Annotated in this window: 79 protein-coding genes (2 of these 79 cut by a window edge); 35 read left to right on the top strand and 44 right to left on the bottom strand. The window is 42.6% G+C overall.

Translation table 11 applies throughout. The annotated features are described in order from the left end of the window. From VF06_RS06510 to VF06_RS06450, 13 genes are all read right to left on the bottom strand, one after another. Window positions 1–784 carry the 5' portion of a ThiF family adenylyltransferase gene (locus VF06_RS06510; RefSeq protein WP_099065948.1) on the bottom strand. The gene continues 32 nt to the left of window position 1, outside the view, so 784 of the gene's 816 nt are visible here — the first part of the coding sequence; its start codon is at window positions 782–784; the stop codon falls past the left edge of the window. Continuing rightward, window positions 774–1,373, bottom strand: a complete 600-nt coding sequence (locus VF06_RS06505) for a Mov34/MPN/PAD-1 family protein (protein ID WP_099065947.1) — start codon at window positions 1,371–1,373, stop codon at window positions 774–776. The genes VF06_RS06510 and VF06_RS06505 overlap by 11 nt, the downstream gene beginning before the upstream one ends. Further along, complete coding sequence (locus VF06_RS06500) at window positions 1,370–2,119, bottom strand: hypothetical protein (protein WP_099065946.1); 750 nt, start codon at window positions 2,117–2,119, stop codon at window positions 1,370–1,372. Before VF06_RS06500 ends, VF06_RS06505 begins: the two co-directional genes overlap by 4 nt. A 2-nt stretch (window positions 2,120–2,121) precedes the next feature. Continuing rightward, window positions 2,122–2,901 carry a hypothetical protein gene (locus VF06_RS06495; protein WP_099065945.1) on the bottom strand — a complete coding sequence of 260 codons (780 nt, stop codon included), beginning with the start codon at window positions 2,899–2,901 and terminating at the stop codon, window positions 2,122–2,124. Further along, complete coding sequence (locus VF06_RS06490) at window positions 2,901–3,335, bottom strand: hypothetical protein (RefSeq protein ID WP_099065944.1); 435 nt, start codon at window positions 3,333–3,335, stop codon at window positions 2,901–2,903. The genes VF06_RS06495 and VF06_RS06490 overlap by 1 nt, the downstream gene beginning before the upstream one ends. Window positions 3,336–3,339: 4 nt before the next feature. Beyond that, the gene (locus tag VF06_RS06485; protein WP_099065943.1) at window positions 3,340–3,756 is read right to left on the bottom strand and encodes a hypothetical protein; all 417 of its coding nucleotides are present in this window, start codon (window positions 3,754–3,756) and stop codon (window positions 3,340–3,342) included. Further along, window positions 3,749–4,795 (bottom strand): class I SAM-dependent methyltransferase, encoded by a 1,047-nt coding sequence (locus VF06_RS06480; RefSeq protein WP_099065942.1) that lies wholly within the window; start codon window positions 4,793–4,795, stop codon window positions 3,749–3,751. The genes VF06_RS06485 and VF06_RS06480 overlap by 8 nt, the downstream gene beginning before the upstream one ends. Before the next feature lie 49 nt (window positions 4,796–4,844). Continuing rightward, entirely contained in the window at window positions 4,845–5,390 is a 546-nt protein-coding gene (locus VF06_RS06475) for a hypothetical protein (protein ID WP_099065941.1), read from the bottom strand. A 19-nt stretch (window positions 5,391–5,409) separates the two neighbouring features. Then, window positions 5,410–5,733 carry a hypothetical protein gene (locus VF06_RS06470; protein ID WP_099065940.1) on the bottom strand — a complete coding sequence of 108 codons (324 nt, stop codon included), beginning with the start codon at window positions 5,731–5,733 and terminating at the stop codon, window positions 5,410–5,412. A 41-nt stretch (window positions 5,734–5,774) separates the two neighbouring features. Next, window positions 5,775–5,996 (bottom strand): hypothetical protein, encoded by a 222-nt coding sequence (locus tag VF06_RS06465; RefSeq protein ID WP_099065939.1) that lies wholly within the window; start codon window positions 5,994–5,996, stop codon window positions 5,775–5,777. A gap of 63 nt (window positions 5,997–6,059) precedes the next feature. Further along, window positions 6,060–7,613, bottom strand: coding sequence for a DNA polymerase III subunit beta (gene dnaN / locus VF06_RS06460; protein ID WP_099065938.1), 1,554 nt, complete (start codon window positions 7,611–7,613; stop codon window positions 6,060–6,062). Between the two features lies 1 nt (window position 7,614). Continuing rightward, on the bottom strand, window positions 7,615–8,103 hold the full coding sequence (locus VF06_RS06455; RefSeq protein WP_143861618.1) for a hypothetical protein: 489 nt from the start codon (window positions 8,101–8,103) through the stop codon (window positions 7,615–7,617). A gap of 112 nt (window positions 8,104–8,215) precedes the next feature. Further along, window positions 8,216–8,674, bottom strand: a complete 459-nt coding sequence (locus VF06_RS06450; protein WP_099065936.1) for a hypothetical protein — start codon at window positions 8,672–8,674, stop codon at window positions 8,216–8,218. A 48-nt stretch (window positions 8,675–8,722) separates the two neighbouring features. On the opposite strand from VF06_RS06450, the gene VF06_RS06445 reads away from it, so the two are divergent. From VF06_RS06445 to VF06_RS06435, 3 genes are read left to right on the top strand one after another with little or no spacing between them, the layout of a single operon-like run. Continuing rightward, window positions 8,723–9,358, top strand: a complete 636-nt coding sequence (locus VF06_RS06445) for a ParB N-terminal domain-containing protein (protein ID WP_099065935.1) — start codon at window positions 8,723–8,725, stop codon at window positions 9,356–9,358. A gap of 3 nt (window positions 9,359–9,361) precedes the next feature. Next, a complete protein-coding gene (locus VF06_RS06440) occupies window positions 9,362–10,066 on the top strand; it encodes a ParB N-terminal domain-containing protein (RefSeq protein WP_099065934.1) in 705 nt (234 codons plus the stop codon). 27 nt (window positions 10,067–10,093) lie between these two features. After that, the gene (locus tag VF06_RS06435; RefSeq protein WP_099065933.1) at window positions 10,094–10,822 is read left to right on the top strand and encodes a methyltransferase domain-containing protein; all 729 of its coding nucleotides are present in this window, start codon (window positions 10,094–10,096) and stop codon (window positions 10,820–10,822) included. On the opposite strand, the gene VF06_RS06430 is transcribed toward VF06_RS06435, so the two are convergent. Beyond that, complete coding sequence (locus VF06_RS06430) at window positions 10,815–11,006, bottom strand: hypothetical protein (RefSeq protein ID WP_099065932.1); 192 nt, start codon at window positions 11,004–11,006, stop codon at window positions 10,815–10,817. The genes VF06_RS06435 and VF06_RS06430 overlap by 8 nt on opposite strands. A 19-nt stretch (window positions 11,007–11,025) precedes the next feature. Here VF06_RS06430 and VF06_RS06425 point away from each other — a divergent pair, with 19 nt between their 5' ends. Next, window positions 11,026–11,979, top strand: a complete 954-nt coding sequence (locus VF06_RS06425) for a peptidoglycan-binding domain-containing protein (protein WP_099065931.1) — start codon at window positions 11,026–11,028, stop codon at window positions 11,977–11,979. Between the two features lie 127 nt (window positions 11,980–12,106). Here VF06_RS06425 and VF06_RS06420 read toward each other — a convergent pair whose 3' ends face one another. From VF06_RS06420 to VF06_RS06360, 12 genes are all read right to left on the bottom strand, one after another. Beyond that, window positions 12,107–12,670, bottom strand: a complete 564-nt coding sequence (locus VF06_RS06420) for a hypothetical protein (protein ID WP_099065930.1) — start codon at window positions 12,668–12,670, stop codon at window positions 12,107–12,109. Between the two features lie 7 nt (window positions 12,671–12,677). Beyond that, window positions 12,678–13,448: a hypothetical protein gene (locus VF06_RS06415; protein WP_099065929.1), complete on the bottom strand. Its 771-nt coding sequence runs from the start codon at window positions 13,446–13,448 to the stop codon at window positions 12,678–12,680. Window positions 13,449–13,469: 21 nt separating this feature from the next. After that, entirely contained in the window at window positions 13,470–14,042 is a 573-nt protein-coding gene (locus VF06_RS06410) for a hypothetical protein (RefSeq protein ID WP_099065928.1), read from the bottom strand. Window positions 14,043–14,044: 2 nt separating this feature from the next. After that, complete coding sequence (locus VF06_RS06405) at window positions 14,045–14,719, bottom strand: hypothetical protein (protein WP_099065927.1); 675 nt, start codon at window positions 14,717–14,719, stop codon at window positions 14,045–14,047. Next, window positions 14,706–15,635 (bottom strand): ParB N-terminal domain-containing protein, encoded by a 930-nt coding sequence (locus tag VF06_RS06400; protein ID WP_099065926.1) that lies wholly within the window; start codon window positions 15,633–15,635, stop codon window positions 14,706–14,708. Before VF06_RS06400 ends, VF06_RS06405 begins: the two co-directional genes overlap by 14 nt. A gap of 6 nt (window positions 15,636–15,641) precedes the next feature. Next, complete coding sequence (locus VF06_RS06395; RefSeq protein WP_099065925.1) at window positions 15,642–16,409, bottom strand: hypothetical protein; 768 nt, start codon at window positions 16,407–16,409, stop codon at window positions 15,642–15,644. Window positions 16,410–16,497: 88 nt separating this feature from the next. After that, window positions 16,498–17,190 carry a hypothetical protein gene (locus VF06_RS06390; protein ID WP_099065924.1) on the bottom strand — a complete coding sequence of 231 codons (693 nt, stop codon included), beginning with the start codon at window positions 17,188–17,190 and terminating at the stop codon, window positions 16,498–16,500. After that, window positions 17,168–17,416 (bottom strand): hypothetical protein, encoded by a 249-nt coding sequence (locus tag VF06_RS06385; RefSeq protein WP_099065923.1) that lies wholly within the window; start codon window positions 17,414–17,416, stop codon window positions 17,168–17,170. Before VF06_RS06385 ends, VF06_RS06390 begins: the two co-directional genes overlap by 23 nt. Next, on the bottom strand, window positions 17,413–17,745 hold the full coding sequence (locus tag VF06_RS06380; RefSeq protein WP_099065922.1) for a hypothetical protein: 333 nt from the start codon (window positions 17,743–17,745) through the stop codon (window positions 17,413–17,415). The genes VF06_RS06385 and VF06_RS06380 overlap by 4 nt, the downstream gene beginning before the upstream one ends. Window positions 17,746–17,860: 115 nt before the next feature. Continuing rightward, window positions 17,861–18,445, bottom strand: coding sequence for a class I SAM-dependent methyltransferase (locus tag VF06_RS06375; RefSeq protein ID WP_099065921.1), 585 nt, complete (start codon window positions 18,443–18,445; stop codon window positions 17,861–17,863). Beyond that, window positions 18,446–18,796 (bottom strand): hypothetical protein, encoded by a 351-nt coding sequence (locus VF06_RS06370; RefSeq protein ID WP_099065920.1) that lies wholly within the window; start codon window positions 18,794–18,796, stop codon window positions 18,446–18,448. A gap of 266 nt (window positions 18,797–19,062) precedes the next feature. Then, window positions 19,063–19,470, bottom strand: a complete 408-nt coding sequence (locus tag VF06_RS06360) for a hypothetical protein (RefSeq protein ID WP_099065918.1) — start codon at window positions 19,468–19,470, stop codon at window positions 19,063–19,065. A gap of 302 nt (window positions 19,471–19,772) precedes the next feature. On the opposite strand from VF06_RS06360, the gene VF06_RS40405 reads away from it, so the two are divergent. The 9 genes from VF06_RS40405 to VF06_RS06315 are packed head-to-tail and all read left to right on the top strand — an operon-like array spanning window position 19,773 to window position 29,646. Beyond that, on the top strand, window positions 19,773–20,039 hold the full coding sequence (locus VF06_RS40405) for a hypothetical protein (protein WP_099065917.1): 267 nt from the start codon (window positions 19,773–19,775) through the stop codon (window positions 20,037–20,039). Window positions 20,040–20,044: 5 nt separating this feature from the next. Beyond that, window positions 20,045–21,232 carry an asparagine synthase-related protein gene (locus tag VF06_RS06350; RefSeq protein WP_099065916.1) on the top strand — a complete coding sequence of 396 codons (1,188 nt, stop codon included), beginning with the start codon at window positions 20,045–20,047 and terminating at the stop codon, window positions 21,230–21,232. Next, window positions 21,232–22,821, top strand: a complete 1,590-nt coding sequence (locus VF06_RS06345; RefSeq protein ID WP_099065915.1) for a ParB N-terminal domain-containing protein — start codon at window positions 21,232–21,234, stop codon at window positions 22,819–22,821. The genes VF06_RS06350 and VF06_RS06345 overlap by 1 nt, the downstream gene beginning before the upstream one ends. Beyond that, window positions 22,781–24,016 (top strand): asparagine synthase-related protein, encoded by a 1,236-nt coding sequence (locus tag VF06_RS06340; protein WP_099065914.1) that lies wholly within the window; start codon window positions 22,781–22,783, stop codon window positions 24,014–24,016. Before VF06_RS06345 ends, VF06_RS06340 begins: the two co-directional genes overlap by 41 nt. Before the next feature lie 42 nt (window positions 24,017–24,058). Further along, entirely contained in the window at window positions 24,059–24,706 is a 648-nt protein-coding gene (locus VF06_RS06335) for a hypothetical protein (RefSeq protein ID WP_099065913.1), read from the top strand. Next, complete coding sequence (locus VF06_RS06330) at window positions 24,703–25,182, top strand: hypothetical protein (RefSeq protein WP_099065912.1); 480 nt, start codon at window positions 24,703–24,705, stop codon at window positions 25,180–25,182. Before VF06_RS06335 ends, VF06_RS06330 begins: the two co-directional genes overlap by 4 nt. Window positions 25,183–25,213: 31 nt before the next feature. Next, a complete protein-coding gene (locus tag VF06_RS06325) occupies window positions 25,214–25,681 on the top strand; it encodes a hypothetical protein (protein WP_099065911.1) in 468 nt (155 codons plus the stop codon). A 12-nt stretch (window positions 25,682–25,693) separates the two neighbouring features. Next, the gene (locus tag VF06_RS06320; protein WP_099065910.1) at window positions 25,694–26,923 is read left to right on the top strand and encodes an asparagine synthase-related protein; all 1,230 of its coding nucleotides are present in this window, start codon (window positions 25,694–25,696) and stop codon (window positions 26,921–26,923) included. Next, window positions 26,923–29,646, top strand: coding sequence for an LAGLIDADG family homing endonuclease (locus VF06_RS06315; RefSeq protein WP_099065909.1), 2,724 nt, complete (start codon window positions 26,923–26,925; stop codon window positions 29,644–29,646). Before VF06_RS06320 ends, VF06_RS06315 begins: the two co-directional genes overlap by 1 nt. Here the strand turns inward: VF06_RS06315 and VF06_RS06310 are convergent. Then, a complete protein-coding gene (locus VF06_RS06310) occupies window positions 29,624–30,112 on the bottom strand; it encodes a GNAT family N-acetyltransferase (RefSeq protein ID WP_099065908.1) in 489 nt (162 codons plus the stop codon). The two genes, VF06_RS06315 and VF06_RS06310, sit on opposite strands and share 23 nt — an antisense overlap. Window positions 30,113–30,169: 57 nt before the next feature. Between VF06_RS06310 and VF06_RS06305 the strand changes: the two genes are divergently transcribed. Next, entirely contained in the window at window positions 30,170–30,568 is a 399-nt protein-coding gene (locus tag VF06_RS06305) for an ASCH domain-containing protein (protein ID WP_143861616.1), read from the top strand. Between the two features lie 33 nt (window positions 30,569–30,601). Beyond that, entirely contained in the window at window positions 30,602–30,880 is a 279-nt protein-coding gene (locus VF06_RS06300) for a hypothetical protein (protein ID WP_099065906.1), read from the top strand. Window positions 30,881–30,883: 3 nt separating this feature from the next. Here the strand turns inward: VF06_RS06300 and VF06_RS06295 are convergent, their stop codons facing one another. The 4 genes from VF06_RS06295 to VF06_RS06280 all read right to left on the bottom strand — a co-directional run bounded on the left by VF06_RS06295 (window position 30,884) and on the right by VF06_RS06280 (window position 32,583). After that, entirely contained in the window at window positions 30,884–31,183 is a 300-nt protein-coding gene (locus VF06_RS06295) for a hypothetical protein (protein ID WP_099065905.1), read from the bottom strand. Continuing rightward, window positions 31,180–31,710, bottom strand: a complete 531-nt coding sequence (locus tag VF06_RS06290) for a hypothetical protein (RefSeq protein WP_099065904.1) — start codon at window positions 31,708–31,710, stop codon at window positions 31,180–31,182. Before VF06_RS06290 ends, VF06_RS06295 begins: the two co-directional genes overlap by 4 nt. 90 nt (window positions 31,711–31,800) lie before the next feature. Next, window positions 31,801–32,049 (bottom strand): hypothetical protein, encoded by a 249-nt coding sequence (locus VF06_RS06285; protein WP_099065903.1) that lies wholly within the window; start codon window positions 32,047–32,049, stop codon window positions 31,801–31,803. A 123-nt stretch (window positions 32,050–32,172) separates the two neighbouring features. Next, window positions 32,173–32,583, bottom strand: coding sequence for a hypothetical protein (locus tag VF06_RS06280; protein WP_099065902.1), 411 nt, complete (start codon window positions 32,581–32,583; stop codon window positions 32,173–32,175). A gap of 87 nt (window positions 32,584–32,670) precedes the next feature. On the opposite strand from VF06_RS06280, the gene VF06_RS06275 reads away from it, so the two are divergent. Further along, window positions 32,671–33,000, top strand: coding sequence for a hypothetical protein (locus tag VF06_RS06275; RefSeq protein WP_099065901.1), 330 nt, complete (start codon window positions 32,671–32,673; stop codon window positions 32,998–33,000). Here VF06_RS06275 and VF06_RS42430 read toward each other — a convergent pair. The 6 genes from VF06_RS42430 to VF06_RS06245 all read right to left on the bottom strand — a co-directional run bounded on the left by VF06_RS42430 (window position 32,997) and on the right by VF06_RS06245 (window position 37,626). Further along, entirely contained in the window at window positions 32,997–34,055 is a 1,059-nt protein-coding gene (locus VF06_RS42430; protein WP_244917934.1) for a hypothetical protein, read from the bottom strand. The genes VF06_RS06275 and VF06_RS42430 overlap by 4 nt on opposite strands. Beyond that, window positions 34,052–34,615: an HNH endonuclease gene (locus tag VF06_RS06265; protein ID WP_099065900.1), complete on the bottom strand. Its 564-nt coding sequence runs from the start codon at window positions 34,613–34,615 to the stop codon at window positions 34,052–34,054. The genes VF06_RS42430 and VF06_RS06265 overlap by 4 nt, the downstream gene beginning before the upstream one ends. A 93-nt stretch (window positions 34,616–34,708) precedes the next feature. Then, window positions 34,709–35,521, bottom strand: coding sequence for a hypothetical protein (locus VF06_RS06260; RefSeq protein ID WP_099065899.1), 813 nt, complete (start codon window positions 35,519–35,521; stop codon window positions 34,709–34,711). A gap of 5 nt (window positions 35,522–35,526) precedes the next feature. After that, on the bottom strand, window positions 35,527–37,062 hold the full coding sequence (locus VF06_RS06255) for an Alr2735 family protein (protein WP_099065898.1): 1,536 nt from the start codon (window positions 37,060–37,062) through the stop codon (window positions 35,527–35,529). Beyond that, window positions 37,059–37,289 (bottom strand): hypothetical protein, encoded by a 231-nt coding sequence (locus VF06_RS06250; protein ID WP_099065897.1) that lies wholly within the window; start codon window positions 37,287–37,289, stop codon window positions 37,059–37,061. The genes VF06_RS06255 and VF06_RS06250 overlap by 4 nt, the downstream gene beginning before the upstream one ends. Window positions 37,290–37,347: 58 nt before the next feature. After that, window positions 37,348–37,626, bottom strand: a complete 279-nt coding sequence (locus VF06_RS06245) for a hypothetical protein (protein WP_099065896.1) — start codon at window positions 37,624–37,626, stop codon at window positions 37,348–37,350. Window positions 37,627–37,777: 151 nt separating this feature from the next. Here VF06_RS06245 and VF06_RS06240 point away from each other — a divergent pair, with 151 nt between their 5' ends. The 5 genes from VF06_RS06240 (at window position 37,778) to VF06_RS06220 (ending at window position 42,276) form a co-directional block, all read left to right on the top strand. Further along, entirely contained in the window at window positions 37,778–38,008 is a 231-nt protein-coding gene (locus tag VF06_RS06240) for a helix-turn-helix transcriptional regulator (RefSeq protein WP_306419394.1), read from the top strand. A 198-nt stretch (window positions 38,009–38,206) separates the two neighbouring features. Continuing rightward, window positions 38,207–40,333 carry a DEAD/DEAH box helicase gene (locus VF06_RS06235; RefSeq protein ID WP_099065895.1) on the top strand — a complete coding sequence of 709 codons (2,127 nt, stop codon included), beginning with the start codon at window positions 38,207–38,209 and terminating at the stop codon, window positions 40,331–40,333. Beyond that, complete coding sequence (locus tag VF06_RS06230) at window positions 40,326–40,985, top strand: DUF2290 domain-containing protein (protein WP_099065894.1); 660 nt, start codon at window positions 40,326–40,328, stop codon at window positions 40,983–40,985. Before VF06_RS06235 ends, VF06_RS06230 begins: the two co-directional genes overlap by 8 nt. Window positions 40,986–41,217: 232 nt before the next feature. After that, a complete protein-coding gene (locus VF06_RS06225) occupies window positions 41,218–41,415 on the top strand; it encodes a hypothetical protein (protein WP_099065893.1) in 198 nt (65 codons plus the stop codon). A 63-nt stretch (window positions 41,416–41,478) separates the two neighbouring features. Beyond that, window positions 41,479–42,276, top strand: coding sequence for a hypothetical protein (locus VF06_RS06220; RefSeq protein ID WP_099065892.1), 798 nt, complete (start codon window positions 41,479–41,481; stop codon window positions 42,274–42,276). Between the two features lie 55 nt (window positions 42,277–42,331). Here the strand turns inward: VF06_RS06220 and VF06_RS38995 are convergent, their stop codons facing one another. From VF06_RS38995 to VF06_RS06205, 4 genes are all read right to left on the bottom strand, one after another. Beyond that, a complete protein-coding gene (locus VF06_RS38995) occupies window positions 42,332–42,511 on the bottom strand; it encodes a hypothetical protein (RefSeq protein ID WP_143861615.1) in 180 nt (59 codons plus the stop codon). A 13-nt stretch (window positions 42,512–42,524) separates the two neighbouring features. After that, window positions 42,525–42,746 carry a hypothetical protein gene (locus VF06_RS06215; protein ID WP_099065891.1) on the bottom strand — a complete coding sequence of 74 codons (222 nt, stop codon included), beginning with the start codon at window positions 42,744–42,746 and terminating at the stop codon, window positions 42,525–42,527. Between the two features lie 86 nt (window positions 42,747–42,832). Continuing rightward, window positions 42,833–43,555, bottom strand: a complete 723-nt coding sequence (locus VF06_RS06210; protein ID WP_099065890.1) for a hypothetical protein — start codon at window positions 43,553–43,555, stop codon at window positions 42,833–42,835. Beyond that, complete coding sequence (locus tag VF06_RS06205) at window positions 43,545–43,916, bottom strand: hypothetical protein (protein ID WP_099065889.1); 372 nt, start codon at window positions 43,914–43,916, stop codon at window positions 43,545–43,547. The genes VF06_RS06210 and VF06_RS06205 overlap by 11 nt, the downstream gene beginning before the upstream one ends. A gap of 65 nt (window positions 43,917–43,981) precedes the next feature. Between VF06_RS06205 and VF06_RS38990 the strand changes: the two genes are divergently transcribed. The 14 genes from VF06_RS38990 to VF06_RS06155 all read left to right on the top strand — a co-directional run bounded on the left by VF06_RS38990 (window position 43,982) and on the right by VF06_RS06155 (window position 50,813). Then, on the top strand, window positions 43,982–44,173 hold the full coding sequence (locus VF06_RS38990) for a hypothetical protein (RefSeq protein ID WP_143863015.1): 192 nt from the start codon (window positions 43,982–43,984) through the stop codon (window positions 44,171–44,173). 281 nt (window positions 44,174–44,454) lie between these two features. Further along, window positions 44,455–44,826, top strand: coding sequence for a hypothetical protein (locus VF06_RS38985; RefSeq protein ID WP_143861613.1), 372 nt, complete (start codon window positions 44,455–44,457; stop codon window positions 44,824–44,826). After that, window positions 44,750–45,319 carry a hypothetical protein gene (locus tag VF06_RS06200; protein ID WP_099065888.1) on the top strand — a complete coding sequence of 190 codons (570 nt, stop codon included), beginning with the start codon at window positions 44,750–44,752 and terminating at the stop codon, window positions 45,317–45,319. The genes VF06_RS38985 and VF06_RS06200 overlap by 77 nt, the downstream gene beginning before the upstream one ends. 35 nt (window positions 45,320–45,354) lie before the next feature. Further along, complete coding sequence (locus VF06_RS40400; protein ID WP_180267264.1) at window positions 45,355–45,519, top strand: hypothetical protein; 165 nt, start codon at window positions 45,355–45,357, stop codon at window positions 45,517–45,519. Then, the gene (locus tag VF06_RS06195) at window positions 45,516–45,791 is read left to right on the top strand and encodes a hypothetical protein (protein ID WP_099065887.1); all 276 of its coding nucleotides are present in this window, start codon (window positions 45,516–45,518) and stop codon (window positions 45,789–45,791) included. Before VF06_RS40400 ends, VF06_RS06195 begins: the two co-directional genes overlap by 4 nt. Window positions 45,792–45,797: 6 nt before the next feature. Beyond that, window positions 45,798–46,181 carry a hypothetical protein gene (locus VF06_RS06190; RefSeq protein WP_099065886.1) on the top strand — a complete coding sequence of 128 codons (384 nt, stop codon included), beginning with the start codon at window positions 45,798–45,800 and terminating at the stop codon, window positions 46,179–46,181. A gap of 48 nt (window positions 46,182–46,229) precedes the next feature. Beyond that, complete coding sequence (locus VF06_RS06185; protein WP_244917933.1) at window positions 46,230–46,961, top strand: hypothetical protein; 732 nt, start codon at window positions 46,230–46,232, stop codon at window positions 46,959–46,961. 9 nt (window positions 46,962–46,970) lie between these two features. Further along, a complete protein-coding gene (locus VF06_RS06180; protein ID WP_099065885.1) occupies window positions 46,971–47,165 on the top strand; it encodes a hypothetical protein in 195 nt (64 codons plus the stop codon). An 84-nt stretch (window positions 47,166–47,249) separates the two neighbouring features. After that, a complete protein-coding gene (locus VF06_RS06175; RefSeq protein WP_099065884.1) occupies window positions 47,250–47,732 on the top strand; it encodes a metal-binding protein in 483 nt (160 codons plus the stop codon). Window positions 47,733–47,889: 157 nt separating this feature from the next. After that, complete coding sequence (locus VF06_RS06170) at window positions 47,890–48,087, top strand: hypothetical protein (protein WP_099065883.1); 198 nt, start codon at window positions 47,890–47,892, stop codon at window positions 48,085–48,087. Window positions 48,088–48,113: 26 nt separating this feature from the next. Beyond that, a complete protein-coding gene (locus tag VF06_RS06165; protein WP_099065882.1) occupies window positions 48,114–50,051 on the top strand; it encodes a hypothetical protein in 1,938 nt (645 codons plus the stop codon). Then, window positions 50,041–50,217 carry a hypothetical protein gene (locus VF06_RS40390; RefSeq protein WP_180267263.1) on the top strand — a complete coding sequence of 59 codons (177 nt, stop codon included), beginning with the start codon at window positions 50,041–50,043 and terminating at the stop codon, window positions 50,215–50,217. The genes VF06_RS06165 and VF06_RS40390 overlap by 11 nt, the downstream gene beginning before the upstream one ends. Beyond that, window positions 50,214–50,462 carry a hypothetical protein gene (locus VF06_RS06160; protein ID WP_099065881.1) on the top strand — a complete coding sequence of 83 codons (249 nt, stop codon included), beginning with the start codon at window positions 50,214–50,216 and terminating at the stop codon, window positions 50,460–50,462. Before VF06_RS40390 ends, VF06_RS06160 begins: the two co-directional genes overlap by 4 nt. Before the next feature lie 3 nt (window positions 50,463–50,465). Next, window positions 50,466–50,813, top strand: a complete 348-nt coding sequence (locus VF06_RS06155; RefSeq protein WP_099065880.1) for a hypothetical protein — start codon at window positions 50,466–50,468, stop codon at window positions 50,811–50,813. On the opposite strand, the gene VF06_RS06150 is transcribed toward VF06_RS06155, so the two are convergent. From VF06_RS06150 to VF06_RS06140, 3 genes are all read right to left on the bottom strand, one after another. Further along, window positions 50,810–51,178: a hypothetical protein gene (locus tag VF06_RS06150; protein WP_099065879.1), complete on the bottom strand. Its 369-nt coding sequence runs from the start codon at window positions 51,176–51,178 to the stop codon at window positions 50,810–50,812. The two genes, VF06_RS06155 and VF06_RS06150, sit on opposite strands and share 4 nt — an antisense overlap. Before the next feature lie 231 nt (window positions 51,179–51,409). Then, window positions 51,410–51,748 (bottom strand): hypothetical protein, encoded by a 339-nt coding sequence (locus VF06_RS06145; RefSeq protein WP_099065878.1) that lies wholly within the window; start codon window positions 51,746–51,748, stop codon window positions 51,410–51,412. A gap of 19 nt (window positions 51,749–51,767) precedes the next feature. After that, window positions 51,768–51,823, bottom strand: partial view of a hypothetical protein gene (locus VF06_RS06140; RefSeq protein ID WP_099065877.1) — the 3' portion only. The gene runs 868 nt beyond the window's last position; 56 of the gene's 924 nt are visible here — the last part of the coding sequence; its start codon lies beyond the right edge, outside the window — the gene reads right to left on this strand; the stop codon is at window positions 51,768–51,770.

Genomic DNA, 51,823 nt, shown 5'->3' with positions numbered 1-51,823 from the left:
TCGAGCGAGAACTACCAGTAGGCAAATCAAAATAGGTAGCGAATTTACGTAATCCACCAAAAGTTATACCTCTTAAATAGTCATTAATTTCCGCAGCAACGCGAAAATTAATTGAGAGCGACTGAGTATTTTTTAGGGCTAATTCTGCACAACTTAAGTTCTTATCAGTAGGCTTTTTAGCAGGTAAAAGTAATTCGGGATGCATCAAAGCTGGCGAGGGTAAACCCACACAAAAATCTAGATGATCTGGAAAGGCGTATTTCAAATGCTCCTTCCTCGCTATATTGCCTAATAGTACTTGTCCTGATTGCTCGTGGTTTCCCCCATCAAGCCATAGAATGCGATGCGCGGCTCCAGGAACATTTAATTCCAACGATTGAGCAAGTACAGATCTAGCCTCTGAATTATCAACGCAGCCAACAATAATAACCAAGCTCATACTTGCTTGCTCGCCAATCATTTCGACGTTGAAAGGCTTATTTATAGCAGCAATATCTAATCCCAGGCTTAAGCTCAAGCGATGCGCTAAAACTTCTGCTTTAGGCCTTCCTAAATCCGCGGGACAAAAAAGCTGTCGAGCAATGTTTTTCTCTTCTACAAAATCAAAGTCAACGAAGGTGGCACTGGCTTTTTTACCAGTAGCATTAATCGCATACATCAATCTAGCGATCGCTCCGGCGCAGTGGCTTCCAGTCCCACCACAACCGACTAACATAAATTCAATCTTTTCCCACGCAGGAACAAGCAAGGAAGTGGACTCTAAAAAAGAAGTATCAATGTTCATAAGTATCTTCGATCAAATCATTGTTAAAATCTGCAAAAACCATGTACGCGGGGATTGGACAAAAATAACCAGCAAGTCCAATGCGAACGCTAATCGCCGGACGCGACCTCACACAACCCAAAACCGCATAAATCCGAAACCCCTGCTCGTCGGCATTATCTTGACTAGAAAAAAATGGTCGCATATCGCCATGCGAATGAACTTCGACCAAAGCTTTCTCATAATCTGTATTCACAAGGCTGTGGTATACAGGAGTAACTGAATGCGGCGAGGCTAATTGTTCGGGTTTAGACATTAGCCAATCGGTTTCTTGCCATAGATACCAAAGCACTTCATTATGAGTACTTTGGGCATCAACAAGCATTTGGTTTAGGAAAGAAAAAGGAATTTGTTCTCCTTCCCACCGCAAATAAGCCTCAACTTCAGCCAAGCCCCGAATCTCACATTCCCCAATCGGCCACATAGCTTCCATAAAAGAGCGTTTTGCTCGAATAAAAACGCCATTGGCAGCAAAAATGTATTCGTATAATTGGGCGGTTATTGGTGGTAATTCATCTGTGGCGGCGATGATATAATTTACTAAATTCATTGATTTCTCGTGGCTCTACTAATTAATCTCTCGGTGGTTTGGCCTCCATAAATAGAAACCAATTCTTTAGTTGGATATTTACTTTTATTGCTATCAGATAGCGCTAATAACAACGAGCGAATATCTTCGTTGTGCTTGACTGACTTGCCTTTAATTAAATGATCCGTAAAAGGGGTATTACAAAATATCTGCCAAGCTTTCTCAATGCCACTACCAGTTGCCACTGGCAAAGAATTGTCACCAAAGCAGATTTGTCCTGGCATAGTGCTATGTCCATCCCTATCGCCGCTAACGTTAGGCAATGGCGCATGGTGCAAGATTGATGTCGGGCTAAAGCTAGCTTCCTTAATTGCCCAGATGTAATAAGTTTGGTGAATCCCAAAAAACACTAACCCAGGCATGGGAACGGCAATCTGTTCAGTTCCATTGGGTAGTTGCAATAGCAGATTTAACTTGCCAGGAGGGGAAAACCGCACACTCCAATTACCTCGCTTGGAGACACCGCAGCGCACAATATTCGCACCCAGCCAACCGGAATCAACTGGCTCATTTGCAAAGGCAGCCCGCACGGAAGAACTCGAAACTAATTTAGCTTTTACCTTCCCTTCTTCTGTCCAGCGAAACACGTACTGCCCTTCTAAAAATATTAAAGCTGGGGGCGAATGGCTTGAGGATTCTACAAGGTAATTAGCGGCGCTTTCAAACAACGAATCGGGTAAAAATTGTACGGGTTTTATGTCGTTCATAACTACTCAAGATAGGGGCTTAAAACCGTCTGTAAAGGTTCTGGATTATAGATGGCTTCGGTATCGAATTCGTAAGCCTGTTGGAAGATGTTGGCGGCTAAGAGGATATTTTTTTCATCCTCAAGCCAATCATCCAAATCAGCTATTTGAGAGCAAATTTCGTGAGCTTCTAGCCAATGATTTCTGAGCATTTCCATCTGCTCGATAGTCCAATCGAACTCTGGATAATATTCTTCGGTTGAATCAAGCCAGACATTGTTTGTAGAGTTATCTACTACCTCTATAACTTTGGATAATGCCGAAAGCGGATATTCAGCTTCTTCACACAAAGCTTTGAGTTTTTGTTCGTCAAATTCTCCGGCTGGCTCAGATAAAATATTTTCCATCCACACTGGCGGGTCGATATTACCCGAAAGGGATAAAACCAATTGAAAGGATCTTGGTAAATCCTCTACATCAGAATTCCACCACTCCGGGTAAATCGGCCAAACAGGAATCATTCCAAATGGTTCTTCTCCCTCTAACATCGAGTACGGCAAGGAAAATAAATTAGAGTCGATTAGACTAAATAAATTGAGTTCCCATCGACTAGCCAACCCATTGATTAAGTTATCTTCCGCCTCCCAGTCGCAAGGATCTGCCTCATATTCTTCGGGGAAAAAATGTTGGTAAATCTTGTGCAGATTAATTAACCAATCCAGTCTATGGAGATAAGAAACTGCATCACTTATATTATTAGGTAAAACCAGATGATGCAGGTTTTTTGTGTACTCGTAATACATCAGAATCCTGCAATTGGAATATTACTGGCTTCGTTTGGGCACGACCCTAAAAAATCGAGGCTGCGGCGGATTTCATTATCTTCTTGCCTTCCAGCACTCAAGGCTGATTCAATCTGCGGCTGTAAATCGATAACATCCTTGAGTTCGACTTGAGAATTGGTAAAAAATACCTGCTTGCATCTCCAAGCTAAATCAATTGCCGGGTTAAATTCTGAAAGTGCATTTTTTAGCGACTCAATTACAGCATCGTTACCTTTGAGTCCAGCTTGCTTAATCATCCGCACAACTAAACCTTGAGCGGTAGTTTCTCGCTTGATTTCGGCATTAGCTAACTGGGGATAAAATGGCACGATTACCTTTTTTAAATCCTCGTCATTTTGAGCGATCGCATCGTCAATTGTGATATCTTGCCCGTCAATTTTGATAATTGCCATTGGTTTAGTCCTCAAAAAGATTTAACGTCGTTTGCTCTGCGTCTGATGCCGTCCCGGATTGTGGCTGCACTTCTATATTTGGCAGCAAGAGTTTGGGTTTTAATTTTGCAGATTTAGTGTTTGGCTTATCGGCAGACTTCTCTTCTTTTGGTAGAGGTTTTGTTTGTTCGCGCTCAATTGCCGCAGTTAATCTTGCTGGCAATTCAGCTTGAAGCTGGGCTAACAATTCATCAATCAACTGTTGAATGCAAGCCAAATCGTTTGAGCGATGACTCTTAAAAATAGGGGGGTCTTGATGGTTCCTGATACCTATCAAAATTTGCCGTCCTTCGGGGGAACCATCTTCAGGGAAGATTTGCAAGCTCACAGTTATCGGACAGTTGGGAAATTCATAGGATTTAGCTAATTCAGGTTTATCCATTCGATTTACGTAAAGTGACTAATTTGGTGGAAACTCCTACGGGGCGATCGCCTTTTCTAAAAGCATCCTTCGGTAATGCTTTAGCTACACCGCCGACGCTATAAAACCAGTCGCGGAATTCGGATTCAATTCTTGTAGAACGGTCGAATATTCCGCTAGATGCGATCGCCACTAAAATGCCGCCTTCGCTCAAGCAGTAGTCATAGGCATAGCGGATATGAATTGCATCCCCATTGCGCTTAAAGTCTGGGTTCATAGCAATCCGGGAGTAGGTTCCACGGAAAGTCAAAAAGTCTTGCTCGTAAACCTTGAACCCCTTCAGGCGCAAAAGCTGGGCTAAGTCGGGTACAATTTCCACGCAATCAACCTCACAACCAAGCTTCACCAAAGCATCGGCAATGTGTCCCGAACCTGCTGACGGTTCTAGGACTTTCATACCGGGGGCGAGTTTGAGCCTTTCAATCATCAAATCGACTATATCGGGCGGTGTGGGAAAATAACCAGGGATATTCGATACAGCCGCCCACTGCTGCAACCGCCGTAACTGCTGTTGCTTTTGGCGCTCTGGGTCGATGGTTACAGGGTTTGCCTTTAACATCTCAAGCAAGGTGTCGCGGGCTAATTGGAATCGTTCACTTTTCAGTCCTGCGGCAATCAATCGCTCTTGGGGTTGTAGATGCCCGTAGTAAATCTGCTCGACCAAAGCGCGGGTCTTAACTTGCATCAAGATTAAAGGCACAGAACCATTTTCTAAGGCAGTAGCTATCAGGCGCAGACATTGTTGAATCTGCTCTAACTGCTCGCCTTCTTGTTCTATGGCTCGACCAACCCGTAACTTTCTAGCGGTTAGGTCACCGCTTAAAATTGAGGGATTCAGCTTCTCGTCGATGGAGACTTGCATAGCATCAGCCATTTCCCGAAACCGCTGTGATAGTTCTAAGTCGGATTGGGTGACTGGCTTTTTGGGAGGCGTCACACTCTCAAGCAAATCTTCGTCGCCCCGCGAGGAGGCGAACAAGCTTAGTTGCGTATTTTTCATAAGTGAAGTTTTGGAGAACCAGGAAAATTTTCCTGGACTCATGGTTTAATTATTCCGACTTGGGCTGAATCTCATCTGAGAGTTTCTGCAACAGGCAAACGACTGTCTTTAAGTCCTCTCCAAACTTATCTGAATTCTGAAACTCAAACCTGTGGCTATAAACGTACTCTGATTGAGAAAGAGCAAAAATCAATGCTTCAAGCGCCTCTTCGGGTGTCAATCGCTTTGGCTGAAATTCTTCTCTAATCCTGCCCATCGTCGCTAACAAGCGATCTACTATTTCTGAGGGTTTAGCACCAAAAGTCTCGCCTTTGCTTGTTTCTACCTCCCACATGTCGTCACTATAGCGAAATATGCAGATCTTAGTGTCTTGATAAGTAAAGGTTGCAAACGTCCGACGGCTGTCGCTATCAAACTCAATCCCCATAGCATTTTGCAAATCTGCTGCAAACACGGGATCGAAGACTTCTCGAAATTTAGCGATCGCTGTTTGTTTTTTGCGTTCTTCTTCGGCGATGCGCTCCTGTTTCTTGGCTTCTAAATCGGCTAAATGGCGGGTGTACGCATTGGTAATCATTTGTTCTAAGTCAATCATGTTTGTAGCTCCTATAGATTTAAAAAGGGATAGGGTCGCTTAAATTCTCAATCTCTCCCTCTGATAGTCCGTATGCTCGTCCGTACTCCCTCCAAGCATCGTCCGGTAGTACTGCGGTTACAACCAAGCTAGGAAAACAAAAACGCAAATCATTCACGAACCAATCGCTTGCCATCCTCAATTGAAACCATCGGCCGCCGCCGTCTGCAAAGTAAATTACTAAGCGGCATTCTAGGTTTTGAAAGGGGAACAAGTTTAACATTGACCAAGCCCAACAGCGAATATGAGCGCAGTTATCAAAGCTGATGTAAGGCTTTTTGGGCGCGAGAAAACTTGGATTCATGTTCTAGGAAAATTGTTCTAAAAAGTTATACGGTCTTTCTATCAAAACTCTGGCAAAGATTCGTAGAATCCAGATCCTTGATGGTCTAAAACATCTGAGTAGTGGTAAGCTAAATCTTCATCTTGGCTTAAGAAATCTGACCAAAAAACCTTGGAAGTCTCTTGCCTGCTCTCCAGTTCCGTTATCACCTCGTTTCTTTCTTCGTCTGTTAAATCAGTCTGCAAATATGCAATGAGGGCGGCTTTGACAATTTTGTCGTTCATAGTCGGATACCAATATGAGTGAAACTCCCGGCTAGAGCCGGGAGACTAAAAGGCGATCGCTGATTACTCTCGAATCTGTACGGGCATAATCAACGCCACAATGTCATAGCCGTTAAGCGGCACCACAATTACTGGCGTAGCTTTCTGGTTGATTTTGATTGCTACTTCTTGAGTACCAATGCTTCTTAAGGCTTCGCTAATATATTTGACGTTGAAAGCTATTTTGATGTCTTCTCCAGATAGTTCGGCTGGGACTGCTTCAGTTCCCGACCCGGCTTCTTCGTTTTCGGAAGACAAGACAACTTTCTTAGATTCAACAGACATCTTGATCAGATTGTTCTTGTAGTCGGACAACACAGAAACCCGACTGACAGAACCAATCAAAGGTAAACGTTCTACCCAAAGTTCGCGCTGGAATTTCTTGGGAATTAGCGAATCGTATTTGGGGTAGTCGCCTTCAAGGACGCGCCCGACAATAGTTGCTTCCTCTAGACGAATCTGAACTATGCTGCTACCGCTATCGCTAGCTTCATAGCTAACCTCAACCATCGACTCGTCTTTACCTAGATACCGCTCGACTTCGCGTAAAGTGCGAACCGGAATTGTTAGATGCTGTGGGCTTTCGATGTCGGAAGTGAAGTTGAGTTCGCACCGATATAAAGCCAGTCGGTGTCCGTCAGTCGCAGCTATTTCTAGCTTCTGGTCGGGAGTAACAACAAAGTGCGCTCCAGTCAAAACGAGCTTCGTCAGATCGGTAGATGCTGCATACAAGGTACTTCCTAAGCCCACTCGCATTGCTTTGGTGCTGAGCTTAAACTTCTTGAGGTTTGAAGTGGGAATGGGCAATTCGGGATAATCGTAGGCATCTCTACCTGATATCTCAAATATCCCATTAGCTGTGGTCAGCTTGGCTTTATCAGAAGATTCGTTACGCTCTAAGGTAATTGTCCCTTCGGGTAGCTGGCAAAGGATATCGTGAAGGATGGCAACGGTAACCGTGTAGCTCCCGCCCACGGGGACTTCTGTTGCAACAAACTCAACAATGACCCCCAGCGATAAATCAAATCCTACTAATTCAACTCGCTTAGTCTTGGCATCAGCTGTAATTTTGACGTTGTTGAGGATCGGATGAATTGACAGTTGCCGGATAACTCGCCGCACTTGAGCTAACGCCTTGGCAAAAGCCGCACTATTGCAGGAAAATTTGAAGTAACCAGTGCTTTTGTCTTGGTAGGACACCTCTGGCTCTGGTGTTGAGTTCTCGGCTTGGGTCTCAGTTACAGCTGAGTCTTCGGGAACATCAACTTCATTCTCGCTTGCCGTTGAGTCCTCAGCAACCTCAGATTCAGCCTCGGCTACTGTTGAGTCCTCGGCAACCTCAGATTCAGCCTCAGTTACAGCTGGGGCTGATGATTTGAGGGTCACCCAATCAGGCTTCAATGTCACAATTTTCGCATCATGACATTTGAGTTTTAACCAACCTTTAGCACTAAATCCAACTACGGGGGCTTCGGTTCCGTTGTAGGTAGTATTTTTGGGATCTTGCAATCGCAAGATTTCTACCGTATCGCCAACTGCAAAAGTCGTCGTCGGCTGCTCAACTGATGTTGCGGTCATATTAAACCTCTAGATCGAATAGTGAAAGTTGTCCGGGGTGGGAATACCTTGAAGTCTCAACCCCATCAATATAAAGCTGACACGCTTTGAGCGCATCAGACATTGTTGCCTCATCCATACTGATTGGATCTAGTTCTACTTTAGAGCCACAAGGATCGTGCAGCTGCAAGTGATAATCACCAACCAATTCAGTAATTACGATCGCCCAATGCTTGTAAATGAACTCTTCAGAAACCAGAATAAAGAACTTATCGAAAAAGTACCAATCCAATTCATTACCAGCATCACAAAGCCAATCGTAACTACGAATCATCCGACAAGTTTTTTGAAAAAATCTATTAGCTTTTTCAAAACTTGTAAAGCAACGTCGATGCCAAAAAATGCGACCGCTGGAATCAAACATTACGAGATGAAACTTACTAGGCAAGATTTCATCTATGATAAAATTCCAGGTTATTTGGCTTGAATTTATTTGTTGAAAATTTGTCATACCCTCCTTTCTAGCGGCAAGTTTGAATACTTGCCACATTTAGATCATAACACATTTTTTGATTATTTGCAACATTTTACTAGAAAGGGAAAAACGCGCTCATTTCTTAAGTTTAAGATTCCAGACTTGGGCGCGGTGCAGACACGACTTTTTTTTGCTTCCTAATCTCTTTCAGTATTATTACTGTAAAAACATTAGATAAATTGGTATATACAGGTGTAAGAGGTTCTATCTTTTTAACTAATTCACTGAGTTGGTTGTAAGCTTCTTGGGTTATTGTAAGGGTTGCCCACGGAGAGTAAGAAGGCGCAACATCCTCTGCTATTTCATTTAGCAGGCTTTCATCTTTAGAGCAAGCCGAGGTATATTTCAGAATTACGTTTGAACTATATTCTTGTTGCGAGATAAATTTTCCTCCAGTCTCAACTAGCCAATCTACATGGCTCCTTAGCTTATCCCTCATATCCTTGTTGAGTCTGATCTTCTCGGTGGGAACTCCTCTAAACTTCCTGCCAGCGCCAGGGCGAAAGCCTCCTGACTGCTTTGGTTTTGTTTCTCGATCTTTTGCCATGCAAGTACTCAAACGTTAATTCTTCTATTATTTTAAACATTATCTTTGATGAAAAAAAACTTAACTTCACCGAATAATATGGTGATTGAAACTTGGGAGATTGAAAGAGCAGTGAACGCTCTTACAAAAAACAATCCTGGAATAATTACCGCCAAACAATTAAGTGATTTACGAAACGGCATCAAGCAGTTTGGTTTGCTGTTACCCCCTATTTTTAATAAGCGAACCGGTAATATAGTTGGCGGACATCAAAGGATTCGGGCAGCACAGGCAGAAGGCTTAACTGAGATTGAAGTCAACGTAGTCGATTTTGAGGAAAAAGCTGAGGCTAGATTAGGGCTAGCTCTCAATCGCATCAATGGGAAGTGGGATTATCAAATCCTAGAAGAAGTTTTGGCAGAATTATCTACTTCCGAGGCGATCGCTTTTTCTGGCTTTAGTGAGTCTGACCTAGTAGAAATCATGTCGGACTACGAGGAACCCTTTGAAGAAAGTTTTGAATCTTTTGCCGAACGCTTTAGTACCAAACGAACAACTGAATTTGTAGCGTTCCGCAGCGCTAAAGTGTTTTTCACTTGTTCTAAGCAAGGCTATGAAGCACTCATCCAAAGGTTGTATGCAGAGGTTGGAGTAGATGACATTGCTGCTGGGGCAAGGTTTTTTAAATTAATTGGCTTAGGATAAAACATGGCGTTACAGTATAAAGATTTCACGCTTGCTGCCTTAGAGGGAATGGTGAATCCGAAAAACCCGCGCTGGATGCCAGAATCTCAAATGGCAGCGCTAGAGGAATCACTAAAAGAATTTGGCTTAGTAGAACCGCTAATTGTTAATGTTAGAAACAATCAAGTAGTCGGCGGACACCAAAGAATTCAAGCCGGAAAAAACGCTGGATATAAAAAGCTTACGGCGGTGCTTGTAGATTTACCCTATGACCAAGAAATGGCTCTTAATCTTTCTCTTAATAAAATTAAGGGAGACTGGGACTACGATAAATTAGCCGAGATTTTATCAACTTTTGATAGTGAAGATTTGGTGGGTACCGGATTCACCGCCCAGGAAACTGAGGCGATTGTAGCTAACGCTATCACTGAAGCTGAAAACCTAGCTTTTGGCAGCGATTCTGTGGTTGAAGAAATACGCAATCGCAGCAATGAGGAAGTAGAAGAAGAACTAGAAAGTACCGTTAAGGTGCAGTTTGGAATGTTTTCCAAACACGTTCCGGCTAGTACATATGAAGCCTGGGTAGAACGCTTAAGTAATTTAAGTCCCAACGGAAATAGCCCAGCAGCACTGGGGACTGTAATAGCCGAAATGCTAAATATTCAACCACTCGCTGAGGAGGAAAACGAACAACAGCAAGAACAAGAACCACAACAGACAGCAGCATAAATTTAAATTCAAAAACCTCAAAAAAATATGTCAAAAATAACGCCCTTAAAAGCCGATGATGGTATTTTCGTTAGTCCAGGCAGTTGGGAATTTAATTCTCAAGTAGCTCCCAAATTTAACTCTCATGTCATTAAATCAGTTCCTTATTATTTAGATACCCAAGTTGCTGTTTCTGAAATATCTGATTGGTTCGTCAGAAAAAATTCACTCATCCTAGACTTAGGATGTGCGACTGGAAGCACAATTAGCGATATTTATAGGCGGCATGTAGGCAAAAATATCTCTATTATTGGCATTGATAATTCTGCCCCAATGCTGGAAGAAGCGAGTAAAACTCTCAACGGATTCCAGAGGATAGATCTAATCAAAACCGACATCGAAGCTTATCATTTCCCCCAAGAAATTGATTTGATTTCGAGCCTTTACACTTTGCAATTTATCCACCCCAGATATCGGCAAGATATTTGCCAAAAAATCTACAACAGCCTCAACCCTAGTGGCGGATTTTTACTGGTCGAAAAAGTTGCCGATACTGATAGCACGATGGGCGAGATTTTCAACCATCTGCATTGGCAGCGTAAAGAAGCAATGGGATTGAGCGTTGAGGAGATTCACTCAAAAGCTAAATCATTGCGTGGGGTCATGATTCCGCTAACTTTAGAAAGTAATATTGCAATGCTAGCCGAAGCCGGTTTTACCAAAATTGGGGTTTTCTTCAAATGGTTTAACTTTGCTGGCATCGCAGCAATTAAGTAGTACCTAAGAAGAGGAATTCTCTGCACAAGTTTTCTGTATAGGCTATTCTGCCATCTTTGAATTCCAGTGCCGCTAACGAGACAGGTTGGGGAATAGGTGCGACAGCACACAACAACCTTTGCTTTCCATCACCACCAGTCCAGTAGACGCAGTTGCAGCAAGCTTGTACCTTTTCTGTACTCATATCACTTTTTGTATTCAAAATGAAGCTTCAAGACTTTCATAATACAGAAATCAAACTCAGTTTTGAGGCGATCGCTCAAGACCGAGATTTGGCGTTTGAAATTCAAGCACAATTAATTAACTTAGGACTATTAGAACCTCCCGCTGATGGCAGATTTGGGCCGCTTTCAGCAGCGGCGTTACGAGACTTTCAAAAAAGAAGTAATTCCGGAGAAATTGATTTTATTATTTCTTCGCTAACCGTCCAAAAACTGTTAGAGGCTAAACCCGAGGATTTTCAAACGCCACTACAGTTGGGGGAAGATTTAGCAAGTCGCATTGTTAAATATATGCTTGCTAAAAACTATCAGCTGTTTACCAACCGCAACGAATACAACATTGTTTACGTTGAGGGGTTGAATGCTGATGGCACTCTCAATAACGACGCTCCCAACGAATTTAACGATTTACGCTTGGTCATCGAAGTTATAGATGGCGTTCCCAAAATTATTGGGCGGTGGCAAGCAACTTCCGAACCAGGAAGCTACTACACCTACCACCCGATGAATCCTGGCGGTGCTGCCAGAATTGCCTTTGGGCAGTACAGAGCTTGGGCTGTGGGCATCCACGGGAATGCCGAACCACATGAAGCGCTGGTGCAAGTTGGTTCAGTCACCGTTTGTCGGGACTTCAACAAAGACTACAAGCGCACCGGCGATAAGTTAGACAGTGGTATTTTCGGGATTAACCAGCATTGGGGCTATGACTACCCGGCTAACAATATCAACAACGCTTCGGCTGGCTGCTTGATTGGGCGATCGCGCGCTGGACATCGAGAATTTATGTCTATAGTCAAACGCGATCGCCGCTACTTGGCTAACAATAATTACGTTTTCTACAGCACAGCGATCGCTGGGGATGAATTGTTGAAGTTTGCGGCAAGCCCAAAGAAGCAGGAAAATTTTCCTGCTTCTAACTCGCTAATCATTTCATGATAAACTCCTAATTGCGTTAATACTTTTAGAATTCTTTGATAGGGAAAAGAATTTCAAGGAGCTATCGATCTAAAGCAGGTGCTAGCCCCTTCCACGAGCAGCGTGCCTGCTTTAGTTTTATGGCTCTTTAATCTTGAGTAATGCCGACTTTTTTCAAAGCACTTTCAAAGGTTTTAGAGGTATCACATAAAGTAGTGCCTTGATGCCACACTTCAAATTCAAAATTCTCGTTAAGACAAATAGACCAAGTAGAGTTTTTACCTAGCCATTTTGTACAATCGCACTTCAATTTCTGTACTCCCTGAATCTTTACTGTTGTAACGGATACAGGTAAAGATCTCTGCGCCTCTTGCTCTTTTTGTTGGGCAAAATAATCTATCAAATCAACTCCTTTGGGTGCTTTTCTTAAGTAAAAAAGCAGCCGTGCTGCGAATTCTGCTTCATCACAGCCAGTGTAGGGAATGCTAAATTCAAAAGTAAACTCAGTCGCCCGAATACCTTCTGGTAGATCGATATCTAATCCACGCATGTATTCAAAGCTAACATTTACCTCCTCACCACCATTTTCATGAATGGTAATACCGCCCCAATCTTGTTCGTAGATTCTGATAAAATCGTTGTTTTGTTCGCACAAACGTCCGCCAAGAAATTCTGCTATTTGCATAGCATTGAATTGGTTTAATCTTTCCATCGCTTTGTTAAATTGATTGAGTTTGAACTTGAGATTGCTTGGCAACAACCGGAACCGTTGATGCTACTTCTATGCCGTGGTATTTGCGCCACCCTGGAATCTGTTTGATGTACTCCAATACACCCGCTTCACCAATTACTCCTAAAAGCAATTCCGCAGATTCCCATTCTTCGGAAGTTGCGTTTATTTCCTTGAGTAAATCAATGAGAGCTTGGTTGAGATGAATTACAGTTCCCATCGCCAAAGAGTAATGAGGTGCTCGGTCAGAGAGCAAATCTTGACGCGATTGGACTTCACCCCCCTGGCGCAGTCTAATATCTAAGATTTCCTGCCCTAGAGGATCTATTGGCAGCTGGTGTTGAGTTGTTTCCAAACTAGACTTTTTACGTCGTCTGGAGGTAGTGCGCTTTACTGGCTCAGATGGAAGTTCCAATACTTGAGCAATGGGCAATACCGTTTGGGCAGTTACCATCCGCCGCCGCCAATCGATTAGGCAGTGGGGATAAACAATATCTGCAATTGTCTCTTGACGCAAGCGGTCAATACCCGCTGGGGTCAATTCGACGTATAACTGACGAGTTATCCAGCCCATGCCTAGATCTAATTCCTCGTCTTCCTCGTTTGAAGGCGCGTATACGGGTAGATCTTCGTTCCACGCGATCGTGTAGTAGAAGTAGCCGCAAGTCGCATCCTGAATACTGACAATTCGGCTCCCCGGTCGCTGCTTGCAAAATTCCTCAACCCAACGCCGTTGTTTTTTATTAGGTTTTCGTGCCATCAGTGTCTCCCAAAATGGCAATTAAATCTGGTAGTAAAGGTAATAGACTGCGGCTTTATAAGTATTGATAAAACCGCTAGCAATGGCTTTTTCATTTCGGTTGGCGCTAACTTCATCCAATGCTGTAAACCTCCAATAAAGAGGTTTCACCCAAGGGTTAGCGATATCCCAAAGCCGCATTTGATAGCTTTCGCTATTTGCTGGCAACCAATAGCTATGGCGGATGTCGGGATGAAGAAGATACCTGCGTTGGTCTAAAATTGTGGTCGCTAAAATTAACTGCGACTCGGACAGATTGTTAACATTAAACCGCTGATTCTTGCAGACTCCGTAGAACCATAAAATCGACTCCAGCTTAATTAGTTGCTTCACGCGAGAATCGGATCTCATCCTCTCGTATTCCTCAACTAAATAGCGGGCAGCTTGGGTCATAGATTTAAACTCTTCTAAGTGATGAGTTTGCCACACGTCGCGTTGTGGGGTTTTGATATGAGTCAGGAAACCAGCAACTTTGTTAGTTCTTGGAACATCGACAGCACAAGTAAAGCCAAACTTGGGATTGGCAGATTGTAAACCACGAATTTTGGAAATCACGATTATTTATTTTGTAAGAGGAAAGACATGACGCTAGCGTTGTGGTCTAGCATTGAAGAACAATCGCACAACATTGAGGGAACCCAAAACAGCTTCCCTTGCTCGTAATCTGGGTTTGAATCTTTTTTAGGGGACGGCGGGCCGTCCCAACCGGCATCCACATATTCGGCTTTTCCACCAGCGTTGGGAAAGATCCATTCTTTGGCGTGGAACCGGGGATTGTGTTCGCACCAAGCACAGCAAATAATCGAACTGCCGGGGTACATAATCAAGCGATCGTAGGTGCAGTTGCGGCGAATCCAGTTAAACACCGAACGGGGATTGGTAGGGTGCGAGTGAATGAGGATATCGGCAGCGCCGCCGATGCCCCCTTGGGGAGGGCGGAACAAGTGGAGCGCATAGGGATTTTCGAGGCTGGGATACCAATGCTTCCAAAGCTGCAATGAACAAAACCCAAAGGTCACGCTAACAGGGCCAAAGTTTTCCACAACAGGATCGAGTATGTGCTTGCACAGCCCCTTTAATCCCCGAACTTCTACACCAGTCCAACTGCTAGGACAGTTGGGGATGCCCTTGGTGATGGCGGTTTGGGAATAGAGAAAGTCGCTCAACATAAAATGTTTTCCCACCCGCACATCCTGGGGGCGAGTACGGGGATGCCATTTACGTTCTGTCATTTTTATCCTCGTAAGAAACTGGTATTACTCTGCCTTTTTTGGTGGCTCGAACTGGCACCACTTCGGCTTCTTCTGACCCAATACAATGAGCATAAAGTCGCCGCAAATCTTTCATCAAAGGCTCTTTGATATCTTCTGGAAAAACGTGGTGGCGCTCAGACGAAATCATTTCATAAAGCCACCAGGTTTGTGCCGCACAATTATCTAGAAAAGTCCGCTTCTTCAAAGCTTTAGCCGTGCGATCGCCAAAGCTTGCAAGGTCAAATAAAGTTCCTTGAGTTTTGGCATCGGCGTCTTTTTGGCGGCGGATATCCCGCAGCAGTTGGCGAATCTGGTTAGCCGTCAAATCGTATTGGGCAGTAATCTTGAATAGCGATTGAATCTCCGTTTGAGTGAGTGTATTATTCTCAGCAAAATTAGCCACTTCAAAAGCGCGAGAGAGTAAATCTAATTTATCAGTTTGTACCTCCCAATCCGTTCCTAAAAGACAAACTAAGGAATGGTATTTTCGCGCCATTCCTTCACTAATTGCTAAACTCTCGCCAGCTTGCTGATAGTTATTGCCGCATTTTTTAATCAGGAAATCAACACAGCGGGTATACTCAAATGAGGTATATTGCAACCTGTTGGCATTGGACATTAACGCCATCATTTGAGCTTCTTGCAAGCTAATTTGGTGAACGCGACAAGGGGCAGAAGTGTCCCCCCGACGAATCATCGACTCTAATCGGTGATGCCCAGCAATCACAAACTTTTTTCCTTCTGGCGTTAGCCAAATATCTAAAGGATCTAACGCTTCCGGCTTCCAATTTGCTACTAGCCATTGCACCCGTTCTTCATCAAAATCGACAGAGCGAAATTGAAATAGTGCAGTGTCTTTTTCTATTTCACTTATTCGGATTCTAGTTATTTTCATTGGAACCTAACCCAAAAAATCAAATAAATTGGTTTGCACTACTCCACCGAAGGGTGGCGCTACAGTTTCATCAGCCTCATCTTCGTCAGCTTCAACTATTGGAGATTCCAAAATATTGAGTTGCCCGTCTATTTCTGAAGGCTTGGTAGGACGTTTAGTTTGCTTTTCTTCTAAAGATCTAGTGCGCTTGCTAACCCAACCTCTTTGTTTTGCTTGTTCGACAACTTTGGCGCGGATATCTCGTGCCAACTCTTCATAGTCATGTTTGATGCTTTTGTAATCAACAGGGCGGCTACCAATAATTTCCCAGGTGTCTTTGACACCATCACGCAAGCGATTATGGGACACCATCGCTTCATTACACGCCCACAAATAAACATCAGTCCAGCGGCTTCCCATAGGCGCTTCATAGCTTGCGGGCATCATTACCGCTACTATCTCGGCTGGAGTCGCCAAACTGCCGACAATGCCTTTTTCGTGTTCCTCGAACACGAGCTTCAGACGGTCAATGGCGATCGCTTTAAATATCCAAGGGGGTATGCAGTCCATCCAAGGACTGCGATGGGTGATGACAGGCCCCGCGATATAGCGAATGTGCGCGAGTTCCATATCTGCCATGTCCAATAGGGCAGCTGTAACTTCTTTTGCTAACTCCATCTCAGTCATGAAAAGCAACAACTTCTGTGTCGTTGGGGGCAGCTTCTTTTGGGCTTGCTTGCGGCGGTTTTCGGCGGCTAGGGCTTCAACATCAAACAAAGGTTTAGCTTCAGTCATAGTTAAAAATGGGTAGGAGAAAACTGTCCGTGGACTTCCGCGGACAGGGTGAATTTGAATCTATAGAAGTAGCTAAAAAGCTTGTGGGCTAGGGATTAAACTGAATTTTGTCCAGTTCGCAGGTAACATTTCTCATGCAGATTGGGGCGCTTATAGATTCTAGATATCTACAACGTTCTGCCACTTCCTCTGCTGCTGCTTTTTCTTGTTCGCTCTCGTCATCATCGAAGCCGAAAGACTCAACAAGCTGACCCTTCCAGTAAACGCGCCCAGTGTGGCTTTGAGTCAGATGCTCAATGCCATAAAACCAGTCGCAGTAATTACCAGCTTTTAGTAGGTCATAAATTCTATCTAATTCCTGTTGACCGAGTTCGGATAAATTTCCGTCAATGGTTGCTTGGACGAGGCTCAAGTGGCGCGGTGAAAGTTCCTTGCCGTCGTTAGACATCTGAAGAATTTCCATGCACTTTTCAATGCTGGGCTGCTCATCTGATTCACCTTGAATGTAACTAAGCAATTCGGTAGCTTTTGAAATACGTTCTTTAGCTACCGTTGGAATGCGTCCGGTTGCCTTGAGGTTGGTTGTCTCTAGTAGGTCAACCAAACCTTTTAGAGCTTGATAAAGTTCCGGCGCACAGGCAAGCAATCGAGTATCGGCAACCGAATCGCCCAAAGTCACATCATGCGAGATGCGAATATAAGCAATGCGGCGGCGCGAACCATCTTCTAGATGTTCAACGCCTTCACAAATAACCGATTCAAACTTTTGAGTTGGGTTCATAATTCCTCCAAAATTCGGCAGGCGTTGTCTGCCGAATTACGAGCAAAGAAGGTACTAATTGTTTGGGTTCGCGGCGTCCGCATCCCCGACAACGAGTAGGCGGTTTGGATGCTTGTCGCGCGATCGTGGAAACTACTCCATGCGGGTGCGGTACGTCTTGTGCGAGACTAATAGGAGTATTAGCTAGCAGCAAACAAATAGCTATCCCGAAAATTGATTTATTCATACCGCTAGCCCCAAAGATTGCAACTCTTTGCGGGCTATTTCATCCCACTCACAAGGACTATTGCTCTCAACGTTGTAGGCAAATTTAACAGCTTCTTCGACTTCGCTATCAAATCTGATTGCCACCTCATAATAAGTTCCGAGGTCGTGAGGGTTGGCTTTAGTGAAGAACTCAATACTCGCCTTTAAGTGTTCGGGAATGGGAAACAATCGCTCTAAATATTCCCGATAAACTCTGCATTCTTTTTTGGCATTTGAGGCATAATTCTCAGTGCCAGCCTGCTGACATTGTTCTTCTGCTGGTGCAGAACCAATTTCTAATTCGTCCAAGGCAATAACCTCTTACTATTGGGCTTTTTAGGGCGAAACAAATTCCACCCAAATCACCAAACTCATTGCAGATATGAGCTTGGTGAATTAGGAAAATTGGAATTAAAAAAGTTAATTACTTGCAGGCGATCGCGTGTCCCGCACCGATGCCAAATAACCTAGCTCCAGGGCAATAAGTTATTAGTAAATCTAAGAACTCATCGCGGTCGTAGTACTTTTGAAAAGTTCCGATTCGAGTGATGTCCTGTCCGGAACCTACTCGCACCGCTACGACCATCGCCTCAGTGCATAAATCCCAAGTAAATTGCAAAAGCTTGCAACGCTCTACAGGTTCCTCAATTACGTTGAGAACGTAAACCAAACTGACAATTGAATACGAGCGATTTAGCTTTTGAAATTTAGGGAAGTAGTAAGGGTCAAAGCTATGAACTTCATACCGCCCTTCGGTGCGATCGCTCAATCTAGGCATATCCAAATTGTGACCGCAGCCAAAATCCAACCAGGAACCGTATTGAGGCAGGAAACTTGAATTGAGTGCATTCCGCAACGGCAAAGATAGCTGCTGGCGCTTAATGGCTGTTTTCCATCTGGGAGTTTTCCAGTTAGTTGGGTAAAGCCAACTAGGATAATTTTCAATTTCGGTGTCGTCATCTGAGGGTTGTGAATCAAATAACGACGGCTGAATGAAATCTTGGGACATTTAACTAATTAATAAACCCCCCAAACGAGCAATGTTTTCTTGCTTTTCTAGCTTCAATACAGAGAATTCATCGCGAAGTCTGCACAACTCAATATGATTAATTTCCCGCCCCGCCCTCGCATCCGAGATATCTTCTTGAAGCTCCCAATAACTTTGGTGTGCCTCTAAAAACTGTTGCCGCTTGGCTTTACGCTGGGCATCGTTGCGGAGCGATTCATCAAAAGCTATTGCGGAATCAACTTGGGATTCAATCTGTTTGATGACTTGATGAAGGCGCTCAATTTGAACATCGAGTTCGTGGATTCGAGATTGAACGCTGGCGATCGCACTTGGATATTCATTTAGAAGCACTTGACAACTCCTTTATTTCGTAGGGGAGGCAAGGCTCATAACAAGTAGTAGATATTTGCTTGCATTTCATCACTACCTCCAACTCCCTACCCTCATACTGAAAAACTAAACTTATCTGCCCGAGGAAATTAATAGTAACGTGCTTAAAAGTTGCTACCACAACTTTCTGTGGAAATGAAATTTCGTAATCGTAACCTCGAATTAAATTCATTTTGGCCTCCTAAAAAATAAGAAAAAAATATGGGTGGATTTCTCCACCCGATTCCCTAAATCCGCTTCCGTCCTGAGTGGCGGCTCCAATATTCCTTCCCCTTAGCAAATACCTCAATCCAAGGATAATATTCCCCATCTTCTAACCCATTCAATAGTTCGTAGTGGACGATTGCCAACACCACCGCTACGAATCCTTTCCGAGTTTTGATTGAGTAGAACGCTCCCCAAAGTTCTTCCAAATCATTGGCTGCTACCAACTCGGCAGCCTGCTTGAATACTTCTTCCGAGGGTACCAATGAAGCCCATATCAAAGAAGCTGCTATCAATTGGTTTTCGATATTGCACTCTGCAATTATCATTTCCAATTGGGAGACAGAGTATCCCTGCCGATTCATTCTCGTCCATACTTTCCCCCATTCATATTGTCCGATCTTCACTTCTTCGATATTCTCTGTAATCATGTTTCTTCCGCCTCGGCTGATTTTTTGCTACATCTTTATTTTAGCACATTTTTTGATTCTTTGCAACATTTTAAAATGGCTGTGATTGGCTTATAGAAAGGGTTTTGAGGCTTAATGTTGTCAAGTAGTGCAATAGATTATCTAATATATTGATGCTAAAAAAAATATAAATTTTAGATACCTGGACTAAGTAAATATATCGATGTCGAACCACGCTATTTATTCCGACACTGGTATAGCCGAACGATAATTAATTTTGATTGCTAACAACAAGTTATTAGGAACTATCCAAAGCGAAAAATATGCGGAAAAGAACTTTTAAATCCCAGCTACTAATAGCAAGTAAAAATATTTCTTGTAAAGGTGGGGGAGGCGGCGGCGGTGGCGGGGGAGGTGGCGGTAAAGGCGGTGGTGGTGGCGGTGGCGGCACTAAACAGAAAACCGGGAAGAAGGGCAAGACCAAAAGCCCTAATGGTTCCGTTAAGCAAAGGCGAGATGCAGCCAAAAAAGCTGGGGTTAAAGGTGTAGCTAAATTAAACTCTAAACAGCTTAGCGACTTGGGCTACTAAAAATCATGAGGCTATCAGGAAAATACCATTTAAAAAGCAGTCCAATTCATCAGATAGACTCACAAATCAACCCACAGTCTTTCGCTGAATATGAAGGCTGGACTCTTCCTGCAAACGGCCCGTTTTCTTTAGTAAAAGCTGAGCGAGGAATCGTAATTTTATACGTTTCTGCCCCTGGAGAAACGCCACTTTACTACACAGCAAAACCCCACTCTTTGCACTGGGGAGAACAGAAATTCAAGTTACCATCGCCTGCCAAAAAAGTTAACGCTGGAGAGCTGATAATTTGGGAGCCAAGTTACATTACCAAGCAGATTATTGATAATATTCTCGCCCCAAAAATTCAAGCCAATTATCCTATTGCTGATGCTTACGAAGCGTACACGCAACTAATTTTAAATGCAGTAGCTAATCGACTTGCTACTTGTCCCGAAAGCAATCGAGTTGCTGTAGCCCAAAGCGGAGGCTTAGACTCTTTACTGCTTACCTGGGCGTTGCACAAATTAGGGGTGGAAGTTTACCCGCTTACTGTCTGCACAAACCCTAATGATTTAGATATCACTGCTGCTAGTGCTTGCTTAGAATGTTGGGGGTTAAAACCGATTCCAATTGTCCTAGAAAATCTAGAAACTGAGGAATTACTCAAAGAAGCGATCGCTTGCCTGGAGGATACGGAAACCTCAAATCTGCGAATGGCAATGGGAAATTTGCTCATGGCCAGAAAGTGCAACGAGATAGGAATTCAAAGTATCTTCGTTGGACACGGGCATGATGACATCCACGGCAAGGGAACTTTAGTAAAAGCGGCTTTGAAGCAAGTAACCCAAGGTGAAGGCGAATCAGAACGGTGGGCGATCGCTCGCAAGAACGTAACCCTAGCTACCGGGGGAATGCTCAAAATGTTTGCCTCTACTTTCCGCAGTTATGGCGTTCATGTACGAATGCCTTACTACGATAGAGAGTTATTAAATTGGGCATTTAGTCAGCCAACCTCAATTATCCCTGTAACTTTTGATAAGTCTTTCGTTAGGGATTTTGCTAATACTGTATTGCCTAAAGGGGAGTGGCTAAATAAAAAGCATTCCGTTGGCTATTTAACGGGGGCTGGCTTGAGTTTCAAGCAACCTTTATTTAAAGACAACCCCTTAATTTCTAATCAATCTATTCGTAATTTTCTACACTTAATTAAATAATGATTGACATTAAATTAGTATCTTTAGACAAATTAGAAGCATGGGGTAAAAACCCCAGGCAACGCGACCCAGAGCGATTTGAATGGATTAAAATGTCGCTCAAAAAATTCGGGTTTGTCATGCCAGTTTATGCCCGTGAAGATGGGATGTTGTATTCAGGTCACCAAAGAACTGGGGCAGCGCGGGAACTGGGTTTTACCCACGTGCCAGTAATTTATTTACCAGGCTACGACGAAGCGACAGAGCGTGGCATAAATATAGTTTTCAACCTTTGTACTAATGACCACGCCACCAAAGCAGATTTTGGTAAGAAAGCAGCAATGGAGCTTTCTGATTTAGAAAAATTTCAAGCCCTACCAGATGCCACAGATCCTTTTCCTTGTTTAAAGCAGTTTGACATTAAACCCATCGATTTCCAGGAAGACCTCAAGCCTTCAGAAATTAGTAACATGACTTTTCTGTTTGCTCAAACTTTCTGCGATTTGGGCGTGGAAATTCCGATCATTTTAAACGCCGACAACAAAATTATTAATGGCGGCCCCAGGCTTTTAGCTGCTTTATCTTACGGGCGGATTGTCCACTCAGCAGTAAAAGTGACAGAGAATAGCGTTGCTATGCAACTGTTCCTCAACAAAATCACCATGAGCTTTGATTTGCAGCGAGCTTTTGGCGAAGAACTCCGCTACAACTCATTTTTCCGCCGCCGCAATCAAGCCGCCCAACGGACAACTTTCGGAGTCGGGTTTTATCATTGGGTTTTCGGCAAGGAAGCCCGCAATGAAGGTAAGGCGTGGTTACTCAAACATATGGTCAAGCTTGAGGGAGACTACCGCGCCCGCTTTATCACCGAGCACGGAACCACCTGTATAGATTTTGGCGCAGGAAGGTTAGACAATACCAATAAGCTTCAGGCAGCGGGTATTACCTGTATCCCCTTTGAACCTTACGCCATGAAACCCAACAGCGACCAAATCAGCATTGTTGGGGCAAGACTAATAGCGAGGCGATTCTTAGCCTGGATTGCCACCAAACCGCCAATAGATTCACTATTTTGTTCGAGCGTCTTCAACAGCGTCCCGTTTGCCGAAGACCGCGAACACCTAATGGTAATTTTCAATTTTATCTGCTCTTATGGGGCAAGATTATATCTCCACACTCTCTCAGATTCCAACCTTGCTAGCCGCGTATTTAATAATGGGCTAAATGCTTCGGCTCGCGCTGACGGGGCAATTTTACTAGATACAGAGCCGGGACTTTATATTAACGAAATTCTAAAAGTTCCGAAGGTACAAAAATTCCACTCTGAAGAAGAACTAATTGCCCAAGGTAAACGCTACTTTCACAAAGTTACTTACTATCCTGCTAACGGTTCTTCTCACGGAATTAAATGCGAGGGTTCCAGGAAAATTGAACCGATTTTATTAGTAAGGGCATTGGAATTTGAATTCAATTTACCTTACCCAGGCAATCAACGGATGGGGTTAGCAAAAGAAGCGATAGAGGCTTTTTCCAGTTTTACAAATCTTGATTTAATGAAGGTTAAAGAAGATGCAGAGACTAATCGGCAAGTGCAATCCGAGGAGGGATAAGGATTTTGAAGTAATTGATTGTGCAATTACTCCCCTTAAATTTCAAAATCTGGATGATTTCAACATCCCTGTCGGCTGTGGAGCCAGCTTTGTTAGTTCTCGCAACAGCAAGGTTTGTTTATTCACGGGATGGAGTCACGAAATCCCAATTTACTACTCGATTTACCGCGACAATTTGTATTGGCACGAACAACAATTAGCCCTACCCAGACAAGAGATGCGTCCTGTTTTAGTCGAACGGGGACAAGCTGTTATTTGGCATTCCGAACGAGGTATCGAAACTTATGAAGTTGAACCAATCCCTCAGCCGCCAATTAGAAGCGATGTAGTTTCTTTAGATGCGGCTATTGAAGAATATCTTAAATTCCTTGTAGGTGCGGTAAACAATCGAGTTTTGGCTTCTACTCCCGGTATTGCTGTTTCCCAAAGTGGTGGTTTAGATAGCTGTTTAGTTGCTTGGGCGCTTCATAAATTGGGCGTAGATTTTGTACCCTTGGTTGCCTGTTCTTCTTTGGAAGATTGGGATTACCAAATGTCAAATGTAACTCTTTCTCAACTTGGCATTGAGCCTATTCCTGTGCTGATTACACCAAAGGATTTACCGGAATTATTTAATGAGGCTGTGTTTTGCTACGAGTCTACCCAATTCGACAATTTGCAAATGGCAGTCGCCAATGTAGCGATCGCTCGCCGCTGCCGAGAACTGGGAGTAAAAACCATCTTTAACGGGCACGCCCACGACGACTTGATGGGCAGTGAAGGACTAGTTCAAGGAAAATTTAAACAACTCCAAGGCACAGAGTCCGAGCGTTGGCGCGATGCCAGACGAGAATCTATGTCTGGTTTTGGCATGGAAAAAATGTTTTCTAATACTTTTCGCAAACACGGTATTAAAGTACAAATGCCCTTCTTTGATACCAACTTTGCAAATTGGGTATTCAGCCAAACTACAGCCATTATTCCAGTAAAAGCTAGGAAGCCCTTTGCCCGTTTAGCAGCTCGTCAAGTTCTGCCAGTGGGAGAATGGTCGCGCGATGTATACAACCGTCGCGGGTATATTACTGGCGCTGGGTTTTATGAAGACAATATTCGCCCAGCCATTGAGGAACATCTAGAGAAAGCCAAAGTCTTTCTTGCTTATTTGAAAAACCAGGACTGGCGGAAAATTGCCCAACAACATAATGCCGAAGATTGATTTGGTTTGAATCGTGGATCTTAATAAAAGGACATTTTTGTTGTGGCTAGAAAAGGGAGGGTAAAACTTACCGCACAAGAAATTCAGGATAGAAAAAACTACGTTCTGACCCGCTTACGTTCGGGCTTTCCTCGCTTGGATGTGCAGCGGCAATTTGCCGAACATTTTGAAGTTTCCACTGAAACAGCTCGCAGTTGGATAAATAAAACTTGCGATGAATTGATTGATAAAGATATCAATCAAAGAAAGCGGAATCATGCGGTAATCATTGAAATGTATCACGCACAAATTACCGCTTATCAAAATGAAATTATGGCAATGCAAAGAGAGATTGATAAAATCTCTGAAATCGAAACTATTCGGAAACTAACTTTTGCACAAATAGAATCTGCCGCAGGAGCAGAATTACACGAATTAAAGCAAAGAATCAAGCTGATTCCAGAGCCACGATTAACAGATAAAGCTTACTTGATAGAAACTAAAACCCGCATTCGAGAAAGGATGTTTAGGGTGATTTCTGAACTCAGTAGATTACAAGGCAGCAGAGATACTGCTACTGAATGGCGCGATGCCTTGAGTATATTGCTAGATAATAATTTAGTTCCTGGAACAATTGCCGATCGCATTTTGCAGGTTATCGACAATTATGAAACTGAATTGAATAATAAAATTCACGAGATTCAAACATGAGAAGAATTAATAGATCGTTTAACGAAAGAAGGCTTAAAAAAGGCGGTGGCGGTGGAAGCGGTGGCGGTAGTAGAAGCGCTAAAACACGCCAAAAGCTAAATAGAACAAGCACGAATACAGCAGACAAATCCGCCTGGGCAAATCCGCCTGAAGGTGAAAAGGCGAGGGCTGTTTTTTATCAGGGGAAAAGAGTTCAGGGACTAGTCATGAAAGATGGCACAGTCTATTGGTCTATCGATGGCTACAATACAGCGACCAAAGAAAGTACTGCAAAGGTTCCCACTCAAGAGCTTAAAGACCTTAAGAGGGCTTGGAATGAATACATAAAAAGCCCCAATGCCAAAAGAGTGTTTTATGCAGATCCAAGCACTTCAGATGGTAGAGGTGATGCAAGAGCGAAATTATATAAATCATTTGGTTTCCGCAAAGTGACAGACCCAAAGTTTGGAGAAATACTAAAACTAGATAATCGTTAATTTAAGCAATAAAACAATCGCAATAAACTTTATGAAATTTAGCAGATCGCTTAACGAAATCAGGCTACAAAAAGGAGGTGGAGGTGGTGGAGGAATTGGCGGCACGAGCAGCATTCCTCAACGGCAAAGGTTGAATCAACAACAGCGCATAGCTAACCGAGCCAATAAATCAACTTGGAATTCACCGCCAACAGAAGGCGTTAGTTTTTATAAAGGCAAAAGAGTTAAAGGGGAAGTTACAAGAGAGGGTAAGGTGGAATGGACTGTAGACGGTTCTACCTTAGCTAATAGTAAAAGTAAAATTCCTACACAAGAACTTAAACAGCTTAAACGGGCGTGGAAAGAATATATAAAAAGTCCAAATTCCAAAAGAGAATTGTATGCACTTGTAGCCGATCAAGATGGCAGAGGCCCTGCAAGAGTAAAACTATATTTATCCCTTGGGTTTAAAGCAACCAAGGAGAGATATGGAACCGTCGTAAGTTTCGATAACCGATAATCTTAATTAATTATGGAAAGAATTACAGGAAGTTACAGTAAGCAAAGTCAACCACTTATCCAATCGGATTTACAAATCAATCCTATTGGATATGCCGAATTTGATGGTACTAAGTTGCCAATCAAAGGGACTTTCACGATCGCCATTGGTAGTTTTGGAACGGTTACCTTGTACTCTTCATTCCCTGCGGAAATTCCTTTATATTACAGCATCGATAATAAACAGATTCACTGGGGAGAACGATGGCGAAAACTGCCGGGGAAAGCCCACCAAGTAACTCCAGGAACAGCCATCAAAATTGGACATGGCAGAAAAATCTGGAAGCACGAAAAACTCAAACCCCCCATCGCACCTCCAATCGCCCTACCAGACGCGATCGCCCAGTACAGAGAGCTACTGCTAAAAGCCGTCAAATCGCGCACAGAAACCTGTCCGCCAGGAAGAATTGCTTTATCCTGCTCTGGGGGTGTGGATTCTTTATTAGTCGCCTGGGCGCTCAAGGAACTTGGGGTAGACTTCCTCCCCTTTACAGCTTGCACTTCTTCTAAATCCTCAGACATTTCTCAAGCTCGGCGCAACCTCAAGGCAATGGGCATAACCGAACCGATTCCAGTTTTTATTGACCGGCAAACAGTTCTGGATTCTGTTGAAGAAGCCTTGCTACTGTTTGAGGATATCGGCCCGACTTCAGAATATATGCGGCAAGCGATCGCTCACGTAGCGATCGCTCGTCATGCCGCCGCTGCCGGAGTCACCAGCATTTTTAACGGGCACGGGCAAGATGACTTGATGGGCAGAATGCGAAGCATTTATAAGGAGATAGTCGGATTGCCGGACACGGTAGAAAATGCCGAGATTTGGCGAGATGAACGCTTACGTGCCTTTAACGACCAAACCTTAGTTTGGGATGTGAACAAGTTATTTAGCAGCATCTTTCGGCATTACGGCATCCACGTGCGAATGCCTTATTACGATTGGGATTTTATGAATTGGGTTTTGTCACAACGGTTAAATATTGTCCCAATCAGTAAAGATAAGCCTTTTGTTCAAAAAGCAGCGGCGATTATTTTACCTCCCGGCACTTTAAAGCCGGACTATACCAGCACTGGCTACGTCACCGGGGCTGGGATTAAAGATAATTTGGCTTTTAGAGATTTTCTCGATACCACTGCTAAGGAAGCTTACCGAAAATTATTTGGAGGTTCTAACGTCCAGGAAAATTTTCCTGGTTCTAACAACTAATGAACACAGCCAACCTCAAACGTAAACTACAAAATGCTGCCAACAAATCAGCCGCTGTAAACGCTTCCCGCACGCAAAGCAAACACGATCAGCGCGAAGCCTTCATCACTGATGTCTACAAACGTGGGGGAAAAGGTTTTGTCGAGCGAGTCGAACTGTTTGCAACAACCGAGCGCCAATCATCCGTGCGCTTGCCCTGGTGGTATCGTGAGTACCTTTTAGCAATTGGAGATTTTCGACTCAACAAGGTTCTGACCACAGGCCCAGCACAGTGCGGCAAAGCCCAGCCGTTGGATGCCAAAATCCTAACACCTAATGGCTGGAAGTTAATGGGTGATATTAAGCTTGGCGACTGGGTTATTGGTTCCAACGGGAAGCCTACTTTGGTCACCGGAGTTTACCCGCAAGGCATCAAGAAAATTTATCGTGTAGTTTTTGATGATGGCGCTAGTACCGAATGCTGTGACGAACATCTTTGGCTTACGCAAACTGCGGCTGAGCGCGATCGCAAAAAACAGGGTACGGTTAAATCGCTGTCAGAGATTAGAACTTCACTATGCATAAATGGCAGATATAACCATTCATTACAGTTAGTTCAATCTGTACTGTTCGATTTTCAAACAGTACCGACAGATCCATACTTATTAGGATGTTCGACTGACGATTCTATTCCTGATATTTACAAGTTCAACAGTCTAGATGTCAGAATTGCACTTTTGCAAGGATTAATGGATGCCAATGGTACAGTTAATGAGTCAACAGGTAATGTCAGTTTTAGGTGTACTTCTTACCAGTTGGCTTTAGATGTTCAACAATTGGTGCGATCGCTTGGGGGATTGGCAAATGTTAAACATCATAAGTTAAGACGGTGCGGTTATTGTGTCCAGGTACAACTGCCTGATATCCAACTATTTCGTAAATACGTAGTAAAAAACTCAAAAACTAGCTGTATACACTACATTCATAAGATAGAGTACGTAGGCAAGAAATATGCTCAATGTATTGCTGTAGCAGCAAAAGACCATTTGTATGTTTGTGACGATTATATTGTCACGCATAACACGTTAGGTCATGCCATGTTATTTGTTGATTGCCTGACCACAGGCAAACTCAATGGCGTTTGGTTTTATGACACCCGCACTTCCCTAGACCAAAACGTGCCGATGCAGTTTCAGCCGGTGGCAGAATCTTGGATTGCCAACATGGTAGCAGCTGGTCACAAGTTCAATCGGCGAAGCGATCGCTGCATCAACACCCGCTTCCAAATCGACCAAGTAAACGGCATCTTTGCCTACGTTTCTACATCCCGTCCGGGTTCTAGGGATAAAGGTACAGCCGCCGCGGGTGGCATGGCGGTATCTTACCAAGCTGACTACGCCTTTCTTGAGGAGCGATCGCAGTATCGTCCTGGCTCAGCTGATGCTATCCCCCGACGACTGGATGCTTCTTTACTGCCAACTAGGCCTATTCGGGAACTAGGGACACCGGGGGGAGGTACGGGTATTGAAGAACAGATGGGAAAAGTTGACCATCTTTTTTATCCCCATTACACCTGCACCATCTGTAAGCAAACCCTACCCCTCGACCCCAAAGGTTGTTTGCTGCGGGAAACGGTACAGCGTGATGCCCTGGGACGAGTCAAGAAAACTTACCTGAGCGATTCAGGTAGACCGGTTAGTTGGTTTCACCGCGATGAAAACGACGCAGTGGGCAGTGCTTACTTTGGTTGTTCCAACTGCGGCGAACCGATTAGCGACCAACAACGCTACGATGCCCGTTTTTACTGTCGTCACACAGGGATTGCTCTGGCTGATTTTTTGGCATCCCTACCCCCAGGCATCCCCGAATATAGCTGGACGCTGGGAATTCACCTTTCACCCCTCACCCGGGAAACTCAATTTAATTTGGCATCCAAAATGATTGAGGAGGGAATGAGTGCCAGCACTACGGACGACTGGCAGCAACAGATGTTGGGTCATGCCAGCGAACATCAAGTTGGTAGTATTTCTCTGGAAATGCTCAGAGCATCGATGGCATCTCCCGTACCAGAAAGAGAACCAGAGTTAGTCTTAGCTGGTATTGATGTGGGCAGAAGCGAAGACTGGCTGGCAATTGTCGAGTTTTATTTACCCCCCAATTACCACCGCCTCACTAGAGCTGAAGTCATTGAAAAAACTATTCGCCATGTCAGCTATGCTAGCGATGTGATGCGAAATGATATCTCTGATTTGCTGACTCGGTTCGATGTCAAGGCAGGTTTAATCGACAACGAACCATCGCGGGAATCATCCATGTACCTATGCCGCCGCACCTGCCTAGACATGGCCGATCAGATTGCCTACCTCAAAGACCCAGTACGAAAATCTCAAGTTGCTGACGGCGGCATTGTTTACGACTGCTACCAAATCCGCAATGAGAAATTCATGGGCGCAGTTTTAGAAGGCTTTTTACTAAAAGCCGATGACGACTACCCGCTCTACCGTCTACCCCCAGCTTGGGAAAAATGGATATCAAACCCCAACGAGCGATCGCCATTGCGTCATCTGATGGGGCCATCCCGCGATCCCAAAACCCAGCAGTGGAAGCGCGGGCCGGGTAATGTTGATGATTTTTACTTTGCTTTAGTGTTTGCTGAAGCCGCCTTCTACATTCAACTTGAAGAATTGATGCCCGATGAAGACGACTACAATCAAGCTTCTTCTAGCTTTTCAAGCTGGTGGTAGGAGGAAGTTCATAGATAAAATCAACGACATTGCCGCGCTCAACCCAACCCTGCTTGGCATAAAACCCTTTTTTATAGGACTCTCGTTCTCTGCGGGTTAGAGCCGTAATTGAATGGCATCTTCTGAGTTGAGCCTCTGATATAACTACCGCCAGTAGTCTAGTACCGACTCCCTGACCGCGACTGTCTCGTTGGACAAATAAATCTGATACATATCCTCGAAGTTTCTCAATGAATAAACATGGTATCCAGTGGACTGTGATATAACCTATAACCCCCCTTTGGGATTCAGCAACATAAACTGAATGACTATCATCTCTTGCACACATACAAATATGACGTTGGATTTGGGATACAACTTTATCGTGAGGATTTGAATTTACCCAATCATGCCAACCTAATTCTTGAAGAATTTCAGCGATCGCGTGTGCATCTGTTTCCTTTGCTTTCCTAATAGTGAAATCCATATTTTATACTGTCTAAAAGTTCTCAATATATCCTAAATGCTTTCGGCTACCAATTCTTTGTCAAATAATTCAATTAAATGCTTGAGTCTTTGCCAGCCAAATGCTTGGCTGATATTTCATGGGAGCAATATTCAAAGCCAGAACTATTCAACCAACCACAAGGGACTGATTCTTATCCATGCAGGTAAATTTGCTAATAAACGGCAGCTTAAACAAATTCAAAAAACAAACCCTCTAACACCAGCAGAATTGCCTACACAGGCAATAATTGGAAGTGCTGAACTTGTAAGTTGTTCTTGGTCGGATGAAGCACGAAATGGTGGTGAAGCTTATGCCTATCATTGGTATTTTCATCAAGCATTTTTGTGGGATAAATATATACCTTTTGTAGCCAAAGATATACTTTTTAATATTCCTTTTGAAATGATAAAATCTTATGATATTAACTTGCTATAAAATACAAATAAATAATTAAAAAACCGAAATTCTATGTACACACCTGGCTGCAAGCAAGTCATAGAAAGAATTGAGGATAAAATTGAAAAATTTAAGAAAAACTTTCTTAGATCGCCAAAATTTATAATCATCAGCAAAGAATATTATGAATGCTTGATTTGCTACCAATGCACAACAAATCCTGGATCTAATGTATTTATTGAAAAATTCCAGGGAATTCCGTTGGTGCTCATTCCTGGGCATCAAGAAATTTTAGAAATGACTGGAAGTCCTAAAGATATGATCATCGATTACATGAAAAACAATCAATAATAGTTACAATTCCTTTAGAATTTTCTCCCACTCTTGTTCTTCTAGCTGCTGGGCTTTTTCCCAATCTTCATCAGAGTAGTTTTGTACTGATTCTTCAGTCAGTTCAAAATCTGTTAATTCCCTTTCTCCACTAATTAATTCCTCAACATCCTCCCTGTATAAGGGTTCTGAGGCGATAGGAATATATTCGTTCGTTTTGCGATCGTGAAAATTATCCTCGACAATGATATATTCAGCGTTTTCAATCTTTTCTCCATTGGGCATAACACCCCTACTAATAATTCTCCAAATGTTGATACTCATTTTCTTTCAAGGTCGCTATTAACTAAGACTTGCCATCCCTGGCGATCGCGGCGAAATAGAAAACCTAGTTTTTGGTATTCCTTTTTACTCCACAATGTTCTGTTGCTGATTTCTAATATTTGACTTAATTCATTTGTAGATAGCCTCGCGTGGGAAACAGAGGCGTATTGTTCGAGTAGCTGTAGCCGAAAAATCAACTTTTGGTAAATTGTCGCCGGGACAAAGTTTTTAAACAATCCCATCAAAGTTTTTTGTTCGGCATTAATAGCTACTTGTCCGTTAATTTGCGTTAAGAACCTTTCTAAATCTTCGTTGCTTGAGTTTCTTGCTAGGTGATACCCCCGCAATAATTCAAACTCTTCCCAAGTTATATAAGAGCGTCCCGTAGCCTTGACGGGAGTGATTTGACAGTCCTTGAGATATCTTCCATAAAATAGACTTTTGCCTATTCCAAAAGTACTCATAGCTGTCTTGACATCAATTCTATTAGCCTCAGCCGTCACGCTAATAATTTCTAAATCTTCCATAGCTAATTACTTTTTACAAGCAGCCATAAAATAATATCAAAAACTCGTCCGCGGATTTCCACGGACGAGTCTTTAAAATTAATTTCCACCTCACGAAACTAATACTTTCTCTGTCTCGTAAGCCATCGGTCTAGGCTTCCTTTTGTTGATAGGCATTGATGAGGATCTTGGTGGTTGAGGAGCGCGACATTTCTCGCAGTAAACTGGCCGCGAACCATAAGTTTCGCGGGTAGTTGGGTTGTGGCATTCCTTACATACGAAGTTAAAAATCCGAGTGTGGATTTGTCGTTTGTGCGCTCTGACTGTGTATTCTTTGACTTCAATTGTCTTGGTAGCCATTAGTGTTTCGCGATCGTAGTTATTCTTCTAGGCTAAACGAACAGCGCGATCGCTGTTATCTTGGTTTAGTTATGCAAATTTATTGTCCTCCAACCAGCTTGAAGGCTGGTTCTTTCATGGGCTTTAATCTCCAGGAAAATTTGCCTGGAGGCTTGAGGTTAAGCCCAAATTCAGAGGTTCAACAGTATCACCAACCTCCTTGCTTTTTTGAGTCAAAGCTTCCCAGCATTTAAAATCGTTAATCATTGGTTTAATAGTTTGCACTGGGAAAGTATTTCTGAAATTGTGGCAAGAGATTGATTCTGGCATCGCGCTGATAATTACCAATACTTGAGCTAATATTCCTATTGCCATGCCTTTATCCTGACCAGCACAATAGGTTACTTCAAAAGATTGAGATCCGACTTTTCCGGCAACTATCCGAATACCGCCAGTTATGGTTAATTTTCCTATGCCAACTTCCCATACCTGGCTTTCGGAAACCAGACGCAGGAATGGATAATCCACGGTTAGCTCTGCTGGGGCTAATTTCATATTTTAAAGATTGCGATCGGTTTTAGTGTCCAGGAAAATTTTCCTGGATCTTCTGGATAATATAAGGGCTTTCAAAACTCAACAAAAATGTTTGGCAAGAGTTATGGCTATTCTGATGAAGAAGTTTTAGACCTTGGCGCTTGCTGTGGGTGCGAAACTTCCGAAGTAAAGGTGACGAATATTTTGACGATTGGCAAAAAGACTCTCTTACCCGGTACTGGTTGGGGTTGTATGGTTTGCCAGCTTCCTCTTGATGGAGCGATCGCTGTTGTGTGCGATGGGTGCCTAGCCCAACTAGAACAAGGTCAGGAAGTCTTAATAAAATATGCTGTTTACGGCGATGCCTCGAATAAGCAGCGGTGTGACATCAACGATCTGACTGAAGAGTTTGGACATAAAGATATACCGCATGGCTAACAATCATCGATCAGATCTTCTCCTGCAATAGTAAATCCCCATTCAGGGAATTTAGCCACTAGTTTTTTGATAACTATTCGTAAGGCAGGATCGTCATCCCAACACTCTTTCAAGTATTCAAAGCCTGGGTTTTCTCCTAAAGTTTGTGCGAGTTTCAGCTTGTGAATTCGTGCTGGCCTAACCTGGGATTTAGTAAAGTTGTTTGCCACCATAGATCCTGCTTCACTCGATTTTTGCACCTGATAATTTACTACAGATACATTCCACTGTTGGCCAAACTTGGTCAATGAATCCCTCATGCTGAAGTAATACTTGCTATCTAGTAAATATTGAATTACCCATAATGGTGGGCAAACTCCCGCGTCTGCTCTATCCAACCAATTAAAGATCTCGTCTTGATTTAATGTCACGGGTGCGGGGGAATAAGTGCCTTCATGAGGGTTATGTGTGTCAGTTGGCATAGACAAGTCTTTTTCCTTCTGTTCCACACTTTCGACAGATGGAGGCGATGCACCCTCCAAGGGTGCAATCGCCTCTTCCTTTGAAGAATCACACATCACGAACTCTTTTGAAGAGTTCGTGATGTGTTGCTGAGGAGTTTGTGAAGGAACGTCAAACGCTTGCTCTGACTGGTTTTGGGTGACAGTATCCGGTTCATTTATTGCGATATTCGCTTCATCTGAAATGTTGTCCGCTTTATTTGAGGCGGTATTCGCTTCATTTTTTTTACTCTGCCAAAAATCTTTAACCCGCGCACCATGAAGATTTTTCACTTCCCATACTGATGTTCTTCCATCACTGCCAAAGCTAATACGACGAAACGTAAATAAACTAGCTGTCTCTAATACTCTTCTGGCAAATCTAAAAGCTGAGTCGCTTAAATTAGTTGCCAATTTCATCCAGCGTGAGCCATAAGGGTCGGCTAGCCAACACTGCTGCCAAAATCTTAATACACATGGTTTTTGATCGATCGCCCATATGGTGTCCTCTTCGGGAATGATCGTGTGAGGACGATTAAATTTTGAACCAATGGACTGTCGAGATTTAGCGGTCATTTCTCACCTCCATGATGAGTAGAGGCATGACAACGACGACACAGAGTAATCAAGTCATCCAAGTATTCCATCTCAAAGCCATGATGGTCATAAGTCAAGTGATGAACTTGTAGTTTTTGGTTAGCATTACATTTGACACATCTAAAATTGTCTCTAGCTAAGATTAACCTTCTACAGTCTTGCCAGTATTCTGATGCTAAAAACTCATCGTAAGCACTGAACTTGTACTCCGTTGATTCAGGCAAGTATATACCATGTTTGTTTTCAGAGAAACAGACCATACCAGCATATTTTTCATAGCAGGGTTTATTCGGAAGATAAAATATCTTGAACAGCTTGCTATCAGTTACTTCCGTCATGGCCTTATTTAAAACGTTTGCTTTAATCTCCAAATCTGAGAGTAAGATTTCTCTTGGGATGTAGGTAGTGGAGTATTTGTCATATTTAGGCTTATATGGATGTACAGCCCAAGCATAGTTATAGAGTTTGAGAGCGCAATATGAAAAATGCTTGATTGCCCAAATCAAATCTTCTGGCGGAATACATTTGTAATTCGTCATCTTTCAATCTCCTTGTTATGTTGACGCAAGAAAATTATTCTTGCCGTAGCAAGAATGGGTAAGATAATCGATGATTAATGCCTTTATTTGTTCTTATTTGTGACCCAATCTAGACATAACATGATTAGTCCAATCTCGAATCGCTACTATTTCTTCCACACCATTTGCTATAGCATTAAGCACGTATTTGTTGTAAGAGTTAGTAGCATGATTTGAGTGAGTAAATTTATCCTTCGCCCAATCAAGGCAAATTGTCTGCACCAAAATATCAACTGTTTCAGGGCTAAGTTCGCTGGGTCTTGTGACGCCTTGAAAACTCAACCACTCCACAATTAAATCTGTAGGGTAATTCAATAAAGTGCGGACTCCCTTGATTCGTAAATCTTGGTTTACGGGCCCAAAGGCACGAGAAGTTTGTTCCCCTTGCGACTGGTGAAGTGCGCCCAATTTATTCTGAACACTCTTAATAATGCTTGCCCAATCAGAACGGGCGCTCCAATCTATTTCCACCTTGGATTTAGTTAAAGCGTCATAAATTCGGCAGAAAACTGTATTTTGTTCTCCAGGCGAACAACCAATTATTATTGGTCTAGACAAGTCTTTGACCAATGCGATCGCTAATAAAAAGCCTTTGGTAAAATTCGTTTCAATTCCACTTCTGATGATGTAAGTTTTATCTGCCGAAATTACGATATCAAGCTTCATGTTGTCTTTGCCCTTGAAGTCTTTAGGAGTCAAGCGCAGTTCCGAAAGATATCCGCATATCGCTGGGGAATATTCGGGAGTATTTCTTTCCGTTTCTGGGTCGTGGTAATACCAGCAATAACTTTTTCCTTCCCAATCACCCTTTTTAACATAGAGATAAACTGGCTCAGGAAGGTTACAAATTCCTAGTTTAAGTTCCATACTTGTTAAAACCTAAATATTTTGACTTCCTGCCGAGGGACAACTATAGTTTCGCCTCCTTCCGTGCGAAAACTCCACAATTCATTGCTAGTTCCGTAATCAATGAATTTATCAAATTGGCACACCTGTTTCTCGACCTCAAACTCCAATTTAGCCAACGCCTTGGCTAAGGCTGCATGATGCAACCAAGCAAGCTCTTTTTCTTGAATTGCACAGGTGAAACTGTTTTTCAAGAAAATTGTAAGCTTGGCTATTAACGATTGCTTTTCTTCGATTGTCCAACCGTCTGTTGCCTGGGTTAAAGTTTTGTTGTTGCGACCGACAAGAAAGGCTATTTCATCCCAATCATGAGCGTCTTTTAGTGACTGTTCCAAACTTGGCTTGTCAGGAACGCCCGATGAAAAAGCTTCCAAAAAAGATGTCTTGGCGGGCTTGTGCTTTGGTCTAGGAGTGTTGGCGACATGAGCAATTAAATCTTCCCCACCAGGAACAAGAATTAACCTTTGGTTGTGTTTTAACTCCTCCCAATCAAGCCAAATCCCGTTTCTTTTGGCGTTGTCTACCGCGCAGGACAGCCAGCGGGTGTACTGTTTTAGCTGTGATTGGTAGGTGTCGTCGCCATCTGGTAAAGATTGCAGGGTCACCCATTCCTGCTTTGCATTGACAGCATTGATGTAGAGCTGCTGATACGGGTGAGATAGTTTGTGGCGATCGCCAATTTCTGCTTTGATGGTGTTCAAGTCAATCTTTTTTAGACTCGCCAATGGCACTGAGTAAATCGCGTCGTTGACCGACAGAAGGGCATTTTCTCCCTCAACTTGAGTTAAGTACGAGGCATGAGTTTCTCCGGCGTAAGTCCACTGCACCGCATCTTGAAGCGACAACCCGTAGGGAGTTAAGTTGGTTTCTGAATTCTGAATTCTCAATTGTGAGTTTTCTGAATTCTGAATTCTGAATTCTGAGTTTTCCTCCTCACCAGCCTGCTTGATAGCAAGCTCTTGTATCCTGGCGATCGTTTGGGTTAAGTCTTCCCCAGTAATGATGGAGGTTACTAAATGGCAAGCTTCCTCCACCAGCTTTTGCAAGCTCAACCCAGTCAGTTGGGCGGCCTTTTCAACTACTTTCCCCGACTCGTTATGCAGCGGCGGTAGTGCAAACATCCTCGCCCCGCCTTCACCAGTTGGCTGAAACCCTGTACGGGTTTTTTTGGGAAGTTGCTTGATAAGTTGGGCAACCTCTTTTTGCGTCCGCGCCGTTGTCTTAATCGCCTCGACGATGGGGGCGTAGCGGGGCAAAGGAAGTTTTAGCAAGGTTCTGATGTCTAATTTGGCTAGAGTTTCAAGGCATCCACTCAAATGCTCTTTGATGAAGTCTGCTAGCTTTACGTAAGACAGGGCGCTGCGGCGATCCCAACCAAACGAGTGTAAATATTCTAGATATTCTTTGGCTGGTAATTTTTCTCGCTTCTCGGCGGCTTCGAGCCAACAGTCTAGAGCTTGGGCAGTTGAAGTGAAAAGCTTTTCGGGGGCTGATGCAATCATCTCAAACCTCCCGACTGCAAACGTATTTCTTTTTCCGCATTTTCCAAGTGCTTAACTACCGATTCAAATTCAGGTTTTTCACTAGCCAAGGTAGTAACAACTTCTAGTAAGTCCTCAAATGTGTAGCCCTCAGCGTGCAAAATCTCCATGAATGAATTCATGAATTGAGACAAAGCTTGCCTGCGAAGGTCTTGCAGCGTGCAGCGAATTTCTTTTTGGTAGTCCATATTTTTAATACAAGAAAGAGCGTCTTTTAAGACGCTCGTGGTGGTAGGGGAATTAGTTTTAGGCTGTAAGAATTGCGTTAATCGCTTCAGAGTCGGTGTACCATTGGTCGCGCTTGTCGCTGTTGCAAGGTTGGGATACCCACAAGCCTTCCAAGTTTTGATAAAAAGTGCCAAGCAAATTAATGCCCTTTTCCCCGCCCCACACGCGGTAGAGCTTGCCGAATATATCGTCAGTAGAATCGATTTCGTAGTGTGATGCGCTCTCTGACTGCTCGGCAATGTAAAAGTTTAGCTGGAATTGCGCCAGCGCTTGAATGTCAAGGCTACCTTGAGTCATAATTAATTAAGCCTAATCTAATGGGTTAGCACAATAGCGATCGTTTTCTGATTGGACTTAGAAGGGCGATCGCTTTGTGTTGTATCCTAATAGTACTAACCCGTTATTAAAAAGTCAATGAACTATACTAATTAATTAGTAGTATACTTATATGATGGATCTAAAACAATTACGTCGAAAAGCGGGGTTGAGGGCAGAAGAAGTGGCAGCTAGTGTTGGGGTAGCCTGCTCTACGGTTAGGAATTGGGAGCAAGGGCGAACAATCCCAACGCTAAACATCTTCCAGACGCAAAAGCTTGCTCGAATGTACAATTGCAGCCTTGACGAGCTAGTTAGCGTTGTAGAGGAAACACAAACTAGGGCAGGGGCAATCGCAAGCTGAACTGCTGATTGAAAATACTGAGCAACTTTACATCTCAGTTATTCTCTGAATCTGAGTGCCATCGCTTCACGCTAAAAGAGGAAATGGGGAATGGGGGATGAGGGTGATCGGCAACAGGGATTCCACTGCAAAATATGAGAAAGCTGCATGAGCGCTCACGGACAATTGAGGTAGATACTTTAGGTAAAGCAACATTTTATGGTTAATGTTATTCGAGGTGATGTAGATAATAAGCCAGTTTCATCTAGAAGGCTGGCTGATTACTTTGAGAGTAGACACGATATCGATGGCAGCTTATATCTGGGATACCCAATTATAGGGACACCTCAAGGTGGTTATCAAATTGATGCTCTTTTATTATCCAGAGAGCATGGCGTTGTTATTTTCAATATTATTGAGGGAATTGATACCAACACAGATATAGAAAAGACACAAGATGAAAGCGCAATCAAAGTTGAATCAAGACTAATTCAGCATACAACTTTGGTTAAAAAAAGGAAACTAATGGTGCCAATCCATGTCGTAACATTTGCACCTGTGTTGAGTAATCCACCAAAAACTGTTGCAGAAGACTATCCTATCATAACTAATGAGCCTGCCTTAGAAGAGTACTTAAAATCTTGTAAATGGGAAGACAACCAATATTTTGAAAGCCTTAATTCAGTCATACAAGCTATAACTACCATCAGAAAAAGGAGGCAGCGTGGCTATATTCAACGAGAAGATTCTAGGGGTGCAAAACTTCAGAAACTGGAAGATTCTATCGCCAACCTAGATAAGAATCAGGCTGCTGCTGTCCTTGAAACGGTAGAAGGCGTACAGCGAATTAGAGGACTTGCTGGCTCAGGAAAAACTATAGTTCTAGCTCTTAAAGTTGCATATTTACAGGCAAAACATCCTGATTGGAATATTGCTGTTACTTTTAATACTCGTTCTCTCAAAAATCAATTTAAACATTTTATTAACACTTTTAGCATTGAACATACAAATGAGGAGCCGGACTGGGAAAGAATAAAAATTATTCACGCTTGGGGAAGTCCCTCAATGGAAGGAATTTATTATGAAATATGTAAAAGACATAATATTGAATTCAGAGATGTAAATGCTGCAAGAAAGATTAGCAATGTAGATGGTCAAGAATTTGATAAAGTCTGTGAGGAAGCACTTAATAAAATCAACACCTTTGAACAGTATTATGATGCAATATTAGTTGATGAAGCACAAGATTTTTCTAAACATTTTCTGCAACTTTGTTATAGAATTTTGAAGCATCCGAAAAGACTAGTTTATGCATATGACGAGTTACAAAGCCTGAACAATAAAACAATGGAATCGCCAGAAGTAATCTTCGGAAAAGATATTTACGGTAATCCATATGTTCAACTTCAAAACAAATCAGGAACAGCAAAACAAGACATCATATTAGAGAAATGCTATAGAAATTCTCGCCCACTACTAACTTCTGCACATGCTTTAGGTTTTGGAATCTATAGAAATGGAGGATTAATCCAAATGTTTGATGATGCAGGGTTATGGAGAGATATCGGTTATGAAGTAGAGGAAGGAAATCTGGAAGATGGAAAGCCTGTAAAGCTTAGTAGAACTAGCAATACTAGTCCGACCTTCCTTGAATCTCACTCAGCTATAGATGACTTAATTATATTTAAGTCATTTAATAACAGCCGCGAACAAGATGAATGGTTAGTTAACGAAATAGAGAAGAATATTAAGGAAGATGAATTAAAATATGATGACATAATGGTTATTCATTCTAACCCGTTAACAACTAAAGGTGAAGTTGGAAGATCTAGGGCTTTACTCTTTGAAAAAAAGATTAATTCTAACCTAGCCGGAGTCACAAATTCCCGCGATGAATTTTTTAGTGAAGAAGCAGTCACTTTCACAGGTATCTATAGAGCAAAGGGAAATGAAGCTGCGATGATATATGTTATAAATGCCCATGAATGCTTCTCTGGCCCAGAGCTTTCCAAGAAAAGAAATATCTTGTTTACTGCCATGACAAGAAGTAAAGCCTGGTTAAGAGTATTAGGCTATGGCGAAGACATGAGGGGTTTGGTGAGAGAATTTGAAGAAGTCAGAAGAAGAAACTTTGTTCTTGAATTTACTTATCCTACAGAAGAAGAACGCAGAAAAATGAATGTTATTAATAGAGATATAAGTCCTAAAGAGCGTGAGCGTAGAATTCAGAACCAAAGAAATTTAAAAGATATTGTTGAGGATTTAGACAAAGGTGTTATACACAAAGAAGATTTGTCACAAGAACTAATAGAAAAATTAAAAAGTCACTTATTTTCAAATGATTAGTCATCAAGAAATTTATAGAGAAATTAATACTATAACTCAAAAACTAATAGAAGTTAGTTTGTGCGACCAACAAAATTTTCCGTCATCTACATCTATTGGTAGAGATAGTTATCAAATTGCATATTCTGGTATGCAGGATCTTTCAATAGCACTGAAAAACATTGATTATAAGGACATTTACCAGGAATTAGATAGAGATAAAAACTATAACTTTAAAATGATTGATGGTGCATTAATACAACTTTTGTATACTTATCAAAAATCCGAGTTAATTTCACATAGGCTTGCCTTTTTACCATCACCATTTTTAGAAGTTTTCCAGAATGAACCTGGAATTTATGAAGCAGACGAAATATATGCAGATATCATAGCAAAAAATATATTACCAGTACCAATTAGATTCGATTATGATCCAAACAATCATAAAGAATTAGATCACCCAAAATGCCATCTAACCTTGGGACAATTTGAAAATTGTAGAATACCTGTTTGTTCCCCAATCGCACCGAGTGTCTTCATATCCTTTATTATTCGTAGTTTTTATAATACTGCTTTTAGAAAATTTACAGATGAGCTTACTTTTTCAAGTACACTTTTCGATAAAACGATAACTGTTGTGGAGAAGAAAGTATTGCACATAGCTATTTATTGAAAGTTTTATACAGAATTTTGGCTGGTTGACTAGAGTTGGTTAGCAAAGTACATACCAAATCTTTAGCTGAGGATTAGAGTAAATGAATTGCCCGAGATGCGGAAGCAATCGCATTTACAGAACAGACCCAAAAAGCCTGATAATTATCTGCGAGAACTGTCGGCATTCGTGGAAGACCAATCAATCTCGAAAGCCTTTGCTAAGAGGGACGCATTATCTGAGGCGCGGGCCAATGAAAGGCAAACATGATATTAGCATTTGGCATTGTCCGACTAATTCTGAACGCTATTCTTTTGCGCTTGGTTATGGTAGTGGAGCCGCTTCTTTTAAAGAATTTGCTGAAGACCCATTTTTGAGTGGGAGTTTTGAAACTCCAGAGGCAGCGCTGGCGGCAGGGATTGAGGAAGTTAAAGCTATTGAAAAAATGTAAGGCGATATGTCTAATTACACTTCTTCACTTGGGCTAACTAAGAGAAGAGTTTTGAGGATGTATATGTCCAAGGTTAAAAAACTGATTATTTTAGTGGCCTGCGGTGCATTGATGAGTAGCTGTCAACAGTCGAACGCAAATAAAACTGTTGTTGAAAAAGAACCCTCACCAGCCACTCAAGAGACACCACAGCCAACCCCATCTGTAGAGCCTCAAAAAGAAAAGGCAAATACATTTGAAGATGCCGAAAGCATTGCTATCAGTGCGACAACAATTGCTAGCTCATCTTATTCTAAGGATGATTGGAATCTAGTTGCAAGTCGCTGGGGTGAGGCAATTTCTTTAATGAAATCTGTGCCAAAAGAAAGCCCAAATTATGCCACTGCTCAAAAGAAGATAGTTGAATATCAGAAAAACCTTGTTTATGCCCAAAGCAGGCTTTCTGGTAAGCCAACTCAAGCACAAGTACAGCCGCAACTACAAACCCCAAAACCTCAGCCACAAACGCAAACATCTGCTAACACAGGCGTTGCAGAACAAGAGTCAGCACAGAAGTTTTTAGAAGCTTACTTTAATGCTGCAATTACAGAGGGATCGGACGGAAGCGATCGCTGGTGTTCCCAGTCCGGCAGCTTACAAGAATCGCTATTTTCTCCCAGGAGTTATCGGATTCTAGGGGTTCAAAAACACGGTACTGCGGCGAGTCCTAGCTACAGATTTCAAACAACAGTTGAATCAAGTACTCGTGGCGGGTCACCAGTTATTAATAACTGGGGATTTTATGTGATGAAGGAGGAAAACAAGACTAAAGCTAAAAGTCTTCCAGATGGCTGGTGCTTAGGATTTATAGCGCGTCCTTAGTCGGTATTTACGGCGGGCGCTATGCCCGCCCCACACAATTACAACAATCGATTTTCTATTGACTGAAAGCGAAGACCAAGGCTTTATTTCTGTGTCTGCCTGTTGTTTGAGCTTTTCGTAATCCCATACCTGCGGCGAAAGGGGATCTACAAAAGATAGTCGAAATCTGTCCAGGTAGCTCATAGTCATTTTCTCCTACAAACAGCGATCGCCTACATCTAGGTTTGTCAAACATAACTATTTGTTGATTAATGTAATATCAAAATCTCCTCAAATTCAGGATTGACCAACTGTTCGCTACCAATAACTTCAGATTTATCCGTACTAGCTATCAGTTTTACTCTGAATTTCCAGTCTCCATCCCTTTTTATTCCCGAATCTTCTAAGGCTAAAAATATATGGGCATAGTATTCTTGTCCATACTTAAACGCCCAGACGAAAGTTTGTCCTGCTTTGACTTTTGATTGCATTGATTTAGGCTAAGTGAAAGAAAAAAGACGTTCGATGGCTGGTTGAATCCAGGAAAATTTTCCTGGATGTCTCTCTCCACGATCCATTAAACCGTTATCCCTGCTGGTCTGCTGATTTCCTCAACCCCGACGTTGCTGCTGACGTGATAAAGAATTCCATAGCTGTCTTTGACCAACCGATACCGATTGGTAAACCGCCGCCAACTCGTACCGTCAGCCGAAACGCCTCGATAGGAAAACTCTAGCGTTGATGAATTGTCATCAACGCTCAGGTTTTGTTGCCATTCCCGATTAAAGGCTCCTAGATCGTCAGGGTGCCAATATTCATCGCGTTTGCGTTGAACTGCTTGCTTTAGAGTTGCATTGACAACTAGCCCGGCGCTGGACTCAGACATTGCTACTTGTCGCTCGTCGCTAACCCGTACCAGTCCGGATCGCCGTTCTGGATACTCGCAGAACTCCTCGAAGATTCGCAGTATAGGCAGCGATAATTTCATTTCTGTAATTTGCAGCCCAGGCACAACTATAAGTGGTGTTGAATTATTCATAAAATTTCCCCTGTGTAGGTCATAGGATTTAGCGCAGTAAATGGATGCCGGAATTTTGTAGGGCTTTCGACAATTGGGATAAGTTAGGTGTCCGTAACGAAATCCGAACGCCGCAGCAGCATTGCCCAAAGAAGAAGTAATTAGCTCCAAAAAATCTTCTGCCGCAGCCCTGGAGGGAGCCTCTAGGCTTAATGATTTGGGGCTAATGTTTAGATTCCATCCCGGCATTTGAGCCACTTGAATGAGTGTGTTATTTTCCATTGGGCTGTCTATCTCGTATACAATTTCGCAGATGGATGATCTGCTCGGGTTCGACATCCAAGACCCTCGCAACCTTGATGCAAGTAGTATCTGAAACTTGTTCGTTGGAGGCGATCGCTTTAATAAAATCCGCCGCCGCCTTGCCCTCTTCACCTTCTGCAACCCACAATTGGGCCATGTCAATGAAGGTACGCTTTTCAACCTCCGCTACTTCTTTTATCTGATCGAGATTATCGAGAATTATGTCCAGCAAGAGGCAGACGGTTTCGCTCACCGACCTTTTCTCCGAGGCAGCAATCTCGTCCAGGATTTGCCTGCGATGCCCAAGGCTGATTTTGATTTGTGTTGGTTTCTCACTCATACATAAAATCGTAACCCCAACAGAGTGCAAGTGAGTTAATTCTACTCTTTTAATGATGAGTGACTTTGACTCAACTAGGGTTACAATACGAGAAAGTCAAAAGCGATCGCAGTTCCGTCCAAGGTGTGCGATCGCTCCCCACCTTAAAGGCAGTTCCCCCAACAGTACTTGGAGGCAATTACAATCATGACACCCCGCGAACTAAAAAAAAACTGGGAATTAAGCTACACAAGACTTGCATTATTCCTGTGCCGTGACCAACGCACAGTAGAGAGGTACTGTAGTGAAGGCGCAGAAGTACCGGAAATGGTATTGGGATATTGTTGGTTTCTTAATCAATGGTTTCTAATAAATGGCGTAACGCCTCCACCTTTTATTTTTACCCCGGCAAATTGACGGTCTAAAACTCGTGCAATTGACCGTAGACCCACAATAGGTGGGTTTTTTATTATGAGCTAAGAATGAGCCATTTAAGGTTATCCCAAAAACAGCTCATTCAAAGCTCATCAAAGGCTCATTCTTAGCTCACCAGTAGCTCGTGGTAACTCTAAAAAAGGCAGTAGAAGTTAGTTTTGTGAATCTAGAAACGGGGGATGTTGTCAAGTTTTGGCGCACAACAGAACTGCTTGAGTACTTGCAGATTTCTTTGGCAACATTCAAGCGAGATAAAGCATTGCTGATCGAATACTGCCCAGAGTTGAAACTGTTTAAAAAAAGTCGAGTCTATAGCGATCGTCAGCGCCACGGATTTGATGTGCTGAGGGATTGGAGAGAGCTTGGCTATGAAGGTGAAAATTTACGCTTTAAACTTTCTGAAGAGGGACTAACACCTTATGTCGATTACCAAACAAGAATTGAAAAAACGCCTGGTCGGATGTCAGAATGTCGGAGAAATCAACGTCATCCTTGAGGCGGCGGGTTATCTTGGTGACATTGAAATTAATGAAGAAATCGCAAAAATTGTAGAAACTGCTTACGCACTAATTAGGCAAGGCATCCCATTAGGGCAAGCGGTCGATTATGCACGTACTGGCGATCTTCCTCCAGAACCAGAAACAGATATGGAAGGACTTTTAGTACAGCAGTCTGCGTCTGGGGCTGATTTTAAAAATCAAGTAGGGGCTGCAATTCTTGAAGAAGATGTTATGCAGTCTGCAACAGAATATTTGCAGGTGTATTACCCGTTATTTGCGGCTGCGGTCAATAGCGAAGCAGTGCTTACCAGTCCAGAAGTTTCTGAATCAATCAACATGGCCAAAAAAATTATCCTTGGTAAGCGAGTGGGAAAAACGGGAAAAAGTTTTTTGAACCAAGTGATTTTAGGGGCGGCTTCCAAGAACTTGCTGCCACAATTGCCGACGAGGACGGCGGGATTATTGGCCGGGCAGTCAGACAAGAAGTAAGCAAAATTAAGACTGCTAATTATTTGATGCTTGGCGTGTCTATAGGAACTGGAACAACCACCATTACTACTGCAACTGCTGTTGGTATGATGCGCCAAACAAACTCCGACCCGATTATCGGAGTGTTAGTTGGCAGTGCTAGTGCGATCGCAATTTGCGCCCTAATTCTGAATTATTTTTTGAGTCAACTGGAAAAATGACTAAACCTATAGGTTACTGGACAAACTTTACTCGCGGCGATGGCAGTTTGCTGTCAGCAATGGAGGAAACCTGGGGGTCAACTTTTGAAACCCTTAACGAAGCCGAACGCGCTTGGATGATTTATCAACTGGGCTTTCAACTTTGGGAAGATGCGGAAGAACCCGTGAGTGATGAAGTTGAGATATTCATCAGGAAGGCAAAATATCAAATTCCCAACATTGACAAACTTGGACTTATTCAAGCTTTAGTCGAGCAAATAAAAGGAGCTTGATTGAAAATGCATAGCAGCAAATACCAATCGCCTGCAATGTGTGGATTTATCGGTTTGCTGCTGGTTGCTTCTCCCTTAGTATTCAGATTGCCGTTAAATTTTTCAAAATTTAACTTGCAAGGATCTGAAGAAATGGAGCAATATCGCGCACAACAAAAAGCCGATACAGCTAAAAAATTGGATGAACTTGGCATAATGCCAAGCTTTACCAAATTAAAAGTACGGCGATACTTGGATAATCCAAAACGCAATCCAAAGCCTGATACTACAGGCTTCTTGGAAGATGAAGTTGTTGTCGTTTACGATTCTGCTGGTCGCTGCATTGGGCAAATAGAGAATCGCAAATGGCTTTGGAAGTATCACTACAAAAATGTTTGCCAAATAAAATGACTGGCACTTGAAAAAGCTTGGCTAATCTTAAACGAAATTGAGGAAAAAATGGCAATACTCGATAAAAATGGCAGAGAAATGCCATCCTCTAATAATGAAGAAGTAGCTACTCCTAGACAGCCTCAAAAATCATCAGGAAATGGTGGTTTTATCGAAATTATTGCTGAGTGGATTATTAATGCTATTTCGATTCCATTCACATTTTTGTCAACTATTCTTGAGCTATTCCTGACGCCAGGTTCTTCTGGCACTAAAATTATCGGTGCAATAGGGTTTGCTTTTGGAACTTTCCTCAGCACTGATGGAATTTGGCAAACTTTATTTCAGGGAACGCCAATGTTTCCCTGGTGGGAAGAAAATTGGATTGGCTGGATTGGCTGGCTAACCATACCATTCAATATACTTTTTTGGATTGGTTTTGCTATGAGTGCGTTGGTTCAAATCATGGAGGCGCGTACATTAAGAGGCAAAGATCCTAAATCTGCAAAAGTCGAATTTGAAGAATCCCAGCAATACAATCTCCCAGGTCGCCCAACTGGGAAAATTGATTTATCTCAAGCACTATGGCGCGATTATAAACGCGCAGGTATGAAAGAGCGGCGTACTGGAGCAGGAATAGCGCTCTTTTTCTGGATATTCGATTTTATCACTACATTCGCTGGCCGCAATCCATTTCGGTACACTGAGCCAAGCCAAATTATCGGCTGCTTTGCTTACAATATCTTGTCAATGATGGCAGGAGAGACGGGATTTGCTATTTGGAGATATACGAAAAAGTAGGAGCTTTTTATGTCAAAACAAGAACGCAAAATCATAATAAATATCTTTCCAGCTTGTATAACCAACAGTGGTAAAACCCATGTTGATGAACAAGTAAGAACCCAAGATCCTGGGAATTGGGATGGCATAGGAGATAGTTCTTATAGATGTTATATGCAAATATCAGGGTTTACAATATCAGGCAGAGGACAAAAGATTGTTTAATCCTTTAGAAGTCTTTATCGAAGCCAATAGATGTTCTGCTTGTGGCTATTCGCTAGATAACTTTTACTCAGAGGGAGAAGAGTAATGGCAAGCGGGAAGTGGCACGATCGCTCAATTATTATTTCTTCCCCCTTGTCTGGGGGAATCGCATATTTCCTAACTAAAGACTGGGTAATTTCTAGTATTTTTACAACCTCATATTTTTTAGGAGGTATGTATTTATCACCAGATTTAGATTTACGTTCAAACGTTTTTTATAGGTGGGGATTTCTGCGTTGGATTTGGAAGCCATACCAAAGATTAATCCCGCACAGAGGCAGATTTGTTTACCGTAATCCTCTCTCACATGCACCAATTATCGGAACAATATTACGAATTGGATATCTAGCGATGCTATGTCTTCCTCTGGTGATTTTATCGAGACTTGATTCATCTCGGATGGTTGGTTGGATAATGAACAATCAAAATATTGTCTTCACAGTGTTGATAGGAGTTGAGTCTAGCAGTTGGATACATTTAGTGATGGACATATCAAGTACTTACCAAAAACTATGGATTGGAAAATAGCAGGAATAGTAACAATCAATGCAACTGTATTAGTATTTTGTGGTTTGTTGAATCATCAAAAATCTATTGAAATACTAATAAATTTGATTGAAATGCTGGCAATCCAATTGATTTCTCAAGCATGGATAAACAAGATATTTGAAAGATTTGAAAATTAATGTTTATCATCCAAAACATTTTGGTTGAAGTTAAATGGTGGGAGCATGAAGAAATTTACCACTGGAAAGCTTACCAAGAAGGCAGAAAAATTTTAGATAGCCAAGCTCATCTCGGATTTGCAAGAGAAATTGACGCCACAAAACACGCAGAATTGGAAGTTAAATTCTATCTAGAAAATCAAGAAGATAGGACTTGAGTCTGTTTGAAAAATAGGAGATATTAATGAATTTTCAACCAGTCGGCAGTATGCCAAACCTCACAACTAAAGAAACTCGCCGACTGCGTGACAAGTATCCCAGTATTGAACATTTGGAGGCAGGACACGCTGCGTCATGGCTACAAGAAAGACATGACCAGCTTCTTTGTAAGGCACAGCGATCGCGTGCCGAGATGAATTTATCCAAACTCGTGACTTTATCTGGCACAGTTGTCGGGTTGGTTTGTTACGCTACAAGTCCGGTCGCTACCATCGGTGCGATTGTATCAGGGATAGGTTACATTTGGGCGTTGGCGCTTGACCTCAACGACTCCCATCGCTTTGCTCCAATCCCTTTTGTGCGAGATAATTTTTTCGATTTCTTATCGGCAATGGGCGATGCCGAAGCCCGTGAAGAGTGGATAGCCCAGAAAAACGAAATCGCAGATTTGATGTTTCACTTGGAACTTCTAGAGCGATTTGAGTTTGCAATGCTTCGGGAGATGCACAGTATTCTTAGCGAATATTTGGATCAAGTTCATCCGGGTAAGCGATTTTATGCTTACCGATGGCTGTGCGATCGCTTCGTGGATTTTCACGGTGCGATTCCCGATAAAGAAAGCCTAAATCGGCATTTGCAAACAGTGACGCCCGATCCGCGTATCAATTACCAATCTGTACAGGCAATTCAAGAACAAAGACCGCAGATATTACAGCAGCTACCTCAAGCTAGAACAGTATCTTTACCCGAAACTAGAACAATCAATACTTCTAACGATAACATTCAAACGCAATTGCCACAGGCTCCTAACCCGTTGCAATCAGAAACTAATATCCAGCCCCAGCCAGTACCACAAGTTACGCAACTTCAGCAATCTCCACAAACCGCTGTCCCCCCACAATCTAATCAGCCCAATAAAATGCCTGATTTAGAAACAATTTTGAAGTTACCTATTACCCCAAGGGCAGAATTTATAGTTAATCGCTTGATTGATAGCGGCTTCAAAATTGATGAAGTTATGCTTGGGCAAGTAATTGCGATCGCAGGTAGCCAAAGAGGTGGAAAAGGCACTCTTGCGGCAATCTTAACTGTCTTATCAAAGGCTTACGACCCAACGCTCAGCATTGAATACTTTACAACTGGGGTTGATGTTTATCCTTTTACTTGTAGACTGCACAGCGCCTTATCTTATCCAGAAGAAAAAGATATCCAACAAGCAAATAGGCGAGTGGCTGGTGATTTACTAAAATTTCTCAAAGACTTGGAAAATTCTCCGCCTTATTCCCACAACAATTTAGTGGTAGTAATTGATGAAGCCATGCGCTTACTTTCTTTAATGGAGGAAAGCGATCGCGCTTGGGCAATCCAATTTTTATTAAGTCAGATTGCTAAGACTGGCGCAACTTTAATTATTGTGCTTCATGCCTTTAATTTGTCTTCGATTGCTGGTAAAGAAACAGCAGGATTAGCAGACACGTTCAAAGATACTGTGAAATTTGTTGGATGTAGTGCAGTAGCGGTAGATGCTGGAGGATTGAGGAAAATCAATATCGCTAGTGGGACATATTTTCAAGCTAATCCCAAAAACTTTGGTACTGCTATTGAGGGTGGACATTTGGGCAATATACCTGAATGGTTGAAATCTGAAAAACATCCCGGCAACGGGCATCCAGACCCAGCGAGAACTTTATTAAAATTCTTTCCTGAACTCGTTCAAAATCATGGTGATTTACCAAAAGTTCAGGAAGCAGGAATGCCCGCGAAATTCACAACATTTCAAGCCAATCAAACAGTTGCTTGCAGTATAATCAACGACCTTAAAAATAATCGTGGCTACGACCAAGACCAAATAATATCTATTCTTTGGCAGGTCGAACCAAGTTCAGAAGATTGGTCGCAAGCACTCAAAGAGTATGAGTTTTTAACCTCCCAAGATTCAGGAATAAACCAAGATGTACAGTAGCGAACGCAGCGCATTACCTATAGAGCTAGTGTCAGAGACAGAATTAGAACTCGATCAACCTCAAGGAGATTTATATGCCGATCCTGATTCAAGCAATTCAGATGATAATGATAGTCCAATAGAAAACTCAATTTATAATTTCAACCAACTACTGGATTCCGTATGAAAAAGATTGAACTTACGCATCAACAAATAGAAAATGTGATTATAAACAACGTTAAAAAATACCCCTTAGTACAAGCCTGTGATGTTGTCGGATATTATCTAAATTTATTCAATTCAATAGGTGTTGAAATGAATAAAGACAATTTAATTAATCGTCTTTGGATTTTGTACAGTGAGGACAAAGACAATAAAGAACCTCAAATGAAAGACGCCATAGTATCTTGGATAGAAAATAAGTTGGAGTAAATCATGGAACTACAAAAAGCTTTAAGAACTTTGGCAACCAGTTCAGTTATCGCAGACAGAACAGCGATCGCTCGGATCGAAAAAGCGACTGGGGAAAATATTTCTACTATTTTGGAAGAATTAGAGAATCAAGATTTCGTGGTACTTTCCTGGGAATCCGAATCGCCAGATCAACACAAGAAAAGGGTGAAATCGTTGATTATCTCCACTGGTTTAATGTGCGCTGGGCTTTCCTGTCTCTTAACTGTATGGTTTAGACCTAATTCACCCTACCTGCTGATCGCAGTTACACCAATAGCTTTTGTCACTGGTGCAGCAGCGCAGAGCATGAATTTATTGCGGAAGCCTTAAACCCCAGAAGGGTATTTAGATTGTAGGAATTCCTCTAACTCTTCTCGGGTCTTATTTTTAATCAAAGTGATTGCCTCTACTGCCCACATCAGTCGCCAAGTCAATGCAATCGTAGAACCGCTATCTGCACCAGCTAATTTATTTATAGATTCAACATATTCGCTTGCCAGAACCAAAGCGATCGCTGCTACTTTGCAATCAATCGCGCTTCCTTCTGTAAGGCGTTTTCTGAGGTTCACGGCGAACTTTTCAGTTCCCAATAGAATCTCTAAAGGAGTGATGCTCGTGCCATTCGGGGGCGAAGTTTCCCACACTTCCAAAGAATCAACAACAGCCTCAACTTTTGCTTGATTTATAGCGCTCATAGTTTGTTTGCGCTAAAACCCCATTCTGGCAGCAAAGGGTATATATTAACTGCCATATATCTAATTTTTATGTTTAACCCATGCCCAGGTTTATCTGGGCATTATTTTATACAAACGAGAGAACCAGGAAAATTTTCCTGGTTTGGTTTGCAGATATAATTTATCTACGGCGAGGATCGAAACCAAGGCAAACGTCGCTGATTTGTCCGGGCGCTTGGCATCTGAGCCGTCTCAACAAGTAAGCAATGCAGAGCTTCGCGCCACACGAGCTTTTGCATTCAAAGAATGAACTTCTAAAAAACGCCGTTCAGCGCGTTTGGAATAATCAATTTCTGAGAGATCGGCTAACCGAAATTGCCGACGATAGCAGCGCCGTTCGCCAGCTAAAGTTTGAATGCAGTAACCCCGAAACCCATCTTCCAAGTCCACCAAAACACCATATTGTTTGGAAGTCATGAAAAATACTAAGTCCCCAATGTCGAGCATGGCTGTATATCTATGGTCAACTGGGCAATGCCCCACCGCCCCAGGCAATCCATAAGCAGCCAAGGTGTGAAAATATGCAGTCATTTTGAAGAACCTCTTTATATTAGCGATCAAATAATGGAAGTTCCCCCACAATTCCCATGCGGGAAGTCGATTGAG

Origin of the sequence: Nostoc linckia z4 (assembly GCF_002608075.1) — a bacterium.
GTDB classification, from domain to species: domain Bacteria; phylum Cyanobacteriota; class Cyanobacteriia; order Cyanobacteriales; family Nostocaceae; genus Nostoc; species Nostoc linckia.
The sequence above is the reverse complement of the archived record's forward strand: the minus strand, read 5'-3'. Positions and strand labels throughout refer to the sequence as shown.

What these genes read in the sequence shown, in the direction of transcription:
- VF06_RS06280 (WP_099065902.1), bottom strand. Translation starts at nt 32,583, where the DNA reads ATGAAATTAGCCCCAGCAGAGCTAACCGTGGATTATCCATTCCTGCGT.
- VF06_RS06190 (WP_099065886.1), top strand. Translation starts at nt 45,798, where the DNA reads ATGCATAGCAGCAAATACCAATCGCCTGCAATGTGTGGATTTATCGGT.
- VF06_RS06400 (WP_099065926.1), bottom strand. Translation starts at nt 15,635, where the DNA reads ATGAAAATAACTAGAATCCGAATAAGTGAAATAGAAAAAGACACTGCA.
- VF06_RS06340 (WP_099065914.1), top strand. Translation starts at nt 22,781, where the DNA reads ATGCAGAGACTAATCGGCAAGTGCAATCCGAGGAGGGATAAGGATTTT.
- VF06_RS06160 (WP_099065881.1), top strand. Translation starts at nt 50,214, where the DNA reads ATGAAAAAGATTGAACTTACGCATCAACAAATAGAAAATGTGATTATA.
- VF06_RS06295 (WP_099065905.1), bottom strand. Translation starts at nt 31,183, where the DNA reads ATGAGTATCAACATTTGGAGAATTATTAGTAGGGGTGTTATGCCCAAT.
- VF06_RS06210 (WP_099065890.1), bottom strand. Translation starts at nt 43,555, where the DNA reads ATGGAAAATAACACACTCATTCAAGTGGCTCAAATGCCGGGATGGAAT.
- VF06_RS06145 (WP_099065878.1), bottom strand. Translation starts at nt 51,748, where the DNA reads ATGACTGCATATTTTCACACCTTGGCTGCTTATGGATTGCCTGGGGCG.
- VF06_RS06360 (WP_099065918.1), bottom strand. Translation starts at nt 19,470, where the DNA reads ATGATTACAGAGAATATCGAAGAAGTGAAGATCGGACAATATGAATGG.
- VF06_RS40405 (WP_099065917.1), top strand. Translation starts at nt 19,773, where the DNA reads ATGCGGAAAAGAACTTTTAAATCCCAGCTACTAATAGCAAGTAAAAAT.
- VF06_RS06500 (WP_099065946.1), bottom strand. Translation starts at nt 2,119, where the DNA reads ATGAACGACATAAAACCCGTACAATTTTTACCCGATTCGTTGTTTGAA.
- dnaN (WP_099065938.1), bottom strand. Translation starts at nt 7,613, where the DNA reads ATGACCGCAACATCAGTTGAGCAGCCGACGACGACTTTTGCAGTTGGC.
- VF06_RS06225 (WP_099065893.1), top strand. Translation starts at nt 41,218, where the DNA reads ATGAAAGGCAAACATGATATTAGCATTTGGCATTGTCCGACTAATTCT.
- VF06_RS06430 (WP_099065932.1), bottom strand. Translation starts at nt 11,006, where the DNA reads ATGAGTACAGAAAAGGTACAAGCTTGCTGCAACTGCGTCTACTGGACT.
- VF06_RS06325 (WP_099065911.1), top strand. Translation starts at nt 25,214, where the DNA reads ATGAAATTTAGCAGATCGCTTAACGAAATCAGGCTACAAAAAGGAGGT.
- VF06_RS06265 (WP_099065900.1), bottom strand. Translation starts at nt 34,615, where the DNA reads ATGACGAATTACAAATGTATTCCGCCAGAAGATTTGATTTGGGCAATC.
- VF06_RS06435 (WP_099065933.1), top strand. Translation starts at nt 10,094, where the DNA reads ATGTCAAAAATAACGCCCTTAAAAGCCGATGATGGTATTTTCGTTAGT.
- VF06_RS06345 (WP_099065915.1), top strand. Translation starts at nt 21,232, where the DNA reads ATGATTGACATTAAATTAGTATCTTTAGACAAATTAGAAGCATGGGGT.
- VF06_RS06490 (WP_099065944.1), bottom strand. Translation starts at nt 3,335, where the DNA reads ATGGCAATTATCAAAATTGACGGGCAAGATATCACAATTGACGATGCG.
- VF06_RS06390 (WP_099065924.1), bottom strand. Translation starts at nt 17,190, where the DNA reads ATGAACCCAACTCAAAAGTTTGAATCGGTTATTTGTGAAGGCGTTGAA.
- VF06_RS06240 (WP_306419394.1), top strand. Translation starts at nt 37,778, where the DNA reads ATGATGGATCTAAAACAATTACGTCGAAAAGCGGGGTTGAGGGCAGAA.
- VF06_RS06385 (WP_099065923.1), bottom strand. Translation starts at nt 17,416, where the DNA reads ATGAATAAATCAATTTTCGGGATAGCTATTTGTTTGCTGCTAGCTAAT.
- VF06_RS06485 (WP_099065943.1), bottom strand. Translation starts at nt 3,756, where the DNA reads ATGGATAAACCTGAATTAGCTAAATCCTATGAATTTCCCAACTGTCCG.
- VF06_RS06310 (WP_099065908.1), bottom strand. Translation starts at nt 30,112, where the DNA reads ATGGATTTCACTATTAGGAAAGCAAAGGAAACAGATGCACACGCGATC.
- VF06_RS38995 (WP_143861615.1), bottom strand. Translation starts at nt 42,511, where the DNA reads ATGTTTGACAAACCTAGATGTAGGCGATCGCTGTTTGTAGGAGAAAAT.
- VF06_RS06220 (WP_099065892.1), top strand. Translation starts at nt 41,479, where the DNA reads ATGTCCAAGGTTAAAAAACTGATTATTTTAGTGGCCTGCGGTGCATTG.
- VF06_RS06235 (WP_099065895.1), top strand. Translation starts at nt 38,207, where the DNA reads ATGGTTAATGTTATTCGAGGTGATGTAGATAATAAGCCAGTTTCATCT.
- VF06_RS06465 (WP_099065939.1), bottom strand. Translation starts at nt 5,996, where the DNA reads ATGAACGACAAAATTGTCAAAGCCGCCCTCATTGCATATTTGCAGACT.
- VF06_RS06450 (WP_099065936.1), bottom strand. Translation starts at nt 8,674, where the DNA reads ATGGCAAAAGATCGAGAAACAAAACCAAAGCAGTCAGGAGGCTTTCGC.
- VF06_RS06440 (WP_099065934.1), top strand. Translation starts at nt 9,362, where the DNA reads ATGGCGTTACAGTATAAAGATTTCACGCTTGCTGCCTTAGAGGGAATG.
- VF06_RS06395 (WP_099065925.1), bottom strand. Translation starts at nt 16,409, where the DNA reads ATGACTGAAGCTAAACCTTTGTTTGATGTTGAAGCCCTAGCCGCCGAA.
- VF06_RS06480 (WP_099065942.1), bottom strand. Translation starts at nt 4,795, where the DNA reads ATGAAAAATACGCAACTAAGCTTGTTCGCCTCCTCGCGGGGCGACGAA.
- VF06_RS06405 (WP_099065927.1), bottom strand. Translation starts at nt 14,719, where the DNA reads ATGACAGAACGTAAATGGCATCCCCGTACTCGCCCCCAGGATGTGCGG.
- VF06_RS40390 (WP_180267263.1), top strand. Translation starts at nt 50,041, where the DNA reads ATGTACAGTAGCGAACGCAGCGCATTACCTATAGAGCTAGTGTCAGAG.
- VF06_RS06180 (WP_099065885.1), top strand. Translation starts at nt 46,971, where the DNA reads ATGTCAAAACAAGAACGCAAAATCATAATAAATATCTTTCCAGCTTGT.
- VF06_RS06505 (WP_099065947.1), bottom strand. Translation starts at nt 1,373, where the DNA reads ATGAATTTAGTAAATTATATCATCGCCGCCACAGATGAATTACCACCA.
- VF06_RS06320 (WP_099065910.1), top strand. Translation starts at nt 25,694, where the DNA reads ATGGAAAGAATTACAGGAAGTTACAGTAAGCAAAGTCAACCACTTATC.
- VF06_RS06215 (WP_099065891.1), bottom strand. Translation starts at nt 42,746, where the DNA reads ATGCAATCAAAAGTCAAAGCAGGACAAACTTTCGTCTGGGCGTTTAAG.
- VF06_RS06255 (WP_099065898.1), bottom strand. Translation starts at nt 37,062, where the DNA reads ATGATTGCATCAGCCCCCGAAAAGCTTTTCACTTCAACTGCCCAAGCT.
- VF06_RS06260 (WP_099065899.1), bottom strand. Translation starts at nt 35,521, where the DNA reads ATGGAACTTAAACTAGGAATTTGTAACCTTCCTGAGCCAGTTTATCTC.
- VF06_RS06300 (WP_099065906.1), top strand. Translation starts at nt 30,602, where the DNA reads ATGTACACACCTGGCTGCAAGCAAGTCATAGAAAGAATTGAGGATAAA.
- VF06_RS06350 (WP_099065916.1), top strand. Translation starts at nt 20,045, where the DNA reads ATGAGGCTATCAGGAAAATACCATTTAAAAAGCAGTCCAATTCATCAG.
- VF06_RS06170 (WP_099065883.1), top strand. Translation starts at nt 47,890, where the DNA reads ATGTTTATCATCCAAAACATTTTGGTTGAAGTTAAATGGTGGGAGCAT.
- VF06_RS06415 (WP_099065929.1), bottom strand. Translation starts at nt 13,448, where the DNA reads ATGGCACGAAAACCTAATAAAAAACAACGGCGTTGGGTTGAGGAATTT.
- VF06_RS06495 (WP_099065945.1), bottom strand. Translation starts at nt 2,901, where the DNA reads ATGTATTACGAGTACACAAAAAACCTGCATCATCTGGTTTTACCTAAT.
- VF06_RS06315 (WP_099065909.1), top strand. Translation starts at nt 26,923, where the DNA reads ATGAACACAGCCAACCTCAAACGTAAACTACAAAATGCTGCCAACAAA.
- VF06_RS06330 (WP_099065912.1), top strand. Translation starts at nt 24,703, where the DNA reads ATGAGAAGAATTAATAGATCGTTTAACGAAAGAAGGCTTAAAAAAGGC.
- VF06_RS06230 (WP_099065894.1), top strand. Translation starts at nt 40,326, where the DNA reads ATGATTAGTCATCAAGAAATTTATAGAGAAATTAATACTATAACTCAA.
- VF06_RS06195 (WP_099065887.1), top strand. Translation starts at nt 45,516, where the DNA reads ATGACTAAACCTATAGGTTACTGGACAAACTTTACTCGCGGCGATGGC.
- VF06_RS06250 (WP_099065897.1), bottom strand. Translation starts at nt 37,289, where the DNA reads ATGGACTACCAAAAAGAAATTCGCTGCACGCTGCAAGACCTTCGCAGG.
- VF06_RS06290 (WP_099065904.1), bottom strand. Translation starts at nt 31,710, where the DNA reads ATGGAAGATTTAGAAATTATTAGCGTGACGGCTGAGGCTAATAGAATT.
- VF06_RS06200 (WP_099065888.1), top strand. Translation starts at nt 44,750, where the DNA reads ATGTCGATTACCAAACAAGAATTGAAAAAACGCCTGGTCGGATGTCAG.
- VF06_RS06475 (WP_099065941.1), bottom strand. Translation starts at nt 5,390, where the DNA reads ATGATTGACTTAGAACAAATGATTACCAATGCGTACACCCGCCATTTA.
- VF06_RS06425 (WP_099065931.1), top strand. Translation starts at nt 11,026, where the DNA reads ATGAAGCTTCAAGACTTTCATAATACAGAAATCAAACTCAGTTTTGAG.
- VF06_RS06185 (WP_244917933.1), top strand. Translation starts at nt 46,230, where the DNA reads ATGGCAATACTCGATAAAAATGGCAGAGAAATGCCATCCTCTAATAAT.
- VF06_RS06175 (WP_099065884.1), top strand. Translation starts at nt 47,250, where the DNA reads ATGGCAAGCGGGAAGTGGCACGATCGCTCAATTATTATTTCTTCCCCC.
- VF06_RS06155 (WP_099065880.1), top strand. Translation starts at nt 50,466, where the DNA reads ATGGAACTACAAAAAGCTTTAAGAACTTTGGCAACCAGTTCAGTTATC.
- VF06_RS06375 (WP_099065921.1), bottom strand. Translation starts at nt 18,445, where the DNA reads ATGTCCCAAGATTTCATTCAGCCGTCGTTATTTGATTCACAACCCTCA.
- VF06_RS06420 (WP_099065930.1), bottom strand. Translation starts at nt 12,670, where the DNA reads ATGGAAAGATTAAACCAATTCAATGCTATGCAAATAGCAGAATTTCTT.
- VF06_RS06455 (WP_143861618.1), bottom strand. Translation starts at nt 8,103, where the DNA reads ATGACAAATTTTCAACAAATAAATTCAAGCCAAATAACCTGGAATTTT.
- VF06_RS06470 (WP_099065940.1), bottom strand. Translation starts at nt 5,733, where the DNA reads ATGAATCCAAGTTTTCTCGCGCCCAAAAAGCCTTACATCAGCTTTGAT.
- VF06_RS06275 (WP_099065901.1), top strand. Translation starts at nt 32,671, where the DNA reads ATGTTTGGCAAGAGTTATGGCTATTCTGATGAAGAAGTTTTAGACCTT.
- VF06_RS06245 (WP_099065896.1), bottom strand. Translation starts at nt 37,626, where the DNA reads ATGACTCAAGGTAGCCTTGACATTCAAGCGCTGGCGCAATTCCAGCTA.
- VF06_RS42430 (WP_244917934.1), bottom strand. Translation starts at nt 34,055, where the DNA reads ATGACCGCTAAATCTCGACAGTCCATTGGTTCAAAATTTAATCGTCCT.
- VF06_RS06285 (WP_099065903.1), bottom strand. Translation starts at nt 32,049, where the DNA reads ATGGCTACCAAGACAATTGAAGTCAAAGAATACACAGTCAGAGCGCAC.
- VF06_RS06205 (WP_099065889.1), bottom strand. Translation starts at nt 43,916, where the DNA reads ATGAGTGAGAAACCAACACAAATCAAAATCAGCCTTGGGCATCGCAGG.
- VF06_RS06150 (WP_099065879.1), bottom strand. Translation starts at nt 51,178, where the DNA reads ATGAGCGCTATAAATCAAGCAAAAGTTGAGGCTGTTGTTGATTCTTTG.
- VF06_RS06445 (WP_099065935.1), top strand. Translation starts at nt 8,723, where the DNA reads ATGAAAAAAAACTTAACTTCACCGAATAATATGGTGATTGAAACTTGG.
- VF06_RS06165 (WP_099065882.1), top strand. Translation starts at nt 48,114, where the DNA reads ATGAATTTTCAACCAGTCGGCAGTATGCCAAACCTCACAACTAAAGAA.